We start from the raw sequence: 54,736 nt of genomic DNA, 5'->3' as shown, positions 1-54,736 counted from the left end.
GCCTCGTTGGCCGCGCTGGCACTGAAGACATGCTCGATGCGCTGTTCGGCCGGTTCTGCATCGGCAAGTGATCGGCATTATGTAGCAAACGCACCAACGCAATGCTAGATGTAATTGCCTGCGATGCGTATGTAGGCATATGGCAGACACATACGCAATCAGCGCTTTGACTGACAAGCGCGCTCGCATCGACGGGGAAATTCAAGCCCGGCGGTTTCAGATCATGCGTCTTGAGTGCGAGTTGGCGCATATTGATGCCGTCATCAAAATGTTCAGCCCAAGCTACGACATTTCAAAGATTGCGACCAAACGCAGCTTTTCGAAGAATCCCGCTGGCACACCTCGTGGCTCAGGCAGCCGTGAAGCGCTCACTATTCTGCGCGAGGTCAATGAGCCGCTCACATCAATGGAAATTGCCATTCGCGTACTGGCCAAGCAGGGAAGGGAAGACACACCAGAATCTCGTGGGATGCTCGCCAATACCATTCACAGCACCTTCAGCCGGAGAAGGGATGGCGCGGTGATTCTGGATGCCAGTCAGTACCCGGCTAAATGGTCGCTTGCGCGCCGTTGAAATAATATTTCAAGAATCGAGTCGATCGGATTCCAAACAGAATCCGGGGACTCATTCTCTCAGTTTTGTCAAGATCGCAGCGTGACACGAATCGGAAGCGTGTGATAAGAGTTTTTTCTGTAGAGCGGGGAGAGCTTTTATGCAGCATTCTATCGACACAGAGGTTGATCGGAATTTCGAGGCATTCCAGCATATGCTGCCTGACCTACTTGAGCGTGCGCCCGGTAGGTATGCACTGCTGCACGATGAGCGGTTGATTGAATTGCACGACGATTCTATCGCTGCGTTTGTCGCCGGTACGACCCAATTCGGAGAGCAACGATTTTCCGTGCAGGAAGTTACCGAGCAGGTCGATAACCTGGGGTTCTATTCCTATGCGGGCAGTGCGTTGCAGGCTTGAGAATAGGCAGGCAATCGTCCCTGTCGGATTGCAGAAGTTTGTTCCGACTCCGGTCTCAGTGCCATCGCAGAACAGCGCCAATCCATTCCCCGTAAACGCATATCGCGCACTTATTGACACAGGTGCTCAACGCACTTGCCTCTCCCACGCGACAATAGCCCGTGAGGGTCTAGCCAGCCATGCAAAACGACCAATCCAGAATGTTCATAGTGTTCAGGCGCACCTACTTTATTGGATAAATGTCGGTTTTATTTTTGAGACGGATAGGCTGGATGGCGGCGAACCAATTCGTTCCTTTTTTGGAGTTGAGTTCCCTGTCGAGGCAATCAATATTGCAGACAATCACTCGTTTGATGTGATTCTCGGCATGGACGTACTACAGAATTTTGATTTTGAATTTAGGGCTGAGGGTCAGTTTATATTGAACCTCGGCTAACTACCGCTGCCAGTACCCCTTCCACTGGCGGCTGACAGGCGCATCCAGAGCAGCAACACCAACCATCGCAGTTTGAGCGCCGTTGGCAATGCGGCGATTGTCCTCGCGCCAAGAAGCCTCAGCAGCGTAGTTGGCGAGGTACGGCCCTGCTATGTGGTGGTGTGTACCGATTTCCATACGGCGAAGGCGTGAGAAGAACGATTCGGCCTGATTGGTGCAAGCATGACCATTCGAATACTCGACCGTGTGGTTGATGCGGCGCGTATCAAACTTAGCATGCAACCCATCCCAGTGCGAAGCTTCGTCGGCGTGGACAGTCGACATATGATGGATGCGAGCGGCGACCACTTCGCCACCTTTGGCTTCCGTCGAGGCAACCACGGTGAATGATTCCCCATCGCGCTCGCGGCCAACCACGACAACCTGGCGCTTGCCATTCTGGTTGACGACCTTGCGACGGTCGCGGCGGTTTTCCTTCTCGTTGGCAGGTTTCACGTAGCCGCCAAAGTAAGCGCCATCGACTTCGATCTCGCCCTGCAGGGTCTGCGTGGCATCCTCGCGCGCCATCGCCTCGCGCAGCTTGTGCGTAAGGACAAAGGCCGTCTTATACTGGCAATCCAAATCGCGGCTTAGGTGAAGCGCGGCAACGCCCTTCGCGCCGTTCACAAAGATCACGATGGCGGCGAGCAGATCGGTGAAGCTCATTTTGCGCGAGGCAAAAATCGTGCCGCTGGTCACGCTGAACTGGTGATAGCAGGCGACGCACTTGAACTTGCGGCGCGAGGTGATGTTGTACGTCTCAGTGCAGCCGCAGCGCGGGCACACGGCTTCGCCGTCCGTCTCAGGCCAGCGCATTTCGCAGAAGGTCCGATACGCCTTGTCCTCGCCCATGCGGAACACGGCCTTGAGGCTCAGTGTGCGGGCTGCGGAAGAGAGGAGAAAGTGTTGCATGTCATCGTTTCCAGTGCTTATGCACTTTATATGATGACGTAATGCACGCTTGTCAATGGCAAATGCACTCTATATGGTGACATTGACCATCATAGGAGCGCACATGCCGGTTCAGGAAAAGGAATGGGAAGACAAGGTGAAGCGGCTGCTCAAGGCTGAGCTTGCCCGCAAGGGGATTACCTACGCCCAGCTTGTCGGTAAGCTGGCAGACGTTGGCGTGATGGACTCTGAGCCGAATATCAGGAACAAGATCAGCCGTGGCAAATTCACAGCGGTGTTCTTGGTCCAATGTCTTCAAGCTATCGGCTGCTCATCCTTGCACTTGGACTGATCCTATCCAGTCCATGCGAATGCAAAGAAACTCAAGGCGATCAGACCCCATCCCAACAGAACGCCACCAGCCAGCTTGAGCGGATTGCTGCGGCGGTCGAAGAACTCCCAAAAGCTGCGCGACCAGATGGTGGTTGCCAGCCCGGACAGGATGAACGTCAAAGCGATCTTTGCGCCCAATGGAAGGCCGCAGATGCCGCTGCTGATTCTGCATTGTGGGCTTTTCGGACGTTTTGGGCTGGCATTATTGGGTTGGCTATAGGGAGCTTCACCCTCGCGGCTGCTTGGCGCGCGGCTCACTGGGCCCGCGAGGCTGCCAGACATACTGAAACGAGCGCGAATGAGGCCAAACGGGCTGGCGACTTGGCTACCCAAGCGATTCAAATCGCCAGTGAGCAACACTCGGCGCAAAACCGAGCTTACGTATCGCTTCACAGCCTGAACAAGGGCCTTGCAACCGACAGCATAGTTGAAGGTGTTTTTGGGAACTACTTGGTGGTTTCTGCTCAATTCAGAAATGTCGGAAATACTCCGGCTGTTCAATGTTCTGTACTCTCGGCTTTCTCGGATAGCGGCAAGCCCCCAATGATAGAAAATGCGGACTTGGGGTTCGGTGCTCCTCTTTTTCCGCAAACCCAAATCGAAACTCAATATTGCTGCATCCCGATGGAATCCGTGAGAAAAGCGTTCCACAGAGAAACTAGATTGTTTGTTTATTTTTCCATCTTCTATAATGATGTTTTTTCGCAGGATAGGCGAAAAACTGTGCACTGCTTTCCTTTGGAAATTATCACGGATCCAGATGCGTGGAGAGGCATTGAGGCAGTAATGAATGGGGTCACTGGTGGGGGTGATCACACCAGCTCCTTCGATACAGCTTAGCGCTAAAAGAATTGCGGTAATCATGCGTGCCTCACGATCAAGGCATCATCACAGCAACCACCGTTGCCATCACCGGCGATGACGTTCGCCTCAGGCTTGGTGCGTTTGCTACATAATGCCGCAAGTGATGTTCCACGTGAAACACGCAGGGGTTGTCAGCGCGCTTTGACGCGACTCTGCGAATTGGGTATCGCAACGCGCATGCACCAGTTCGATATCATCGTGGTCGGCGGCGGGCACGCCGGCGTCGAGGCGGCGACGGTCGCTGCGCGCATGGGTGCGCGCACGGCACTGGTCAGCTTTGATCCGGCGACGATCGGCGCGATGTCGTGCAACCCGGCGATCGGCGGCTTGGGCAAGGGGCACCTTGTTCGCGAAGTCGATGCCTTCGATGGGCTGATCGCGCGCGCGGCGGACGCGGGGGCGATCCATTACCGCATGCTCAACCGCAGCAAGGGCAGCGCAGTGCAGGGCCCGCGCGTGCAGGCTGACCGCAAGCGGTTTCGTGCGGCTATCCAGCAGATGGTGGCGGCGCAGGATGGGCTCACCGTTGTTGCCGGCGAAGCGGCTGCGCTGCGCATGGCTGGTGACCGGGTCTGCGGGATCGATCTCGCCGATGGCACTGCACTGGAGGCGCAGGCCGTGGTGCTGTGCACTGGCACATTCCTCGGAGGCCGGTTGTTCCGCGGCGAAGAGCGCATGGAAGGCGGCCGGATCGGTGAGAGCGCCGCGCACCGATTGGCGGCGCAGCTGCACGGGGCAGGCCTGCCGATGGCGCGGCTGAAGACGGGGACGCCGCCGCGCCTTGATGGGCGAACCATCGACTGGGCGCGCCTGCCGGTGCAGGCGAGCGATGCCGAGCCGTGGACGATGTCTGCCCTCACGCAGGCGCGCGTGTTGCCGCAGGTGTTCTGCGCGATTGCCCGCACGAATGCGAAGACCCACGAGATCATTCGTGGCGGGCTTGACCGTTCGCCGCTGTTCAGTGGGGCGATCGATGCGCAAGGTCCGCGCTATTGCCCCTCGATTGAGGACAAGATCCATCGGTTCGGGGACCGCGACGGACACCAGGTGTTCCTTGAACCCGAGGGACTGGATGACCACGTCATCTATCCCAATGGTGTTTCGACGTCATTGCCGACCGATGTGCAGGTGGCGATGATGCGGTCGATGGAGGGTCTCGAGGCGGTCGAGATCATCGTGCCGGGCTATGCAGTGGAGTATGACCATGTCGATCCGCGTGCACTGCGGCGCAGTCTCGAGTTGCGCGCAATGCCCGGCCTGTATTGCGCGGGGCAGATCAACGGCACGACCGGTTACGAGGAGGCGGCGGCGCAAGGCTTGATCGCGGGCATGCACGCCGCGGCTGCCGTGCTCGGCAGGGAGCCGGCTCCGCTTGATCGGGCTTCAAGCTACATGGCGGTTATGGTCGATGACCTGACGCTGCATGGTGTATCTGAGCCCTATCGGATGCTGACGGCACGGGCCGAGTATCGGCTTCGGCTGCGGGCCAACAATGCGCCGACGCGGCTGACGCCGATGGCGCTTGAAGCGGGATGCGTCGGGCCGAAACGAGCGGCCTGGTTTGCTGCGCGGCAGGATGCACGGACGAAGGCCGAAGTGGCGCTTGCGCAAGAGGTGCTGTCTGGCGCGCTTAATGACCATGGCGTCATGGTGCGCAATGATGGCGCGCGGCGGCCGCTGGCGGAGTGGCTGCGCTTTCCCGAGGTTGATTTCGCGGCACTGGCGCCGTGGCTGGGGAGTGCCATGCCTGACGCGGAGCTTGCGGAGGAGCTGGCTGAGGATGCTGCCTATGCGCCCTATCTGGCGCGGCAGGAGGCGGAGCTGAGGCAATTGCGCGCGAGCGATGGCGTGGCCCTGGGGGATCATTTTCCCTATGCTGACGTACCCGGGCTATCGCGCGAGATGGTCGAGCGGCTGGAGCGGGCGAGGCCGGATACGCTGGCTGCGGCTGGCCGGGTCGCCGGGATTACCCCTGCGGCGCTTGCGAGCTTGCTGGTCGCGGCACGGCGGCGGGAGGCAGCGTGAATGCTGGCAAGTGAAACCGAGGCGCGGGCGTGGCTGGCGGCGCGGCATGCGGATGCGACGGCGCGGTTAGACCTCCTGGTCGCGGCCTTGGCCGAAGAGAACGGGCGGCAAAACCTGGTGTCGCGGCCTTCGCTCGAATCGGTGTGGCAGCGCCACATCGCCGATAGTGCGCAGCTGCTGCATGTTTCACGTGAAACGCTGCCAGTGGGCGCCTGGCTCGATCTGGGCAGCGGCGCGGGGTTTCCCGGTCTGGTGGTTGCCGCGCTGGAACCGGAGCGGCCGGTGACTCTGGTGGATTCGCGTCGGCTGCGAACAGAGTGGCTGACGCGTGCGGCTGGGCTGATGGGCTTGTCAAATGTGGAGGTCGTGCTGTCACGTGTCGAGGACCTGCCTGATCGGCAGTGGCAGGTTATCTCGGCGCGGGCGTTTGCACCGCTTGATCGGTTGCTTGACGTTGCTGCCCGCTTTTCCACACCGGATACGCTTTGGTTGTTGCCGAAAGGGGCCAAGGCGCAGCATGAACTGAATGCGTTATCGGCAAACTGGATTCGGGCGTTCCACGTGGAACAATCGTTGACCGATCCAGCGGCTGGCATCATCGTTGGCCATCTGCACGGGCAAACCGGGATTGCACGAACCGGCAAGGCTTCATCACTCAAGCGGGGTTCAGGACGATGATCACGATAGCCGTCGCGAACCAGAAAGGCGGCGTGGGCAAGACGACCACGGCGATCAACATTGCTACCGCGCTGGCGGCGACCGGGTGGAAGGTGCTGCTGCTCGATCTCGATCCGCAGGGCAATGCCTCGACAGGAATTGGCGTGGCGGCAGCGGATCGGCACAAGTCATCGTATGATCTGCTGATCGAGCAGGCGAGCATCGCCGATTGCATGATGCCCACGCGGATTCCGGGGCTCGACGTGATCCCCGCAACGGTCGATCTGTCTGGGGCAGAAGTGGAACTGGTGAGCCAGGCGGACCGCACGAGCAAGCTGCGCACCGCGTTGGCGGAGGAGACCGGGCATGACATTTGCCTGATCGATTGCCCGCCGTCGCTGGGGCTGCTGACGCTCAATGCCATGACCGCGGCGAATTCGCTGCTGGTGCCGCTGCAGTGCGAGTTCTTCGCGCTGGAGGGGCTGAGCCAGCTGCTGCAGACGGTGGAGCGGGTGCAGGAGCGCTTCAACGCGGATCTGGGCATCCTTGGCATCGTGCTGACGATGTATGACCGCCGCAATCGCCTGACCGATCAGGTTGCCGATGACGTGCGCTCCTGTCTGCACGGGCTGGTGTTCGAAGCCGTGATTCCGCGCAACGTCCGGCTTTCGGAAGCGCCAAGCCACGGCCTGCCGGCGCTGATCTATGACCATGCCTGCGCCGGATCGCAGGCCTATATGAAGCTGGCGCGTGAGCTGATTGGCCGCTTGCCTGAGCGCAGGAGAGCAGCATGAGCGGCGAGGTAGAGGGCGAGACGGACAGCAAGGCGCTCAAGGCAGCCAAGCGGCCTGCGCTTGGTCGGGGGCTCGGCGCGCTGCTTGGTGAAACGCGGCGCGAGGAAGCGGTGTCGCGCATTTCCGTTTCGGCACCCGGAGAGGCTGCCGCACCTCAGAACGGTCTTGCGATGCTGAGCGTCGCAGCCATCGAGCCGCATCCAGAGCAGCCCCGGCGGCATTTCGACGAGGATGCGCTGGAAGAGCTGGCACGCTCGATCGCGGCGCGCGGCGTGATCCAGCCGGTTGTGGTGCGGCCGCTGGCAGGCGGGCGTTATCAGCTGGTGGCGGGCGAACGCCGCTGGCGTGCTGCGCAAAGGGCGCGGGTGCACGAGATACCGGCGATTGTGCGCCAGCTGGACGAACGCGAGGTGACCGCGCTTGCGTTGATCGAAAACCTGCAGCGCGAGGATCTCAATCCGATCGAGGAAGCGCGGGCCTATCAGCGGCTTTCCGATCAGGATGGACTGACCCAGCAGGAAATCGCCACGTTCGTCGACAAGTCGCGCAGCCATGTGGCGAACCTCATGCGGCTTCTCAGTTTGCCGGATGAGGTGCTCGATATGGTCGAGCGGGCGCAGCTTTCGATGGGGCACGCAAGGGCGCTGGCCGTGCTGCCGGATCCGGTGCCACTGGCGCGCGAAACCGTGGCCAAGGGGCATTCGGTGCGGGATGTCGAGCGGCTGGCAAAGAGGGTGATGCGGCCCGAATCCAGCCCCCGCCGGGCGCGGGCAGAGCGCGATCCTGCCAGTTCTGCCGACATTGCTGCGGTGCAGGCTCATCTCGAAGAGTTTCTGGGCCTCAAGGTGACGATCCAGGCCGATGCCGATCCGCGCACGGGTTCCGTTTCGATCCGCTACAAGACGCTCGATCAGCTGGATCTGATCTGCCAGCGGTTGACCGGCGGCGAGATCTGATCACCTGCCCACAAGTGCCAATTGGCCGAGTGCCAGTTAATCGGTCGATTAATTTCGATTGACCGAGCCGGGCGGGTTTGCCTATCTTTCAGGGCGATAAGAGACCTGAAACCGGAGAGCATGCCATGTCGCTCGATCTGATTCCCCGCTCCGCCTACACGCCCGATCACGAGGCGTTCCGCCAGACGGTGCGCCGCTATCTTGAAACCGAGATTGCACCGCACGCCAATGAATGGGCCGAGGCGGGCATCGTGCCCAAATCGATCTGGCCCAAGGCAGGCGAACTGGGCCTGCTGTGCCCGACCGTGCCGGAAGAATACGGCGGTCTCGGCCTCGATTTCGGCTACAACGCCATCGTCGATGAAGAGAGCTCCTATTACGGCCGCGTTGCCACCGGCTTCTCGCTCCAGTCCGACATCGTGGTGAACTACCTCGTTTCGTATGGTTCGGAAGAGCAGAAGCGCAAGTGGCTGCCCAAGATGGTTTCGGGCGAGGTGGTGACCGCCATCGCGATGACCGAGCCGGGCACCGGTTCCGATCTTCAGGGCATGCGCACCAGCGCCAAGAAGGACGGCAACCACTATGTGATCAACGGGTCGAAGACCTACATCACCAACGGCCAGAATGCCGACCTGATCCTCGTCTGCTGCAAGACCGACACCGAAGTTCAGCCCGCGTGGAAGGGTGTTTCGATCGTGCTGGTCGAGGCTGACCGCGAAGGCTTCAAGCGCGGCCGCAACCTCGACAAGATCGGCATGGACGAAGCCGATACCTCGGAACTGTTCTTCGAGGATGTGCGCGTGCCGATCACCAACTGCCTTGGTGAAGAGGGCAAGGGCTTCATCTATCTGATGAGCGAGCTGCCGCAGGAACGCCTCTCGATCGCGGTGAGCGCGCAGGCTTCGGCGCAGAAGGCATTTGACGATACGGTCGAATTCACGCGTGAGCGCAAGGCGTTCGGCAAGCCGATCCTCGATTTCCAGAACACCCGTTTCACGCTGGCCGACATCAAGTCCAAGCTGCAGGTGGGCTGGGCGCACCTCGATTGGGCGCTGGCGCGGCATCTGAAGCGCGAGCTGACTGCCGAGGAAGGTGCTGCGGCCAAGCTGTGGCACACTGAACTGCAGTGGGAAGTGATGGACAAGTGCCTCCAGCTTCATGGCGGCGCCGGCTACATGAACGAATACGCGATTGCCCGCGCCTGGCGCGCCGCACGCGTGACGCGCATTTTCGGCGGCACCAACGAGATCATGAAGGAACTGATCGGCCGCAAGCTTTGAGTGCGGCCGATATGACCCGACATCAGCGCTGACACGCGTGATGAAGCGCGCGCGGACAGGAAATGGCCTGACTCCGCGCGCGCTTTCACGCGTAACTGCGGCCGTCATCGGATGTGTGGTTGGCACACTCTCGTTTCCGGTTTCGGCACAATATGATTGCCCTGCGAACGAAGTCGTCCTCGAAGAGGATGATCCGGCGCAGCTGCCTGACGGGCCTGAAACTGTTACCGCAGCCATGCCCAAGGCTGCCGATTCCAAGGGTTGGGCTGGCACCAGCGCCCACTATGCGGTGCCCCCCGATCTAGCGAACTGCGCTGCCGGCGTGCTCCGGCCCGAAGCGCAGTCTGGCTTTATTGCCGCACTCGATAGTCTGAGGGCACGCCACGGTCTTGCGCCGGTGCGACACGACGCCAGCGCAGATCGCGCGGTAGCCGAGGCGGCCTTGATGATGGCCGCCAATGACGCGCTGAGTCATGATCCTCCGCCATCCTGGAAATGCTGGACGGCGGCAGGTGCAGCGGCGGCTGGCAGTTCCAACCTGCTTGGCGGCGTTTCCTCGCCCTATCTGCCATATGAAGACGACAACGGGATTCTGGCTGAATGGCTGATCGAGGGTGATGGCGATGAGATCGGACACCGCCGGTGGTTGCTGGATCCCTATCTCGAGCAGACTGCGCTGGGGCGCGTCGTGGCCGTGTTGCCCGGGGGAGTCCGCATTGATTCCGCGGTGATGAAAGTGTTCAACGCTTCCGCCGACTCGCAACGCTCCAGTCGCTCCTACCGCCCCGTTCCCGAGTTTGTGGCATGGCCGCAGGGGGATTATCCGCGCGCTTTCTTTTCATCGCACGCGCGCCTCTCGTTTTCGATCAGTCAGGATCCCGCCGATCCGGATGTAATGAACGGCGTTGATTTCAGCGAAGCGCAAGTTTCTATCAGCGATGGTGAACAGAACTTGCCGATCCGCGATCAACTTTGGGACAACGAAGGCTACGGGGTAGCGAATTGCCTCTCGTGGCGCGTGGACGGGATTGTCGCTGGCCGCAACTATTCAGTCAAAATAAGCGGTGTTCGTGGAGCAATGCGTCAGGAATATAGCTACACCTTTCGCATAAGTAATTTGTAGTATTCAAAATCGGATTTTGTATTGCCGTAGCTTTGGCCGCTAATCAGCAGAAATAAGTATTTCGCCTTAGGTTGTTCTCCTATAAAATCTCTTTGATAAGAGGATGGGAGAGATTGCGTGCCAGGCCTGCCTCCGGGCAATTCATCAGGTAAACGTACGGTAACAATTGGTTCCTCGGGGCTGCTTACCTGCCGCGATGTCTTTACCTTTGACATCAAACGCTGACATGCCGCCGCAACGGTTCCGCTCCTTTATCGCCGCCACTTGTCTGCTTTTGTGCACGGCAAGTGTGGCTGGTGCGCAACCGGTTGCCAGCAATACCGCGCAAAAACGGGTTCAGGGCCAATGCGAGGTGAGCAAGGAATGGTCCGACGCACGATTGAACGGATCGTGGCACAAGGAAGGCGAGGCCCATAGCGTCACCGCGCTGGGGTATATGGGGCGGCAGGACGCCTCAGCGGAAGTCGATCTGGCCGAGGCGCGTGCGCAAGTCGAGCGTGTCGTCCGCGTCAGCGGGCTTGAAATGAACTTCGAGATGATCGTCGAACCGTCCACGCCGGCTGCGGCGCAGATCATCAATGGGCGGCGCGTCATCTTGTTTGATCCGCGATTCATGGCGCAAGTTGCGGACACTATCTGCCCGGATTGGGGCGCGATGAGCATCCTCGCGCATGAAGTGGGGCACCATCTGGCGGGGCACACCTTGCGCCAGACGGCAGAGCCATGGCGTGATGAGCTGGAAGCGGATGAGTTTTCAGGGTTTGTCCTGGCGCGTCTTGGCGCTTCGCTTGCAGAGACGACTTCGGCAGCGGCGCGTATTCTTCCCGAACAGGCCACCCCCACTCATCCTGGCCGCAAGGATCGTCTCGCTGCGCTGGTGCATGGATGGCAGAACGCTGAAGCCCTTGTGAATGCTGAAATGACTCAGGCGCAGCACAATCGCGGGTTGGTGCCGATGCGGCAGAGCCGGTTTGATCCAGATGGCGATGGTGCGGATGCAGCGGATCTGGCGCTGGTCGCGCGGATCATTCTCTATGATGACCCGAACGACTACTACATTACCCGTAGCGGCCGCATTGATGCCTATGATGGCACGCGACGCCCGGTCGGCCGCAAATCACTGCCGAGTTCGGCCGACTACGCCTGGACCTTCCAGACCGATGTGATCCGCTTTGACGTCGAATACGGTGGGCGCGTGTTGATGCGCCTGCCGTCCGGCGTCATGCACGAAGTTGGCGTCGTGGTAGCCATGCTTCCGCAGTCGCAGGGGGCCGGCGGCAAATAAGCCGTCGCAACCTTTGGCGCAGTTCAGCTGCCGTCGGGGATCCTGACCCGCTTGTCCCGTACAGCCGGGCGGCGTGGCGGCGCACCAATATAGCGCCGCTTCACGGGAACGTACTCATAGCTGACGGTCCGCGTTTCCGTGCAGGGACCGCCTTGGGCTTGTTGTGCCCCCGCTTGTGGGGCATTGGCGGGCACCATGACGTAGCCCATCGGCGCACCGGCCATGCCCGGCGCATAGCCGTAGGCAGGAGCGCCGTAGGCAGGATAGCCATAGCTGCCGGCAGGAGCGGCGTAGCCGTAGCTCGGGGCCTGAGGCGGTGCGTAGCTGCTGAAGAACTCTTCGCATTCCTGCTCGCGGCTCTTGTCGACCGACTTGCCGATGACGCCGCCCGCCACTGCGCCGACCGCCGCGCCTGCAACGGTTCCGATAGCGCGGCTGCCCGAAGCGACCCGGTTGCCCACCACGCCGCCGACCAGACCGCCGATCACGGCACCGGTCGTGCCGCTGTTACGGCGTGTCACGCCCTGGCATTTGTCGACCATCTCGCGGTAGCGCGGATCTGTTTCAGCTGCCGCTTGTTGGGTGGGTACATACCCCTGTGGGGCAGGCATGTACCCTTGGGGCGCAACTGGCTGACCATTGTAGACCGGCACGCTGTAAACGGGCGGACTGTAGACCGGCTGGGCATAGACAGGTGCGCCATAGACCGGCGCTCCATAGGCCATGGGATACTGGCCCTGCCACACACCGGGGTAGCCGGGCTGCCAGTTCGCCTGCGGAGCAGGGGCTGCCGCTTGCTCCCGCGCGAGGGCAGGGGCAGCGAGGCTGGTGACCATGGTAGCTGCCAGCAAGGCGCGAAGTAGTCTGGCCATCGTCGTGATCCCCTATCAGCATGTCCGATGCGTTGTGCCCGCACGTGATGCGCAGCACTGGCATTAATGCGTAGTTTAGCATCACACCCCGCAGTGCTCCAAGCGATCCGGTGCGCGTGTGCCGAAACGGGGCAGGCGCGCCCGGAAATCAGATCCGGTGGGCGAACATCGCGGCCAGCGCTTCAATCCCGGCGGCATCCTCTGCATCGAACCGCGCAGGCAGCGGGCTATCGAGATCGATCACGGCGATGACCGCACCGTCACGCTTTACCGGGACGACCAGTTCGGAGCGGCTGGCCGCATCGCAAGCGATATGGCCCGGGAAGGCGTGAACGTCGGGAACAAGTTGAGTCTCGCCCGTGGCCGCGGCCGTGCCGCAGACGCCCTGACCGAGCCCGATGCGGATGCAGGCGGGCTTGCCCGCGAATGGCCCCAGCACGAGCGCGCCGCCCACCATGCGGTAAAACCCGGCCCAATTGAGATCGGGCAGGAACTGGTCGATCAGCGCGGCGCAATTGGCCATGTTCGCCACGGCGTCGGGTTCGTCATGCGTGATCGCGCGGGCGGCTTCGAGAAGATCGGCGTAGAGCGCGGGCTTTGGCGCGCCGGGGATTGGTGTGAAATCGTACATGCTGGCGGCTTAGCAGGACGCATTGCCCCCTGCGAGAGGCATTGCGGGAACCCGGCGCGGCATCTAGATACCAACCCATGCTGACTATTCGCAAGGCCCTCATCGGGCTCCTCATCGTTCTCGTTGCACTCGGCCTTGGCTTCATGTGGCTGCTGCGGGGCGATTCCGCGCAGCTTGCGCTCGACAAGACCACCGGGCCGAAGCCCGAGCTGGCCGAAGCCGCGCCGCAGTGGTTTCCCACCATCGGCATCGCGAAGCCCATCGGCTGGGCGGATGGCGCGAAGCCGGTGGCGGCCGAGGGCCTGGTCGTCACGCGCTTTGCCGACAAGCTGGATCATCCGCGCGCGCTGACCGTGCTGCCGAATGGCGATGTGCTGGCGGCAGAGACCAACGGACCGCCGCAGCGCGGGCCGGGCGGGATCACCGGGCTGGTCATGGGCTATCTCTTTTCGGCTGCCGGGGCAGGCTCGCCTTCGCCCAACAAGATCGTGGTGCTGCGTGACAGCAACGGCGACGGCGTGGCCGACCAGCGCTTCGAGATGGCCAATCCGGCGCTGAGCTCGCCGTTCGGCATGGTGCTGCGCGAAGGGCGGCTCTATGTCGGCAACCACAACGGGATCGTTTCATGGCCGTTCACGCCGGGGCAGACCACGCTTTCCGGCACTCCGGAAAAGCTGATGGACCTGCCCGGCGGCGGCAACCACTGGGCGCGCAATCTGGCGCTCAGCCCGGATGGTTCGCGGCTCTATGTCACGGTTGGTTCGGCGTCCAACATTGCCGAGAACGGGCTCGACAAGGAAAAGGGACGCGCGGCGATCCACGAGTATGATTTCAAGACGAAGACCTCGCGCATCTATGCGCAGGGCCTGCGCAATTCCAACGGGCTCGATTGGAACCCGCGCAGCGGCGAGCTGTGGACCACGGTGAACGAACGCGACATGCTGGGTTCCGATCTCGTGCCCGATTACCTGACGAACGTGCCGCTGGGTGCCCAGTATGGCTGGCCGTGGGTCTACTGGAAGAAGAATATCGACGACCGGGTGACCGATCCGATGCCGCGCGACATGTACTCCTATGTGCGCAAGCCCGAATATGGCCTTGGCTCGCATGTCGCCCCGCTGGGCCTGGCCTTTGCGCGCGGCGGGAACCTGATGGGTGATCGCTTCGCCAGCGGTGCCTTCGTGGCGCGGCACGGTTCGTGGAACCGCAAGCCGCTCTCGGGCTATGACGTCGTGTTCGTGGCGTTTGACAACAACGGCAATGCACTGCCCAAGCCGCCGGTGCCGGTGCTGACCGGGTTCCTCACCAAGGCGGATGAGACGCAGGGGCGGCCGACCTGGGTGGCCTTTGCCAAGGACGGCGCACTGCTGGTGAGCGATGATACCGGCGGCGTGATCTGGCGTGTCGTGGCGCCCGGCGCGAAGCCGGCTGCGGAAATCACCCCGATTCCGGCAACGCCAATGCCGCCCGCACCCAAGGCGGACGCGAAATTCATCGTGCGCCCGACCATGGATTCGGACCTGACTAGACCGCAAAACTAGAGGTTGCGGTTGGCCCGGCCTGCCAGTTCATTGATGAATTGCCATGCGACGCGGCCTGAACGGCCTCCGCGCTGCTTGGACCATGCCAGCGCGTCGTCTTCGGCAAACGTCAGGCCGAAGTGCGCGCAATATCCGGCGATGATCGCCAGGTAATCGTCCTGCGAGCAGGCGTGGAAGCCGAGCGAGAGGCCGAAACGGTCGGCCAGTGCCAGACGATCATCCACTACGTCGCGCGGATTGATCGGATCATCCTGCTCGGCCATGTGCCGTTCGACGATGGCGCGGCGGTTCGACGTGACGGCGAGGCGCACGTTGGCCGGGCGCGCTTCGACGCCGCCTTCCAGCCACGAGCGCAGACGGCGGGCAGACCCTGCATCGCCTGCATCGAAGCCGAGATCGTCGAGCAGGATCAGGAAGCTGCGATCCACCGCGCGCAGCTGGGTGAGCAGGGCTGCGAGGCTTTCATCAGGTGCGGCCTGAATCAGCGCGATCCGCCCCGGATGCGCGGCTTGCGCTGAACGGACGGCGGCGCGGATCATGGCGGACTTCCCCATCCCGCGCGAACCCCACAGCAGCATGTCATGCGCCGCAGCCCCGGCGGCGAGGCGCAGCACGTTATCGGCCACGGCGGCCTTCTGTGCATCGACCCCCTTGATCAGACCGAGCGGCGGCGCTTCGAGCGGATCGACCGCCCGCGTGCCGCTGCCGGTCCAGACATAGGCCGGATGCGCCAGCCAGTCGGCAGCGGCGGGTGCGGGCGGTGCGAGCCGTTCGAGCGCGGCGGCGATGCGTTCCAGCGGATCGGAACCGGTGCTCATCCTGTCAGCGCTTCGCTGTCCAGTTCGTAGTACAGCGCGGCCCCGGCCATGGCGGCGGCACCAAGCCCGCGCGCTTCGGGCACGATGGTGCGGTTGAACACCTTGGTCACGGCGGTCTTTTCGACCGAGCCCGTGGCGCGTGCCTGCCGGGCGAGCTGCCATCCGGCGACCGCCACCGCGCACATCGTCAGGAACGGCACGCTGCCCGCCAGCTTGTCATCGAGGCTGGCATCGCCGCTGGCCATCCAGGTGGCGATGGCCGCTGCATCCTTCGCCAGCGAGGCGACTTCGGGCACGTCCTGCATTTCAGAGGAAATGTCGGCCATCAGCGCCTGCAGCACGCCGCCTGCTTCCATGCCGAGTTTGCGGGTGACGAGGTCGGCCGCCTGAATGCCGTTGGTGCCTTCATAGATCGGCGCAATGCGCGAATCGCGGTAATGCTGCGCGGCCCCGGTTTCCTCGACAAAGCCCATGCCGCCGTGGATCTGGATGCCGAGGCTGGCGACTTCGCAGCCGACATCGGTGCCCCAGGCCTTGAGCAGGGGCACGAGCAATTCGGCCCGTGCGCTCGCAGCCTTGTCGCCCAACAAGCCGCGATCGACTTGCCCGGCGGTGTAATAGAGCAGCGCGCGCGAACCTTCGGTGAGGGCCCGCATACGCAGAATCATCCGGCGCACGTCGGGGTGCTCGATGATCGACACCGGGGTCTTGTCGGGCGAACCGGCGCGGGCGGACTGGACGCGGTCCCGCGCATACATCCGCGCCTGTTGCAGCGCGCGTTCGGCGATCTGCACGCCCTGGCTGCCGACGTTGATGCGGGCGGAGTTCATCATCGTGAACATGGCCTTGAGGCCCTCGTTCTCGTGGCCGACCAGTTCGCCGATGCATTCGCCGTTGTCGCCATACGACATGACGCACGTGGGCGAGACATTGATGCCCAGCTTGTGCTCTACCGAAACGGCGCGCAGATCATTGCGCTCTCCCAGCGATCCGTCGGCATTCACGTGGTACTTCGGCACGATGAACAGCGAGATGCCGCGCGATCCGGCGGGTGCGCCGGGCGTGCGCGCCAGCACGAGGTGGATGATGTTTTCGGCCAGCTCGTGCTCGCCCCAGGTGATGTAGATCTTGGTGCCCGCGATACGGTACTTGCCCGCGTGGGGGCCTTCCTCGATCGGCACCGCGGTGCTGCGCAGTGCGCCGACATCGGACCCAGCCTGCGGCTCGGTCAGGTTCATCGTGCCAGACCATGCGCCCGAGATCAGGTTCGGCAGGTACATCGCCTTCTGCGCATCGCTGCCGTGGTGATCGAGCGCTTCGATCGCGCCGACGGTGAGCATCGGCAGCAGGGTGAAGCCCATGTTGGCCGCGCCCAGCGTTTCAAGCGCGCACGTGGCCAGCGTGAAGGGCAGGCCCTGCCCGCCGAAGTCTGCGGGACCGGCGATGGAGCCCCAGCCTTGTTCGACGAAAGCCTTGTAAGCCTCGGCATACCCGGCGGGCGAGGTAACCACGCCATCGGCGCAGCGCGATCCTTGCGTATCGCCGATTCGGTTGAGCGGGGCCCATTCGCCCGCGGCAAACGCGCCAATGCCCTCGGCAATCGCCTCGACCAGATCCGGCGTTGCCGCAGCGTAGCGTTCGTGGGCGGCCAGTTCGTCGATTCCGGCGCAGACGCGCATGGCAAGGACCTGATCTTCGGTGGGGGCGATAAAGCTCATGCGCTGTTTTCCTTGGCAGTCTTTGCGCAGGGCTATAGCGGCAAGCCATGAACACGCAAACGCCTCCGAATGTGCGACCTGCGGATGCCGACGGGATTGCCGAAGCGGCGCGCGTGCTTGCGGCGGGCGGCACCGTGGCGGTGCCGACCGAGACGGTTTACGGCCTTGCCGCGCGCGCCGACAGCGATGCGGCAGTGGCGGCGATCTACCGCGCCAAGGGGCGGCCCGATTTCAATCCGCTGATCGTGCATGTGCCCGATGTGGCAGCGGCGGAAGGCCTTGCGGTGCTGGATGTGCGGGCAAATGCGCTGGCAGCCGCGTTCTGGCCCGGCCCCTTGACCATGGTTCTGCCGCGCCGCGCGGATGCGCCGTTGGCGGCAGCCGTGAGCGCGGGGCTGCCCACCGTGGCGCTGCGCGTACCTGCGCACCCGGTGATGCGCGCGGTGCTGGCGGCGGCGGGTCTGCCGCTTGCCGCCCCTTCGGCCAACCGCAGCGGCGGGGTGAGCCCGACGAGCGCGGCCCATGTGGCGGCTTCGCTTGGCGCGCGGGCGGACCTGATCCTTGATGGCGGAACCACGCAGCAGGGCCTCGAATCGACCATCGTTGCCCTGCGCGAGGGTGGCGGCTGGCAAATCTTGCGACCCGGACCGATTACCGAGGCGGACCTGATGGCCGTGCTGGGTGAGGCGGCGAGCCATGAACAGCGCGGGATCGAAGCACCGGGCCAGCTGGCCAGCCATTATGCGCCGGGCAAGCCGGTGCGGCTGGGCGCCGATGCGGCGCAGGCCGGCGAATTTCTGATCGGTTTCGGCGCGGTGCCGGGCGCGGTTTCGCTGTCCCAGGCGGGCGATCTGGCTGAAGCGGCGGCGCGGCTTTATGCCTGCCTGCACCTCGCGGCAGCCGCACCCGAGCCGCGCATCGCTGTTGCGGCCATTCCCGAGGTGGGGATTGGAGCCGCGATCAATGACCGGCTCAGGCGCGCTGCGGTCTAGCGTTCGGCCCGCAGCGCCTCGATCTCGCCGCTGATCTTGCTGGCCTCGGCGCAGGCCGCCGTTTCGCCGCGGTTGCAGGCCTCAAGGCTGCGATTGTATTTCTTTTGCAGTTTCCGGATCTTGTCATCGCGCTTGCGCATGGCGCGGCCCCGGTTCTCGTCCGCTTCGGATTGGCTCGTCGTGGCCAGATCGACCGCTTTGGAGCCTACCCGGACTGGCGCTGTGGCGACACTGGCGGCGGTGCCGATGGCGGAACTGACAAGGCAACCCGAGAGCATCAGCGCGGCCAGCGGGGTGAGGAGCAGCAAGGGACGGTGCAAGCGCGGGGGCCTTTCGGTGATGGTATCCGGTGCTTAACCGATCCCGCCTTGCAGCGCCAAGACTTCAGAACAGGCGGGGCGACGGGCTTCAGGGCTCGCAGATCAGCGATCCCGATCCCATCGCATTGACCTTGCACTGAGCGCGGCCCTTCACGCGCACTTCGCCCGAACCAAGGATGTCGGCCTTGACCTGTCCATCTGACGCGAACCGCGCATCGCCCGATCCGGCGATTTCGACCTTGGCTTCCTCGGCCGCGAGACCATCCATCGTGGCCGAACCCGACCCGGCAATCGAGACCTTGAGCATCCGCGTCTTGCCGGCGGCCTTGAGATTGCCGGAGCCGACGACTTCAACCTTGAGTTCCTGCGTATCGACTGCGGGCACATCGATATCGCCAGACCCTGCAATGCTGATGCTGGCCATGTCACCGCGCAGACCATCCGCGTGCATCGTGCCAGAACCTGCCATGACGAGGCGGCGCGCGGCCGGGACAGTCACTTCGATCGTGGCGAGATCGTCGGTGTTGCCCAGAGTCCAGCCTTCGCGGCCGATGGCGAGTTTACCGTCCTTGAGCGCGAAGCGCAGGCGGTCCTTGATGGCCTGCTGGCCATCGACCTTGATCGCCAGCGTGTCGCCCTGAACGATCCGTACGGTGTCTGGCCCCAGCAGAGTGATTTCTTCAGGCGCCTTGGCGGTGAGATCGAGTTCGGCCAGCGGCACGCCCTTCATGCCGTCCATGCCGTTGACCGAGATCGTCGCGCCATTGCAGGCGCTGAGCGAAAGCGCGACGGCGGCGACAGCAATGCCTGCGAGCGTGCGGGCGATATCCTTGATCATGGTGTAGGGCTCCTCGATCTGGCCCCGAATGGGCCTCGGCCTGGTGTGTTGCCTCTATAACTCACTACATCAGCATCAGGCCACGTCGTTCGCCGATGTCGATGTGCGGTTGGCCGGAAAACCGGCCGAGCACGAAAAGGCCCGCCGGATCGCTCCGGCGGGCCTTTTTCAGCGCTTCCCCATTCCCCGAAATTGCGGGGCGCAGGCGGCCTCAGGCCGTTTCGTAGTACTTCGGCGCGTGCTCGTTGAGGATCGCGAGGATCTTCTGGAGCGCGGCGGGCTCGTCGGTCTTTTCCATCGCGGCGAGTTCGCGAGCGAGGCGCGAGGAGGCCGCTTCGAAGATCTGACGTTCGGAGTAGCTCTGCTCCGGCTGGTCATCGGCGCGGAACAGATCGCGGGTCACTTCCGCGATCGAAACGAGATCGCCCGAATTGATCTTCGCTTCGTATTCCTGCGCGCGGCGCGACCACATCGTGCGCTTCACCTTGGGCTTGCCCTTAAGGGTATCGAGCGCTTCGCGCAGCGTCTTGTCAGACGAAAGCTTGCGCATGCCGATGGCTTCGACCTTGTTGACGGGCACGCGCAGGGTCATGCGTTCCTTTTCGAAGCGCAGCACATAAAGCTGCAGCTTCATCCCGGCGATTTCTTCGTTCTGAAGTTCTACCACACGGCCGACGCCGTGCTTCGGGTAGACGACGTAATCCCCAACATCGAAGGCAAGTGCCTTGGTTGCCATTGCTTATCCTTTCGGCGCAGCAGGGACGAGAGCAAGGTGGGGCAGAAATGCCCCCGGACTGCAATCCGGGCCCTTTGGGGGTAGGTCCGGCAAACGACCGTCTTTTTCAAACGCGGTCTGGAAGCACTGCGATCCGTTTGCCGTTCGTCCTGCCTTAGCGTGTTGTTGGCGACAGGGAGGATCGTTCCGCCCAGCGCTCGCGGGTGGATATAGCAGCTCTGTCATAAAAATGCCAGAGGCAAGGGCGCGCATCATGCGCCAAAATGCTGCAAGTGCGGGCACGCGGCTGTGCGTGCCCGGGCTGATGGCCGATCAGTCGCCTTCGCCGGGCTCGGCCGAGAAGTACTTTTCGTACTTGCCCTCTTCGCCCTTGTGCTCGTCAGCGTCGGCCGGCGCGTCCTTCTTGGTGGTGATGTTCGGCCATTCGGCAGAGAACTTGGCGTTCAGCTCCAGCCACTGTTCAAGGCCGCTCTCGGTATCGGGGAGAATGGCTTCGGCCGGGCATTCGGGTTCGCACACACCGCAATCGATGCATTCGCTGGGGTTGATCACCAGCATGTTGTCGCCTTCGTAGAAGCAGTCCACCGGGCAGACCTCGACGCAATCCATGAACTTGCAGCGAATGCAGGCTTCGGTAACGACATAAGTCATGGCAGTGGCAGTCCCTCAGGTTCGATTTCCTGATCTGCTAGAGGGCCGCCCCCCGCCGCGTCAAGCACCTCATAGCAAGTCCTAGCTTCTTCGGGAGGACCGCGCCGCCGGGGGAGGCTGGCCAGCGCGATCACTTTCACCCCCGAGCGCAGTGGCAGGACGAGCACATCGCCGCAGCGCACCAGCGCGCTGGCCCGCTCGATCCGGCGTCCATTGAGGCGGATATGGCCTGCTGCCACCCAATCCTGCGCCAGGCTGCGCGATGCGGCAAAACGCAGAAACCACAGCAGTTTGTCGATGCGGAGCGAATCTTCGCCGGGCATCAGCGGATCAGTTCCGCCAGTGCGGCGAACGCGCTCGTGGGCGGTGCCGTGGGCGCGGCTGTGCGGTGATCCGGCGCGGTGCGCGGCGGGCGCCAGTCCCACAGCGGCGGGGCGGGCGGGCCATGCGCGGCATCGGCAAGGGCGCGCGCCATATGGACGCGGAATCCTGCGGCGCGCAGCAGCGCGGCATAGCCTGCCGTGGCAAGGCCCATCGAGCGGGCCAGCGCGGGATCGAGCGCGTAGCGCCTGCTTGCCGCGCCGATGCGCCGCCGATGCGCGGCCTGAAGCAGCTTCTCTGCCATGTCGACGCGGATCGCCTGCGCACCGGCACGGCGATACCCGGCAGGAAGCGCTCTGGTGGTGACGACCGGCGGCAGGTTCGCCGGCGGCGCGGCCGGCGCTTCGCCGCGCAGCGCGGCCAGACTGCACCACAGCGCCAGCGGGGCGGCGCGCACCATGGGTGGCAGGAACACGTCAAGCGCGCCCGTGCGCACGCCAAGGCGGCGGAGCAAGTCGCGCTGGCGCGAATCGAGGCGGTCCAGTCCGGCGTCTTCGCGGGCCAGCACGCCGCCGCCGCCGACAAGGCGCAGCAGCAGCGCGCGCAGGTCCGGACCGGATTCGGCAGCGCGGGCGGCTTCGGCGAGGCGGGCCAGCGGTCCGAGATCGGCGGCGATTCGGCGCGCGAGCCAGCCTTCAAGCGCGGCCACCAGCAGCGGGCGCTGGCGGGCAGGAAGCAGGCCGAGCGCGGGGTCAAGCCGGAGGCGTGGTTCGAGCACAGATTTGCCCGGCTCCAGCCGCGCCACGGCAAGGCCGTTCCACATAAGCGCGCCGTGCTCCAGTGCCAGGCCCTGCGGCTCGGCTGCAGCGGCGATCAGCGCATCAGCGCGAGCCGAAAGCAGCCCCGGCAAGTGGCGTTCGGCGGCGGCGAGCAGCAACTTGCGATCCGCAGCGCGCGCCAGCGGATCGACCACGAACCGGAAGCCTTCGAGGTGGCCGATGGGTTCGTCATCGACCAGCACCGCGCCTGCCTCGCTCACGCGCACCGGCAGCAGCGACGCATCGCCGCCTGCCTTGCGCATCAGCACAGTGGTACGCCGGTTGACGAAGCGTTCGGTCAGCCGCGCGTGGAGCGCATCGGATAGCCGCGTTTCGACCGCGCGGGCACGCGCCGCCATTTCCTCGCGCGCCAGCACCCAATCGGGACGCTGGGTGATATAGGCCCACGACCGCACGGCGGCGATGCGGCCCTGCAGCGTATCGATATCGCCGGAGGGATTGTCCTGCTGGGCGATGGCCTGCGCGACATAGTCTGCGCCGAGATAGCCGCGGCGCAAGTCCTGCCACAGGCGCGCGACGAAGCGCGAATGAGTCTCCGCGCCCTGCTGGCGGAAATCGGGGAGCGAGCAGACCTGCCAGAACCGCTGGACCGAGGCGCGCCCGCGCACGGTGCTGGCCACGTCTGCCTCGTCGGCAAGGCGCTTCAGCACGGCCAGATCGATTGCAGGCGGCGCGCTGGCGAGTTCGGCGCGCGGGGGCGGACTTTCGAGGTCTTCGATCAGCGTGCCCAGCGAATCGAAGCGCGGTTCGGCCTCGCGCCAGAACAGGCGGGTCAGCGGCGGGAAGCGGTGCTCCTCGATGGCGTAGACTTCTTCGTCCGCGAATTCCGGATCATGGCCACCCATTCCTGCCCCAAGACCGGCCAGCGTGCCGAACGTGCCGTCCTTCTGGTGCCGCCCGGCGCGGCCTGCGATCTGGGCCATTTCAGCAGTGGTCAGGCGGCGCTGGCGGTGGCCGTCGTATTTGGAGAGGCCCGCGAAGGCGACGTGGCTGACATCGAGATTGAGGCCCATGCCAATCGCGTCGGTGGCGACGAGATAATCGACCTCGCCCGCCTGATACATCGCAACCTGGGCATTGCGCGTTTGCGGGCTGAGCGCGCCCATGACCACTGCCGCGCCGCCGCGAAACCGGCGCAGCATTTCGGCCATGGCGTAGACCTGCTCGGCAGAGAACGCGACGATGGCACTGCGGGGCGGGATGCGGCTCAATTTCTTGGCACCGACATGGCTCAAGGTGGAGAAGCGCGGGCGGCTGACGACATCGACGCCCGGCACCAGCGCGCGAACCAACGGCTCGATCGTCGCGGAGCCGAGCAGCATCGTCTCCTCGCGCCCGCGGGCATGGAGCAGGCGGTCGGTAAACACGTGGCCGCGTTCGGGATCGGCGGCGAGCTGGGCTTCATCGAGCGCGACGAAGGCGAGATCTGGGCGACTCGGCATCGCTTCAACTGTGCACAGATGCCAGCGCGCGTTCGGCGGCTCGATCCGTTCCTCGCCGGTGATCAGCGCAACGTTACTCTCGCCCTTGATCTTGCAGACGCGGTCATAGACCTCGCGCGCGAGCAGGCGCAGCGGGAAACCGATCGCGCCCGAGGAATGGGCGCAAAGACGTTCGATGGCGAGGTGGGTTTTGCCGGTGTTGGTCGGGCCGAGCACGGCCTTGACCGACCGATCCTGTCGGTCATCGCGGGCACGTGCGGGCAGGGGGCTCGCCATGTGGATGACTGTGCCGGTGCCGCTTGCGGGGTGCAAGCGGCCTTTCGGGCTTTATCCCCCTCCTGCGGTGAGGAGGGGGGCAGATGTTCAGCTGTCAGCCGTCGTAATCGGCGCCGAGCGAGGTATTGCGCACCGGGGCAGCAGCCGTGATGCGCAGCGCTTCGGCAGACTGCGAGAGCGAGCCGATCTCGTCGACCTGATCGTCATCATCCGGCAGCACGCGCTGGAGCGACTGGATCAGGTTTTCCTGCAGCACGGCGGGGCGTACCGTCGACTCCGCGATTTCGCGCAGGGCGACGACCGGGTTCTTGTCACGGTCGCGGTCGACGGTGAGTTCCGCACCGCCGGAGATCGCGCGGGCGCGCTCTGCCGCGAGCAGCACGAGATCGAAGCGGTTGGGGATCTTGTCGACGCAATCTTCGACGGTAACGCGCGCCATGGGGCACTCCGTGAATACAGGAATGGATGGAAGAGCGGCGAGCTAGGGCCGACCTGCCCGAAAGTCAAGAAAATGCGGGTTTCGTGAATCACTCATCATCATAGCCATAAGCCATGTGATCGGGCGCGAGGTCGCTGAAGCGGGTAATTCGGGCCTCGAACTTCATGCGTACCTTGCCGGTCGAGCCGTGGCGCTGCTTCGCCACGATCAGCTCTGCCAGACCGAAAACGCGCTCCATTTCGGCCTGCCACGCGGCGTGGGCTTCCTGTGTTTTGGCGTCGTCCGTGCCTTGCGGGACTTTGGGTTCCTTGGCGGCGACGTAGTAATCCTCGCGGAACACGAACCACACCATGTCCGCGTCCTGCTCGATCGAGCCCGATTCGCGCAAGTCCGAGAGCATCGGGCGCTTGTCGTCGCGCTGTTCGACCGCGCGGCTGAGCTGCGAGAGCGCGATCACGGGGACAGCCAGTTCCTTGGCCAACGTTTTCAGGCCGCGGCTGATTTCCGAGATTTCGTTGACGCGGTTGTCGCTGGCGCGGCCCGAGCCTTGCAGCAGCTGGAGATAGTCTACCACGATCAGCCCGATATCGTGGCGGCGCTTCAGGCGGCGGGCGCGGGTGCGCAGCGCGCCGATGGTCAGCGCAGGCGTATCGTCGATAAAGAGCGGCAGTTCGGCAAGGCGCTGGCTGGCGAACGAGAGCTGCTGGAAATCCTCGCGGCTGATGCGGCCCATGCGCAGCGCTTCGGAACTGATGCCCGATTGTTCGGCGAGGATACGGGTGGCGAGCTGGTCCGCGCTCATTTCGAGGCTGAAGAACGCAACGCCCGCGCCGACTGAATCCTTGAGGCTGATCCCATCCGCCATGTCGCGGCGCAGCCGGTCCGCCGCGTTGAACGCGATATTGGTGACGAGCGAGGTCTTGCCCATGCCCGGGCGTCCGGCAAGGATGATGAGATCGCTGTCGTGAAGGCCGCCGATCTTCTCGTTGAGCGAGGTCAGGCCGGTGGTCTTGCCCGAGATATGGCCGCCCGAAAGCAGCGCCTTTTCGATCATTTCCAGCGAGGCGCGGGTGGCGACGCCGAAGCTCTGCGCCTCGTTGCCGGTCTGCGCGCCTTCCGCGACGGCATAGAGCGCTGCTTCGGCCTGTTCGATCTGCTTGAGCGGCGCGACGGCCTCGCTCGTGTCCATCGCGCCCGAGACGAGATTGCGGCCAACGGTGATGAGTTCGCGCAGCAGCGCCAGATCATAGATCTGTTCGGCCAATTCGCGCGGGGCGAGCAAGCCCTGCCCATCGGCGGTGAGCCGCGCGAGATAGGCCGTGCCGCCCAGTTCCTTGAGGCCTTCGTCCGCCTCGAAATAGGGCTTGAGCGTGACCGGCGTGACCACGGCCTTGCGGTCGATCAGCGCGAGGATGCGTTCGAACACGCGGCCATGGACAGCGGCATGGAAATGCTCTGGCCGCAGCGGCGTGGGCAGCTCTTCCAGAATGCGGTTGTCGATCAGTACCGCGCCAAGAAACGCGGCCTCTGCCTCGACGTTCGAGGGAAGCGCGGCGGCGGGCGCGGCGCCCGATTCGGGCTCCCGCAGCGGGATCGGCTGAACATTGGACATGGCGTGCTTGTGGCCGAGCGGGGGGCGGGCGGCAAGCGGCACACATGCAACGGTGCCTGTGGATAGCGGGGAGGGAACTGCGATAGCCCGCGCAAATGGCTTGCCCGCGCGGAAGCCGTCTGCAAGACACTGGCCGCCATGGCAGACCCGCGCATTTCGCATATCGAGCTCGACGAGGCGACGATCGTGTGGCGCAATGCCGATATCGAGCAGGAACGCCGCATCGCGATCTTCGATCTGATCGAGGAGAACACGTTCCGCCCGGTGCGCGCGGCAGCCGCTGGCTTTGAAGGGCCTTATCGCCTCAAGCTCTCGGTGGATGACGGGCGGCTGGCGCTGGCGATTGCAGCGGATGATGGCGCTCCGCTGGAGACCATCGTGCTGGGCCTCGGGCGGTTCCGCCGCCCGATCCGCGATTATTTCGCGATCTGCGATTCGTACTACCAGGCGATCCGCCGCGCGACCGCGCAGGAGATCGAGACGATCGACATGGCCCGGCGCGGGGTCCACAACGAAGCGGCCGAGCTGCTGCTGGAGCGGCTGGAGGGCAAGATCGAGACCGATTTCGCCACGGCGCGGCGGCTGTTTACCCTGATCTGCGTGCTGCACATCAGGGGATGATCCGCAAAGCTGGGCAAGGCATCGTGAACAGCTCCCGCAAGCCAGCGCGGCGGCGCGTGTGGATCGTTGTGGCCGTGCTGCTGCTTGCGGCGGCGGCAGCCTTTGCCTGGGCTGCGTCGCGCCAGTGGGAGCCGGATCGCGCGCGCTTCCCGGTGCAGGGTGCGTGGCTCGATGTGCATGATGGGGCGGTCGATTGGTCCATGCTCAAGGCGCATGGGGCCGATTTCGTATATCTGACGGCCAGCGAAGGGGCCGGGCGGCGCGATGCTGCCTTCAGTCCGTCGCTTGAGGCGGCGCGCAAGGCGGGTCTGCAGGTGGGCGCGGTCCATGTCTATGATCTGTGCGCCCCGGCGGACGGGCAGGCCGCCGATTTCGTCACGCTGGTGCCGCGCGATGAAGCGATGCTCCCCCCGGCCGTGGCGCTCGATCTCGATTCGCGATCCTGCCCTGAGCCGCCGGGCGAAGCGGCGATGCAGAGCGAGCTGACGACGTTCCTCAACCAGATCGAGAAGCACACCGAGCGGCCCGCGATGCTGATGCTTTCGCGCAGTTTCGAGGCGCACTACCATCTGGCCGGGCGGGTTGATCGCAACCTCTGGCTGGCGGGCGATTTTCTGGAGCCGAGCTATGCCGGGCGGCCCTGGGTGATGTGGACCGCGACATCGCGGCTGCGCTTGTCTGGCATGGCAGGCCCGGTGCGCTGGGTGGCGGTGCATCGGTGATCGCGCAAGCAGCAGAGCTGGCTGAAGCGGCGCGGGCCGCCGCGAAGCTGGCCTATGCGCCTTATTCCGGCTTTCACGTGGGCGCGGCCTTGCTGTTTGCCGATGGCGCGGTGGTGGCGGCAGCCAATGTCGAGAACGCGAGCTATGGCCTTTCGCTCTGCGCGGAGGCCAGTGCGGCGGCTAAGGCGATGGGCGAAGGGCGGCGCGGCGGGCTGGTGGCCATCGCGATTGCGGGCGGGCGGACCGATGCGGCGGGCGATGTGGTGCTTGGCGCCGAGCCGGTCATGCCGTGCGGGCGCTGCCGCCAGATGCTGCATGAATTGGCTGCGCTGGGCGGCACTGATCCCGTTGTGATCGGCGTGGCGACAAGCAGGTTCACCGAGGTGGCGCTTTCGGCCCTCTTGCCCCATGCCTTCGGACCGGCCAATCTGGCCTGAACCTTTTCCTTCCCTTTCCAACAGACCGGAGCGCCGCATTGGCCATTCTTTCCGACAAATGGATCCGCACGCAGGCCATGGAACACGGCATGATCGAGCCGTTCGTGGAGAGCCAGCGGCGCGAAAACTGCATTTCCTATGGCCTCTCGTCCTATGGCTATGACGCGCGGGTGGCGGACGAGTTCAAGATCTTCACCAACATTGATTCGTCGGTGGTCGATCCCAAGGATTTCGATTCGAACTCGTTCGTGGACCGCAAGACCAATGTCTGCGTGATCCCGCCCAATTCCTTCGCGCTGGCGCGGACGGTGGAATACTTCCGCGTGCCGCGCGATGTGCTTGTCATATGCCTTGGCAAATCGACGTATGCGCGCTGCGGGATCATCGTGAACGTGACCCCGCTGGAGCCGGGCTGGGAAGGCCACGTAACGCTGGAGTTTTCCAACACCACGCCGCTGCCCGCCAAGATCTATGCCAACGAAGGGGCGTGCCAGTTCCTGTTCCTGCAAGGGAACGAGCCGTGCGAGGTGAGCTATGCCGACCGCGCAGGCAAATACATGGGCCAGCGCGGGGTGACATTGCCGAAGCTGTGACTCCGAAGCTCTGAAAACAAAAAAACGGGAGAGAGAAATGGCAACGAGCAAGGCCGAACGGCCCTTCGACATCATCGTCTATGGCGCAACCGGGTACACCGGGCGGCTGGTGGCTGAGTATCTTGCGCACCACTACGGCCAAGATGGCCCGCGCTGGGCGATGGCCGGGCGCAGCGCGGAAAAGCTGGCGGAAGTGCGTGATCTGATCGGCGCGCCTGCCGATACGCCGCTGGTCGTGGCCGATTCGTCCGATCCCGCCAGCCTCGCCGCAATGGCCGAGCAGACCCGCGTGGTCGTGACCACCGTCGGCCCGTATCAGCTCTATGGCGAGCCGGTGCTGCGCGCCTGCGTGGCGGCGGGCACGGACTACGCCGACCTCTGCGGCGAGCCGGTGTGGATGCGCCAGATGGTCGATGCGCTGCATGAGCAGGCGAAGCAGACCGGCGCGCGGGTTGCGTTCTCGTCGGGCTTCGATTCGATTCCCTTCGATCTGGGCGTCTACATGCTGCAGCAGGAAGCCAAGGCGCGCTTCGGAGCACCGGCTCCGCGGGTGAAGTGCCGCGTGCGGGCGATGGTCGGCGGCTTCTCGGGCGGCACGGCGGCCAGCCTTGGCGCGACGCTCAAGGCGCTGGGCGCGAATCCTTCACTGATTCCGATCATGCAGAGCCCGTTCGGCCTTACGCCCGGGTTTGAAGGTCCGGCGCAGCCTGCGGGCGACAAGCCGTTCCTTGATGACGCCACCGGCAGCTGGGCCGCGCCGTTCATCATGGCGGTGATCAACACCAAGAACGTCCACCGCACCAATTTCCTGCGCGGGCACCCTTATGGCGCGGACTTCGTCTATGACGAGATGGTGCTGACCGGGCCGGGCGAGCAGGGGCAGGCGATTGCCGAGCATATCGCCAAGACGCCGATGATCGGCGGGCCGAACGATCCCAAGCCCGGCGAAGGACCGACCACTGATGAGCGGCTTAACGGGCACTATGATGTGCTGTTCGTGGGCGAAATGGCTGACGGGCGCGAGATTCGCTACGGCGTGAAGGGCCGCTACGATCCGGGTTATGGCTCGACCAGCCGCATGTTGGCCGAGACCGGGATCGCATTGCTTTCGTGCGAGGCCGAGGGCGCGATTGCCACGCCGGGGGCCTTGCTGGGCGAAGCGCTGGTCGAGCGCCTGCGCGCCCATGCCGAGATCACCTTCGCTCCAGAATAAGGATTATCGGACTGCCTGCCGCGCCAGAAGGGGGCGCGCGGCAGGCAGTCCGGTCCGCTCAGGCCGCGGCTTCGTAAGCCTCGGCCTCGGCGGCGATCAGGATATCGGCGAGCATCCAGTAAGCCTCGCCCCAGGCGGCGAGCACTTCGTCGGTGGCGACGTCCGCGCCCAGCACATCGCGAATCGCAGGCAGCAGCGCTTCGGCGACATAGGGATAATGTTCAGCGTGCACGCCGGTTTCGACATGGCGCTTGACCATGCGCGTGACGGCGCTGCCAAGGTTCTCAAGATGATCGATGTTCTTCGCATAGGCGAGGATCGCATTGGCGAGGCGGCGCGGCTGTTCGCCGCTTTCCTGCGCGGCTGAATCGAACATCGCCTTCACGTCATCGTTCTGGAACAGGCGCTTGTACATCGCGGTGGTGATGTCCACCCCGTGCTTCTCGATCACCGGTGCGGTGGCTTTGACGATGGTGCGGGCATGTTCGGAAGCGGTGCGCATGGGGTCTCTCCAATCCAGTATTGAAAATACCGGTATTTAATTTGCTTGATTTGGGCAAGCGAAAAATGGAGTCTGCCGGGCATCATGCAACTCACCCAGCACACCGATTTTGGCCTGCGCCTGCTGATCGTTCTCGCCAGACAGGGCGGCTCGATCAGCCTGCCCGCGTTTTCCGCGCAGCAAGGGCTGAGTTATCACCATGTCGCCAAAGTAGCGCAGGCGCTGGTTTCGGCTGGCCTCGCCGTTTCACAGCGCGGGCGCAGCGGCGGCATTGCGCTGGCCCGCGAGGCGAGCGCGATCACCGTGGGTGAAGCGGTGCGCCAGCTGGAAAAGGGCCTGCGCCTTGCCGATTGCGCCACGTGCGCGCTGCGGGCCGATTGCGCGCTGAGCAGCGTTCTGGCGGAGGCTTTGGAGGCGTTTCTCGCCGTGCTGGACCGCTACACGCTGGCTGATGTTTCGCTGCAAGGTGTGGCGGCTTTTGCGCCCTGGACCGTGCTGCCGGACGCGCCGTCCTGCGCGGTCAGCGCGTCTTCCTGAGCGCCGCGACGCAGGCTGCACGATCGACATCGCGGCCATCCCCGCGCCGTGCATCGACAAACGTGGCGATCGGTCGGCCACTGCCTTCCGGGGGATAGAGATAGGCGTCGAGCACGCAGGGGCCGCCGCTCCACTGCAGTTTGCGCGCATCGCCTTCGCGCACATCGAGCCGGGGCACCCCGAACTGGCGGGTGAGCGCATCGGCATCGGCGCCGATCACCCCTTCAAGCCCGGGCAGCGTTTGCAGGTGGGCCTTGGGGCGCTGCGTCTGGATCGCGGGCGGCGGCGCGGGGCGAACCATCCTTGGCGCGGGCGGTGCTGGCAGCGGGCGCACCGCTTCGGTGCTGCCACCGCAGGCGGCGAGCGCAAGCAGCGCGGGAAGGGCAAGCAGGTGACGCGGGCTCATGGCAGCGGTGAATCGCCGCTGCGCCGCGCGCTGTCAACGCAGTGTGCTGCGGCGCAGCGCGGCGTTGCACCATGCTGCCGCGCCCGCTACGGCCCCAGACTAATTCTGCTTGGAGTTTCCGGATGAGCCCCGCCCCTGCCCGTTTCGATGTGATCGCCATTGGCAATGCCATCGTCGATGTCATGGCTCCGGCTGCCGAGGATGCTATTGCCCGGCTGGGCCTCGCCAAGGGCGGGATGACGCTGATCGACACCGCGCGCGCGCACGAACTCTATGAAGCGATGGGTCCGGCGCGTGAGATTTCCGGTGGTTCGGCGGCGAACACGCTCGCCGGGCTGGCGGCGCTGGGGGCGAAGTGCGCGTTCATCGGGCAGGTTGCGGACGACCAGCTGGGCGAGGTTTTCGCGCACGATATCCGCGCGGGCGGGATCGATTTCGCCACCCCGGCGCGGGGCGAAGACCCCGCAACCGCGCGCTGCCTGATCTTCGTGACGCCCGATGGCCAGCGCACCATGAACACCTATCTCGGTGCCTCGCAGTTCCTCCCCGCCACTGCGCTGGACGAGAGCGTGATCGCCGAATCTTCGGTGCTCTATCTCGAAGGCTATCTGTGGGATCCGGAAGAGCCCCGGCGGGCGATGCGCCGCGCCATCGAGGCCGCGCGCGCAGCCGGACGGCAAGTGGCCTTCACGCTGTCCGATGGTTTCGTGATTGCACGCCACGGCGATGATTTCCGCGCGCTGATCGATGCTGGCGAAATCGATATCCTGTTTGCCAACGAGCATGAACTGGCCGCGCTGACCGGCGAGGACGATTTCGAGGCCGGGATCGCGCAGCTTGCGCCCAAGGTGCCGGTGCTGGTGGTGACGCGCAGCGAAAACGGCGCCCATGCGGTGGCGCACGGCGAACATGTCCACGTACCCGCCGAACCGGTGGAGCGCGTGATCGACACGACCGGTGCGGGCGATCTGTTCGCCGCCGGGTTCCTGTTCGGCCATGTGCGCGGCAACAGCCTTGCCGAATGCCTCAAGCTCGGCGCGATCTGCGCGGCGGAAGTCATCTCGCACTATGGCGCGCGGCCCGAGGCGGACCTTGCCGCGCTGGTGGCGCAGCGCCTCAGCTAAGGTCGGATTGGCGCGCCAGCTCGCGCCAGCCGATATCACCGCGCCAGAAGCCATCCGCATAGCTGATTTCCGACAGCGCGGCATAAGCGCGGTCGCGCGCTGCCTGCAGGCTCGCGCCCGTGGCCGTCACGTTGAGCACCCGGCCGCCCTTGGCAACCAGCGTGCCATCCGCGGCATTTGCTGTGCCCGCGTGGAAAACTTTCGCGCCAGCCGCTTCGGCAACTGCGACATTGGCGATCGCGCCGCCACTCACGGGCGTTGCAGGATAACCCTTCGCCGCGACTACCACCGTCATCGCGCTTTCGGTCGATAGCGTGGGTGCCGCAGCCCCGGCGAGTTCACCGCGCGCGCATGCGTCGAGCAAGTCGACCAGATCGCTTTCCAGCCGCATCATCAGCACCTGGCATTCGGGATCGCCGAAGCGGCAGTTGTATTCGATCAGCTTGGGGCCATCCGCCGTCAGCATCAGGCCTGCAAACAGCACGCCGGAATAGGGCATTCCGGCCTCGGCCATAGCCGTCACGGTCGGCGCGATGATCTCGGCCATCGCGCGGGCTTCCAGCTCGGCGGTCAGCACCGGTGCGGGGCTGTAGGCGCCCATGCCGCCGGTGTTGGGGCCAGTATCGCCCTCGCCCACGCGCTTGTGATCCTGAGCAGAGCCGAACGCCACGATTGCGCTGCCATCCGTGATGGCGAAGAGGCTCACTTCCTCGCCTTCAAGGAACTCCTCGATCACCACTTCTGCCCCGGCCCCGCCGAACGCGCCGCCGAACATGTCGTCCACCGTCGCGGCGGCTTCCTCGGCGGTCTGGGGGATCACCACGCCCTTGCCAGCGGCAAGGCCATCGGCCTTGATGACAACGGGGAGCGAGAACTGCGCCAGCGCGGCGTGCGCCTCGGCAGCGCTTTTCGCGCGGACATAGCCTGCGGTGGGGATACCGGCGCGGGTGCACAGGTCCTTGGTGAAGCCCTTGGAGCCTTCAAGCTGCGCGGCGGCCTTGCCCGGCCCGAACACCGCGATGCCCGCAGCACGCAGCGAATCGGCAAGGCCGTCCACCAGCGGCGCTTCGGGGCCGACGACGACGAGCCCGATGTCGTGCTCAGCGCAGAAGGCGGCGATAGCACCGTGATCGGTAAGCGCCAGCGCCACGCAGCCACCCTGCCCTCCCCTTGCGGCAATCACGTCGGCAATTCCCGGGTTCCCCGGCGAAGCCCACAGCGTGGTGCAACGCGGCGATTGCGCCAGCTTCCACGCCAGCGCATGTTCGCGGCCGCCCGAACCGATGAGCAGGATATTCATGCCAGAGACGCCGCCTTACCGTGATGATCAGAATGGCGGGCTGTTAGCCGCACAGACGGCGGGCGACAACGCCCCGGCGCTTTCGATCAGCGAGATTTCCCAGTTGCTCAAGCGCACGGTGGAAGATCGCTTCGGTTTCGTGCGCGTGCGCGGCGAGCTTTCGGGCGTGAAGCGGGCGGCTTCGGGGCACCTCTACCTGAGCCTCAAGGATGAGAACGCGCGGCTCGACGGGATCATGTGGCGCGGCGGGGCGCAGCGGCTGGGTTTTCAGCCCGAAGACGGCCTCGAAGTCATCGCGACCGGCAAGCTCACGACTTATCCCGGCCGGTCGAATTACCAGATCGTGATCGAGCGGATGGAGATCGCCGGTGAAGGCGCGCTGCTTGCGCTTCTGGCGAAGACCAAGGCGCGGCTGGAGGCGGAAGGGTTGTTTGCCCCCTCGCGCAAGCGGCCCCTGCCCTATCTGCCGCGCGTGATCGGTGTCGTCACTTCGCCCACCGGCGCGGTGATTCGCGATATCCTGCACCGGCTGCGCGACCGGTTTCCCACCCATGTCGTGGTCTGGCCGGTGCTGGTGCAGGGGCCGGGCGCGGCGGCACAGATTGCGGCGGCGGTGCGGGGCTTTTCCGCCATTGCGCCGGGCGGCGCAGTTCCCCGGCCCGACCTCGTGATCGTGGCACGCGGGGGCGGCTCGATCGAAGACTTGTGGTGCTTCAACGACGAGGACGTGGTGCGCGCAATCGCCGCCTCCACGATCCCGACCATCAGCGCGGTGGGACACGAGACCGATACCACGCTGGCCGATTTCGCAGCGGATGTGCGCGCCCCAACGCCGACGGCGGCGGCGGAGATTGCCGTGCCGGTGCGCGGCGAACTGATCGCGGGCCTCGCAGATTTCCACGCCCGCCAACAGCGCGCAGTGGTGCGGCTGCTCAGTCTTTCGCGCGAACGGCTGGAGCAGCGCGCCCGGCGTTTGCCCGAACCGCAGGCCTTGCTTCAGGGGCAAGCCCAGCGGCTTGATGATCTGGGCGAGCGGCTGCGGCGCGCGCTGGTGCACCGCACCGGGCTGGCGGGGGCGCAACTGGCCCAGCGCGCTGCAGGGCTCCGCCCCGCCGTGCTCGATGCGCGGCTGCGGCAGGGGCGCGAACGGCTGGCGGCGCAGCGGCTGCGGCCCGCGCTGGTCCTGAACCGGCTCGATTCGGCGCGTGGAGAGCTTGCGGCGCTTGACCGGGTGCGCCGCTCGCTCGATCCCAAGGCGCCGCTGCGGCGCGGCTATGTGCTGGTCACCGATGCAGGCGGGCACCTCGTGCGCTCCCGTGTGGCGGCGGAAAAGGCCGGGCTGCTTCATCTCGAATTCGGCGATGGCGTGCTCGATGTCGCGCCGCCGGGCGCGGCTGCGCCCCGCCCTGTGCCAAAATCGCGCGCGCCTGCGCCGGGCCCCGCACCGGGCGATGTGCAGCCAAAATTGCTTTGAGCGGCATGACGCACTAGATTGCCCCCATGCTGATGAACTCTGCCAATCGCCTTGCGCGCCTTCACTACCTGCCCAGCCACTTCCGCCAGACCGGCGCGGGCGATCATGTGCTCTGCGCGGTCAGCGGCGCGCGTATCGGTCTCGAAATGCTGCGCTACTGGAGCGTGGAGCGGCAGGAGGCCTACGCCAGCGCTGAAATCGCGACGCGCCGCCTGCTTGGCGGGGAATGAAGCGCGGCGGCATGTCACCGGCTGGCGCGGCGCTGCGCGGCGCGCTGGCGGCGATTGCGGTGCTGGGGGCTTGCGGCGCGAGCCAGGGACCGGCGGCGACGCCTGCTCCGCCCCCTCCCCCGCCGCCGCGTGAAGCGCCCAAGCCAGAACCCGCACTTGCGCCAGCCAGTGCAACAGTCGGCGGCGTTCAATATCGCGGCAAGTTGACCCAAGGCGGCTGGCTGCGCGGTGTCGCGCCTGTTGGCACGCGCTCGGTAACGCTCGGCGGGACCGCGCTGGCGCTCGCACCGGACGGCGGGTTCTTTGCCGCGTTCGACCGTGATGCCCCCGCCAATCTTGCGCTCGCGGTGACGGCAGCGGACGGGTTTTCGCTTTCAACCGAGCTGGCCATCGCACCGCGCGCCTGGCGCATCGAATCGATCAACGTGGCCAAGCGCCCCGGTAAACTGCCCGATGCCGAATTCAAGCTGCGGCGCGCCGCGGAGCTGGCGCGGATCGGCGCGGCGCGGCGGCTGGGCAGCAACGCGGGCGGCTGGCGGCAGGCGATGATCTGGCCATCAGCCGGGCGCATTTCGGGTGAGTTCGGATCGCAGCGCATCTATCGGGGCGAGCCGGGCGCGTATCATTCGGGCATTGATCTCGCCGCACCGGCGGGCGCGGAGATTCGCGCGCCCGCTGATGGTGTCGTCACCCTTGCCGCCAGCGACGCCCCGTTCACGCTCGAAGGGCACCTACTGATCCTCGATCATGGCATGGGGCTGACATCGGCCTTTCTCCATTGCTCACAGCTACTGGTGCAAGAGGGTGACACCGTCGTGCAAGGCCAGCTTGTCGGCCGCGTCGGCATGACGGGCCGCGCGACGGGGCCGCACTTGCACTGGGCGCTGACATGGCAGGGCCGCAGGCTCGACCCAAGGTTGTTTGCCGCCTCGGAACGTTGATTTTCCGGCCTTGCGCACATTTCTTTCCCCGCAATGGGGGTAATGCGCAAAAAATTGTCGCTAGGCCGTTCCGGATGTAATTTATGACTTCCGATAGGGGCCCTGCCACGTTTCCTGCGCGTTGCCGCCAATTCACAGAGTGTTGCAATCACGCCACATGGCAGCGACGTTTTGTGCCTTGCCCGAAGAACATCCTTCCAAGAACTAGGCAAAATCTACCAGTAGGCCCCATCGTTCCTCGGATATCGCGTGCCATCTGTCATGCCCGGCACAGACCGGGCGAGAAGCATTGCGGTGAGAGGGACATCTTCCGGCAGCCTGCAGGCCCCATCGGGGCTCCGGGCTGCCCATTGAAGGGACTGGACACGTGAAGACCATCAACAACGCCGCGCTGAAGGCCGGTGCCGCGCCTTTCGCTGTCGCGCTTGCACTCGTTTCCGCTCCTGCGTTCGCGCAGGCTGCCGCTCCGCAGGCTGATGCCGCCACTGAAACGAACGAGCCCACCGCGATCGTCGTCACCGGCAGCCTCATCCGCAACCCCAACCTGGTGCAGGCCACGCCGGTCAACGTGACCACGGCTGACCAGATTGCCCTCAAGCAGTCGAACACCGCCGAAGAAGTTCTGCGCACCGTTCCCGGCATCGTGCCGAACATCGGTTCGGCGGTGAACAACGGCGCGACCGGTTCGACCTACGTCGATCTTCGCGGCCTCGGTTCCAACCGCAATATCGTGCTGCTCGATGGCCAGCGCCTCGTCCCGGCCGACCTTCAGGGCCGCGTCGACCTCAACAACATCCCGCTCGCCCTGATCAGCCGCGTTGACGCGCTGACCGGTGCGGCCGTGACCACCTACGGTGCGGACGCCATCACCGGCGTTGTCAACTTCATCACCAAGAAGGACTTCGCGGGCGTCGATATCGCCGTGTCGAACCAGCTCACCGAGCAGGGCGACGGCAACTACTTCCGTGCCGACGTCACCACCGGCGTCAACTTCGACGATGGCCGCGGCAACGCGGTGCTGAGCATCGGCTACCAGAAGTCGAACCCCGTCTATCAGGGTGACCGCGATTTCTCGAACGTCCAGCTCGACAGCTTCTCGGGCACTGCTGGTGGTTCGGGTACGACGGCTCCGTCGCGCTTCTCGCTCAACGGTGAAAACCGTCAGATCGATCCGAACACCGGCCTGCTGAAGCCGGCAGCTGCGGGCTTCAATGCTTTCAACTTCAACCCGTACAATATCTTCCAGACGCCGTTCAAGCGCTTCAACATCTTCGCTCAGGCGAACTACCAGCTCTCGGACGCTGTTGAAGTTTACACGCGCGGCCTGTTCTCGAAGAACACCGTCGACACCATCATCGCGCCGTCGGGTCTTTTCGCCGAGAGCATGACGATCCCCTACAGCAACCCGTTCCTTCCGGCCGGCGCTGCTGGCCAGTTCTGCGATGCCAACGGCCTGTCGTCGGCGGACTGCGTTGCGGCCCGCGCTGCCACGGACCCGACCGATCCGAACTACAAGACCTTCAACACCGTGGTGCGCCGCCGTTTCGTCGAAACCGGCACCCGCAACTCGACCTACACCACCAACGTGTTCGACTACTCGCTCGGCTTCCGCGGCGCGCTGACGAAGACGGTGAACTGGGACGTTCGCGGCAGCTACGGCGAAAGCGATCGTAACGAAACGGTGACCGGCTACGTGCTCAAGTCGCGCGTGCAGGATGCCCTGCTGGCGACCAGCAAGGACGCCTGCCTCAGCGGGAACGACGGCTGCGTGCCGATCAACATCTTCGGCCCTGCCGGTTCGATCACCCCGGCGATGGCTGCCGGCACGCTCTCGCCTGCCAGCACGGTCAACAAGACCTCGCTGCTGCAGGTTCGCGGCCTGCTTTCGGGTGACTTCGGCCTGACCGTCCCCACCGCCAGCGAGCCCATCGGCTTCGCGGTCGGTGCGGAATACCGCAAGTATCAGGCCAGCCAGATCTCCGACACGCTGCGCAAGACCCCGGGCGAACTCGGCGGCGCTGGCGGCGCTTCGCCGGATATCAACGGTGCCTACAGCGTGTGGGAAGGCTACGGCGAACTCGTTGCGCCGCTGGTCACCGACAAGCCGATGTTCAAGAGCCTGACGGTCGAAGGCGGCGTTCGCTATTCGCGCTACAAGGTTCGTGGCGGCGGCGATGCGTTCGACACCTGGACCTACAAGTTCGGTGGCAGCTGGGAGCCGGTTGATCAGCTCAAGATCCGCGGTAACTATTCGCGCGCCGTTCGTGCCCCGAACATCGCCGAACTGTTCACGCCCAACAGCGTGGGCCTGACCAACCTGGCGCAGGATCCTTGCGCTGGCGCGGCGCCGCTGACCAACGCAACCCTGAAGGCAATCTGCCTTGCGCAGGGTGCTCCCGCCAACTCGATCGGCAAGATCCTCAACCCGACGGCGGCTCAGGCCAACATCACTTCGGGCGGCAACATCAACCTGAAGCCGGAAAAGGCCACGACTTACACCATCGGTGCGGTGGTTCAGGGCCTGCCCTTCCTGCCTGGCTTCTCGGCCTCGGTGGACTACTACAACATCACCGTGACCGATCAGATCGGTACGCCGCTGCCGGCCGACCTTATCAGCGCTTGCTTCGGCAACCAGACCGCAGCCAGCGCCACGGATCCTGCTTGCACCAACATCCGCCGCGATCCGGCGACCGGTGGTCTCGACGGCAGCCCGGCGACGACCAAGGGTCTGTTCGGCGGTCTCTCGAACCAGGGCCGTCTGTTCACTGATGGTCTTGACGTGATCGTGAACTACAGCCGCCCGATCGGCTCGGTGAAGTGGTCGATGAACGCCGTGTGGAACCAGACGTTCCACTCCAAGTTCAAGGCCACCCCGACCGCGTTCGATCGCGAATGCGTTGGCTTCTACTCGGTGAACTGCTCGTTCACCGGCTCGATCCAGCCGAAGCGCAACTGGTCGGTGCAGAACACGTTCACCTTCAAGGGCGGTACGGACCTGTCGTTCATGTGGCGTCACCAGTCGGGTGCGCAGTATGAGCCTTGCAATGCTGTCGAAACCTGCACGCCGCGCGCGTTCAAGGGCACGATCCCCGCAGGTAGCGGCGTGTTCAGCGGTCAGCAGGTCAACTTCGGCAAGATCTACGCCTACGACTACCTCGACGTGACGACGCGCTTCAACGTCGAGCAGGTCACCTTCACCGTCACGGTGCAGAACCTGTTCAACACGAAGCCGCCGATCGTCGGCAACACGATCGGTTCGACCAGCTTCAACAGCGGCAACACCTACCCGTCGTCGTATGACGCGCTGGGTCGCCGTTTCGCGGTCGGCGCTCGCGTCAAGTTCTGATCCTTTCGGATCGAACGCCAAAAAGGGGGGCGGGCAGCAATGCCCGCCCCTTTTTTGTGCGCGCGGGGTTCATCGAGAGGTGTTGACCTTGCTGCCGGTGCGGGGGATGGCATGGGCATGGCCATCGATCTGGAAACCGCCGCGCGTGCAGCTGCGGCAGCGCTGCAAGCCGGGCGCGGCACGGCGGCGGACTGCACCACGCTGGGCTGGCACCGCGCCGTGGCGGGCGATCATGCCGAAGCTGCCAAGCTGTTCGAACGCGCGCTGCAACTGAACCCGCGCGAGGTGGAAGCGATGGTCGGCCTTGCCGGGCTGCACCGCGCCGCCGGACGCCTGCGCGATGCCGCGCTGCGCTGTGATGCCGCGATTGCCGCCGCGCCCGGCTATGCCGAAGCCTGGCTGGAGCGCGCCTATGTCATGGCCGCAGGCGGCGTAATGGACGAGGCGAAGCGCTGCTATGCCGAAGTGCTGGCGCGGGCACCGGGGCATCCTGCCGCACACGCGGGCCTCGGCGCTATCGCCGCGCGCGATGGCGAAGCCGAAGCCGGGCGTGTTCACGCCCGCGCTGCGCTGGCCGCCGATCCCGCGAACATCCCCGCGCTATCCGCGCTGGCAACTATCGAGCTTGAAGCAGGTGCGGCGCAAACCGCACGCGATCTGGCCGAACCTGCGCTGGCCCGGCTTGGCGCTCCCTCACCCGAGCGGATGGAATTGCTCCACGTGCTCGGCGATGCCTGCCACCGCCTGCGCGATGCCGCCGCTGCGCATAAGGCATACGTCCGGGCCAAGGCTGATTTCGCCGCGCTTCACGCCGCGACTTTTGCCGGAAGGCCGCCGCACCGCGACTTCATCGATGGCATAACCACGCAACTCACTGCGCTGGATTGTTCGCCATGGCCTGCCCCGGCCCCGCCCGGATCGCCCCAGCCCATTTTCGTGCTGGGCTATCCCCGCAGCGGCAACACCTTGCTGGAAAACGTGCTGGCCTCGCTTCCCGGCACCGCCGCAATCGAGGAAATCCCGACGTTGCGTGAGGCCGATCTCGCGTTTCTGGCCGAGCCGGATGGCCTTGCGCAGCTGTCACGGCTCGATGATGCGGGCCTTGCGCCGTATCGCCATGCCTATTGGCAGCGCGCCGGGCAGGCGATGGGTCGCGATCCGGCGGGGGTCATGCTGATCGACATGGACCCGCTCAAGTCGATCCGCCTGCCGCTGATTGCCCGGCTGTTCCCCGATGCCAAAGTCCTGCTCGTGCGGCGCGATCCGCGCGATGTGGTGTGGAGCTGCTTTCGCACCAGCTTTGCGCTGACCAATGCGGCGATGGATTTCACCACGCTGGAAGGCGCGGCGCGGCACTATGACGCGCTGATGCGCCTCACCGAAGCGGCGCTGGCGAAGTTGCCACTGGCTGTCCATGAAGTGCCCTATCACCGCATGGTGCAGGATTTCGATGCGACCACGCAGGGGATTTGCCGGTTTATCGGGCTGGATTGGACGGAGGAACTGAAGCGCTTCGACCGCACGGCGCGTGCACGCGGCGTTTCCACAGCCAGCGCGCGGCAGGTGCGGCGCGGGCTCTATGATGGCACGCGGCAGTGGGAGCCTTACGCGGCGTACCTCGAACCGGTTATGCCGATCCTCGCGCCGTGGATCGAAAAGCTCGGCTACGCGGGCTGAAGCAGTGCAACCGGCGCGTCCATTGCGATGCCCGCCTGCGCTGCTACTTGGCGTGCCCATGCACAGACCATGTCGATTTCCTCCGCATGCGCGCCGCGCGCTTCGGCGTATTCGGTGCGGCGCTGCTCGGGCGTGAAGGCCGCGCCGGATTTGGAATGGCGCGTGAAAGCGGGTCCGGCGGCAATCCGCGCGATGGTTTCCGGAGACAGCATGAGGCCGTAGTGCGCAGCCGCTGCGGCAATCGTGCGGGCGGGATCGCCAGTGAGCTGTTCCGACGTCAGCGTGCGCAGCCGCGCCGGGCCAAGCCGCTGCGCCAAGGCTGCAAACAGGCGGTGCTGCGCCAGCCAGCCGGTGGCCGCGACTTGCAGGTCGCTCTGGCGGAACACATCCTCCGGGGTGATCCGGAGCGGCGCGATGATCCCGGCGCGCAGATAGCCCTCCATCAATTCGCGCACCCACAGGCGGCAAGGCAGGCCCTTGCGCACCACCGAGACGAGGAACGTTTCGAGCGGGGCATAGAGGAACAGCGCGCGCGCATCGGGGGCGAGCGCCATGAGCAGTTCGGCGAAAGGGTTGAGCAAGTTGGACGGCTTGATCACCACGCCTTCACCGGGCGCGAAGGGCCGCGCGAGCAGGCGCAGCGCGAGATCGGCGGCGCGGGCCACGGCGGCAGGCGGCGCGCCCCGGCTGCGCATCCCCACCACATCGTTGAGGATCACCGGCTCTGACAGGCCCATCGCCGTCCCCGGCTCGGCCAGCGCGCGGGTCAGCAGGGTGGAGCCGCAGAAGGCGGAGTGAAACAGCAGGCCAAGCGGGCGTTTGCCGATGCCAGCAAGCAGCTGCGCGGCGGGCATATCCACTTGCGGCGGCATCGCGCCGAAATGCGCGGTGAAGCCATCGTCCGTCAGAAACGCCATGGCTTCGTGCGCGGCGCGCGGCACATGGGCAAAGCGTACCGCATCGCTGCCTTCGACAAGGCGGTGGGGCAGCCATGCCGCATCGGCAGGATCGAACGGAGGTGACGCCATGCCCCAGCTTTAGGGCGCAGCCTTCTCCGCTGCAACGCCGCTTGCCGATTGCGTGCGGCGCTGTAGACACTTCGCGCGATGACACCGCCGCCCTCCCAGCCCGTTGACCGCGCCCGCGCGCAGGCCGCCAACGCGCGCGCCATGGCCGCGCTGCGCGAAGGCGATGCCCCCGCCGCCATCCTCGCCGCGCATGAGGCGGCGCACGCCGATCCGGGCGCGCTTTCGTTGTGGATCAACCTTGCGCTGGCTTGCCGCCTTGGCGGGGATGCGCCGGGTGAACGCGCCGCGCTGGAGCGGGCGCTCGATCTCGATCGGCTCGATTTCACCGCGCAGCTGCGCATGGCGCAATGGCTCCAGCGCGAAGGGGATGAGACCAAGGCTCTGGTCGCATGGGACGGCGTCCGCCAGCTGGCGCAGCATTTCCCCGGCCTGCCCGAACCGGTCCGCGCGGAGCTCGCGGCCGGCGAAGCCTATTGCGCGGCCTTGCGCTCCCAGATCGCGGAGGCGACCGAAGCTGCGCTTGCCGCCGATGCCGATGCGCGAGATGAGACCGAGCAGCGCCGGATCACGGCCTTTGCCGGGGCAGCACTGGGGCAGCGACGCATCTACGCCAATGAATGCGCGGGCCTGCATTACCCGTTCCTGCCCGCCGACGAATTCTTCGATTCGCGCCATTTCCCATGGTTTGCGGCGCTGGAAGCCGAGGCTGGGGCCATCCGCGCTGAGCTGGAGGCGCTGCTGGCGCAGCCCGGCGAGGCTTTGCGGCCTTACGTGAAGATGGAGCCGGGCAGCCCGGAGAACAAATGGACCGCGCTCGATGGTTCGCTCGATTGGTCAGCCTGCTTCCTGTGGGAATATGGCGTGCCCAATGCAGCCGTGATCGAGCGCTGCCCGCACACCGCTCGCGTGCTGGAAAGCCTGCCGCTGGCGCGCATTCCGGGCCGCGCGCCCAATGCGTTCTTCTCGATGCTGCGCCCGCATAGCCGCATCCCGGCGCATACCGGGGTGACCAATACCCGCGCCATTGTCCATCTGGCGCTCGATGTGCCGCCCGGCTGCGGCTTTCGCGTGGGCGGGGAAACGCGCGAATGGGTGGAGGGCAAGGCCTTCGCCTTCGATGACACGATCGAGCACGAAGCGTGGAACAACAGCGATGCGCGGCGGGCGGTGCTGATCATCGATGCCTGGAACCCGCACCTCAGCCCGCGCGAGTGCGCTGCCATTTCAGCCTATTTCGCGGCGAGCGACGCGGCACTGGGTTGAGCGCCGCCGCCTTGCGGGCGAAGGCCCGGCAAGGTATTATGGCGCTACTTCTGAACCCGTAAGGACTCCGCGCATGCCTGCGTCATTCCTGTTTGCCCTTGCTGCCGCGACCGCCGCTGTTCCCGCTGCCGATCTGCCAGCGCTGGAAAAGGACCCGACGGCAATGTCGCCATCGGAAATCCGCGCGTTCAATGCCGGGCGCTCGGCAAAGGATCCTGATTTCATCCGCTGCCGCCGCAACGAAGAAACCGGCTCGCTCGTCCGCAAGACGTTCATCTGCCATACGGTGTCCCAGTGGGCCGAGCAGGAACAGCAAGGCAACCAGACGGGCCGCGATGTCTACGATGAATTCGTCAGCAAGGCCGGCCGGACTTCGAGCTGAGGCGGCGCGCGCTTACTGCGCCAGCCGCACCACGCGGATAAAGGCGCCCTTGTCGATCGAGGCAAGATAACTGCCCAGCGTGCCGCGCTTGATGCGGATCGACACGCCGGGTCTGGCGAAAGCATTGCCGCCATCGGTCTGCTTCCAGCGCGCGCCATCGGCGAGCGTGAACACCGCCATGCCATCGGCGGTTTCGCGCACGGCTGAAATCGTGCCCTCGATTTCCTTCACATCGTCACTGTCGCGCTCGGCCCCGCCGAAGAGCCTGAGCTTGGGCAGCGTGAACCCGAACAGGCCCTTCTTGGTTTCGCGGATCGTCGCGCGGTCAGCGACGACGATGTCCTGCTTGTCGCGCGCGGCGGCGAGGGCGGCCACGCTCTGATCATAGCAGGCGAGCCGCTCGGCGTCGGCGGTGAGCGCGCGGCAGTTGACCACCGCTTCGAATACCGGGGGCAGTTCCTTCGGCAGGTCGGACTTGTCCTTGCTTGCAGCCGGAACCGCGGCAAGCGCCAGGGCGATGGTAAGGGCCGCGGGGATCCCGAGGGTGATGAAGCTCGGCGTCGGACGCAGCATGGGTCTTTCCTTTTCCTCGGTAGTGGCCGCCTTCTTCGCGCGCGGCGCGGACAAGGTCAATCGAGCGCGCGCAAGGTCCTTGCCCGAAAGGCTGCGCACCTTGTTTTTCGGAGTCGCGTAACCATCTCCCTGCAACGAGCGAAAGGCCCTGCGGGTTCCCCTGTGCCGTGGTTCACACCCGGTACGGGATCAATGCGATAAGGCTTGTGCCGGAAGGCGGTGCGGCGTTCCGTGCGGCTATGACTGGATGATGCAGAATGACGCTTTTCGGCAAGGATCTCGTTCGCTCGCTAGTGCTGGGCTTTGCGCTTGGTACGGCGGTCATGGCCTTCACGTTCAGCGCGCAGTCCGTGCAGGCAGCTGTTCCGGTCGCGGCGCTGCGATGAACCGCGCACGTTTCCTTGTCGCCGTATTGGCCGCGTCGCTGGCTTCGGCTTGTCTCCAACCGGCCCAGGCCGAAGCGGTGGTGTCCGCGCCCGCAGCTGCCGTGCCGGCGAAGGAGGGCAAAGGCCTCAAGACCGCCGTGTTTGCGGGCGGGTGCTACTGGGGCATGGAAGCGGTGTTCAGCCACGTGAAGGGCGTTTCCAGCGTTGTTTCCGGTTTCGAGGGCGGCAAGCGCAGCGATGCGCAGTATGAGACGGTGAGCACCGGCACGACCGGCCATGCCGAGGCCGTGCGGATCACTTACGATCCGGCTGTGGTGCGGTACGATCAGTTGCTGCAGGTGTTCTTCGGCGTGGCGAGCGATCCGACCGAACTCAATCGCCAAGGCCCCGATACCGGCACGCAGTACCGCAATGCCATCGTCCCGCAGAGCCCCGAACAGGCGCGCGTGACGGGTGAATATCTGGCGCAGCTGCGCAAGCTGAACTTGTGGAAGCGCCCCATCGTGACCGCGATCGAGCCTGATCGCGGGTTCTTTGCGGCCGAGGCCTATCATCAGGATTTCATGCTGAAAAACCCCGATCATGCCTATATCCGTTATTGGGATGTGCCCAAGGTGGCGGCACTGAAGCGGGTGTTCCCGGGGCTGTGGAAGGCAGACTTCACGCGGGGGTGAAGGGGGCAGGCTGAAGCGGGGCCGAAGCGGGTTTGCGCTTGAACCAAAGGCAGCGTATTTCACGAATCATGGCGGGGCATCACAAACATCACGATTTCGAAGGCGAGCTGCTCGTCGATGCAGCGCGCGGCGCGCTTGAAGACGCGGGCGAGCAGTGGACCGACATGCGCAGCGACGTGTTCGAGGCGCTGGTCGCCTGCGAGAAACCCGCGTCCGCTTATGACATCGCCGAAAACGTGGGATCGCGCCGGGGCAAGCGCGTTGCGGCCAACAGCGTTTACCGCATCCTGGACCTGTTCGTGCGCACCAATCTTGCGCGGAGGGTGGAAAGCGCCAACGCCTATGTCGCCAACAGCCATCCCGGTTGCCATCACGATTGCATCTTCCTGATCTGCGATGCCTGCGGGGAGGCGACTCATCTTGATGATGACACGCTGACCGGTGCGCTGCGCGATGCGGCCCACCGCGCGGGCTTCGCGGCCGTGCGTCCGGTGGTCGAGATCCGGGGGCGCTGCGGTGCCTGCGGCACCGAAGCAGGGCAGGCCTGATCCGGTTCGGCATTTTCCGTGCAAGTCGGGTTCGACAGGGCCGATCCTAAGGTGTAAGACGGCTTAATGTCTAATCCGGTTACGCCGCTGCTCGATACGGTCGATACGCCTTACGACCTTCGCAAGCTCCAGCCTTCGCAATTGCGCCAACTCGCCGATGAATTGCGCGAGGAAATGATTGCCACTGTCGGCCAGACCGGCGGGCATCTTGGCTCTGGGCTCGGGGTGGTCGAACTGACCACGGCGATCCACTATGTGTTTGAAACGCCGCGCGATCGGCTGATCTGGGACGTTGGCCATCAGGCCTATCCGCACAAGATCCTCACCGGTCGGCGCAGCCGGATGCGCACGTTGCGGCAGGGCGGCGGGCTCTCGGGCTTCACCAAGCGTAGCGAGAGCGAATACGATCCGTTCGGCACGGCCCATTCCTCCACCTCGATCTCGGCGGCGCTGGGCTTTGCCGTGGCCAACCAGCTGGCGGGCCAGCCGGGCAAGGCCATCGCGGTGATCGGCGATGGTGCGATGAGCGCGGGCATGGCCTACGAGGCGATGAACAACGCCGCAGCCGCGGGCAACCGCCTCATCGTGATCCTCAACGATAACGACATGTCGATCGCGCCGCCGGTGGGTGGGCTTTCGGCCTATCTCGCCCGCCTCGTGTCCTCGCGCCCGTTCCTTGAACTGCGCGAGATGTTCAAGGCCATTTCGCGCCGTCTGCCCGAACCGCTGCACAAGGCCGCGCGCAAGACCGACGAGTTCGCACGCGGCATGGCGATGGGCGGCACCTTGTTCGAAGAGCTGGGCTTCTACTATGTCGGCCCGATTGACGGGCACAATCTCGATCAGCTGATCCCCGTGCTCGAAAACGTGCGCGATGCGCCGGAAGGCCCTTGCCTCGTCCATGTCGTGACGCAGAAGGGCAAGGGCTATGCTCCCGCCGAGAACGCGGCGGACAAGTATCACGGCGTGCAGAAGTTCGACGTGATCACCGGCGAACAGGCCAAGAGCGTGGCTGGCCCACCGAGCTATACCAACGTGTTTGCGCAGGCGCTGATGGCCGAAGCTGCGCGCGACAGCACGGTTTGTGCGATCAACGCGGCGATGCCTTCGGGCACCGGGCTGGACAAGTTTGCCAAGGCCTATCCCGATCGCCACTTCGATGTCGGTATTGCCGAGCAGCACGCGGTGACGTTTGCGGCAGGCCTTGCCGCACAGGGGATGCGCCCGTTCTGCGCGATCTATTCCACCTTCCTCCAGCGCGCCTACGATCAGGTCGTGCATGATGTGGCGATCCAGAACCTGCCCGTGCGCTTCGCGATTGACCGTGCGGGCCTCGTCGGGGCCGATGGCGCGACGCATGCCGGTTCGTTTGACGTGACCTACCTCGCCACGCTGCCCAATCTGGTGGTGATGGCAGCGGCAGACGAGGCGGAGCTGGTCCATATGGTCCACACCGCTGCCCTCCATGACAGCGGGCCCATCGCGTTCCGCTATCCGCGCGGCAATGGCGTGGGCGTGCCACTGCCCGAAGTTCCCCAGCGGCTCGAGATCGGCAAGGGCCGCGTGGTGCGCGAAGGCACCAAGGTGGCGATCCTGTCACTCGGCACGCGGCTGGCCGAGGCGCTCAAGGCGGCGGACATCCTCGATGCCAAGGGCCTTTCGACCACGGTGGCAGACTTGCGCTTTGCCAAGCCGCTGGATGAGGCGCTGATTCGCCGCCTGATGGCTTCGCACGATGTGGTGGTTACGGTGGAGGAAGGCTCGATTGGCGGGCTGGGTGCCCACGTGCTCACCATGGCGAGCGACGAGGGCCTGACCGATGCGGGCTTGCGGATCCGCACGATGCGCCTGCCCGATGTGTTCCAGGATCACGATTCGCCGGACAAGCAGTATGATACGGCTGGTCTGAACGCGCCGCAGATCGTTGATACGGTGCTGAAGGCGCTGCGTCACAACAGCGCAGGGGTTCAGGAAGCGCGCGCCTGATCGGTGTGCGCTGCCGTCTCTTGCGTCAGAGCTGTTCGAGCCAGAGCCAGAGACCGGCGGGCACCAGCGCGAACTTGAGGTGCAGCCAGGTTACCAGCATCCACACCGGTAGCGCGGCAACCCAATAGAACCCGAGGCTGGCGAACGCCGCGGGATTGGGCAGGAACGTGGTGCGCTTCATCCAGGCGCGCCAATCCCGGCCATAGAGCGCCGCCTTCTTGGCATCCTGACCGCGCGATCCAATCACCGCGAGAGCGATGACGCCGCCTGCCAGAATGATACTACGCGGGCTTGGTGCGACGAGGATATGCGACACGCCCCACAGCGTGAAGGCAGACATCATCGGGTGCCGCGTGACCTTGAGGGCGCCATGCGGCAGGCGGGTGGAAAGACCCGAAACATCCGTTCCGGCCAGTGCGGGATTACCGGCAAATGAGGCGAGGAACAGCGCGAGCGCGACCAGCGTGAGCAGCGAGGCGATCACCCACGGCACCAATGCCTGTCCGTCCCACAGTTGCGGACCAGACGGAGCCTTGCCGAACGCGACCACCGCGCCGCTGAACGTGATCAGGGAAACCAGCGAATAGACGCCGAGGAAACCGGAAGGCCCGAATTGGCGCACAAGCGCGGGACGCAAGGGATGCGACATCAACAAATGCGAACCGACAAAGGCAATCATGCCCAAGCCCAGCAGCAATGTAGCAGAGTCCATGATGCCGTTCCCTCCCAGCCATTATAGAACCCGTAGCAAGTTGCGTCAGCAATAATGCCTATTCATATGCCTTGGGCAGCGCTCCTTCATTCGGATGACGGTACCGTTCGCGCAGGCGCGATTGATGGCTTACCAATGATTGCGGCTTACCGTCGATGAAGATTGTAACCGGAGTGGACGTCACCTCCAGTGGATCGCCATCCCAAACTACCACATCGGCAGCAAACCCCGGTTTCAGACTCCCGAAAACTGCACCTTCGCCAAGAATCTCTGCCGGGATGGAAGTAATCGCAGCAAGCGCCTGGCCCCAGCTCAGCCCGGTGGCCCCGGGCACGCGCGAAAGACCGACGAGATTGCCGGCAAACTGCGGTGCATAGCGCGGCTGATCGCCATCGAAGAACCCGCCGAGCGCGACCTTGACCCCGGCGGCGGTCATGCGGCCGACGTTGGATTGGGTGGCGGCCAGCGTTTCGAAACTGCCGGGCAAGTCGGCCAGCGCATTGGCAAACACCGGCACCCGCGCGGCAGCAAGCTCACTCGCCACGCGCCAGCCCTCCGCCGCCCCGACGATCACCAGCCGGAGCGCTGGAAATTCGCGGCCCAACGTGAGTACGGCGCGGATATCGGCGGCTCGCTCGACATGGACGAACAGCGGTTGGCGGCCGGTGACGACCGGGATCAGCGCTGCGGCATCGGTACGGGTGAGCAAGGCATCGCTGGGTTGCCCTCCGCTGCGCCGGGAAAGCTCGCTCGCCTCGCGCAGGGCATTGCGCAGCAGTGCCTGCGCCGCGACGCGGCTGCCGCCAGCAAGGCTGGCCCCGCGTTCACCCAGTTCGACGAACTGGAACGCGCGCGCGTGCACGGTGGCGGGGCCAGTCTGCCCGAGATCCATCACCGCGCCCTGCCCGGCAAAGATCGCGTTGGCCGCGACCGGCGCCAGCCCGGCGCGGGTGACGCCGCCCGCTCGGCTGACGGCCACAGGCGGCGCATCGGGATCGATGGCGACCGAGACGTCGAGGCCAGCGGAAAAGCGTGCGTTCTCTGCCGAGCTGTCGTTGCTTTCATCGACCGCGCCGACGCCGAGCAGGCCAAGGTCGGTCACCGCGCTGACAAGACCGGGGGTGACCCATTTGCCCGTGCCATCGATGATCGGAATGCCTGAAGGGACGGCCACGTCCTTGCCCGCCGCGACGATCCTGCCGCCGCGCACCACCACCGCGCCGCCGGTGATCGGGGCGCTGCCATCGCCGATCGCGATCGTGGCGTTGGTGACCGCGAAATCGCCCGAAGGCAGCGGGGCGGGCGCATCGGCGGCGTGGGCCGAAAGCGTCGTTCCGGCAAGGAACAGGGCTGCGAGAAGGGAAAGGGGGCGGTTCATTTCACGTCTCCCTCACCGGGCAGGCCCAGTTCGAAATCGCTGACGGGACGCCGCTTCGGATCGGCGGAATCGAACAGCAGCGCGCCATCCACCCACACCTTCTCAGGGCGCGAATAGACTGAGAGCGGATTGCCGTTCCACAGCACCGCATCGCCCATCTTGCCCGGCGCAAGGCTGCCGGTCTGCTTGTCGATGCCCAGCGCCGTCGCCGGATTGAGCGTAATCCAGCGGATCACTTGCCCGTCCGATATGTCGATCCCCATGCGCCGCCCCGCCGCGCGCGCCTTGGCCGCTTCCTGGTTCAGGCGCTGGATGCCGTTTGCATCGTCGGAATGGATGATCACGCAGGCCCCCGCATCGGCGAGCAGCGCGGCGTTTTCGGGAATGCCGTCGAACGCTTCCATCTTGAAGCCCCACCAATCGGCCCAGATCGCGGCGCAGATGCCGTTTGCCTTGAGCAGGTCGCCGATCTTGTAAGCCTCCACCGCATGGTGGAAGGCGGTTACCTTGTAGCCGAATTCCTTCGCCATATCGATGACTTGTGCCATCTCGTCGGCGCGGTAGCAGTGGTTCTGGACGAGGATCTTGCCGTCGAGCACATCGGCCATCGTCTCCATCGCGAGATCGCGCTCGTCGAGTTTGCCGTCAGCGCGTTTCTTGCGGTATTCTGCGGCCTTGATCCACTCCTGCCTGTCTACCGCGAGGTTGCCCATGCGGGTGGACGGCATCTGGTTGCGATCCCCGTAGACGCGCTTGGGGTTCTCGCCGCAGGCCATTTTCATGCCATAAGGCGCGCCCGGAAACTTCATGGCCTGCGCGGTGCGGGCATAGACGTTCTTGAGCACGACCGAGCGCCCGCCGATGAGATTGGCCGATCCCGGCAGGATCTGCATCGACGTGACGCCGCCATTGGTGAGCGCGCGCGAAAAGCCCGGATCCTGCGGCCAGACGCTGTGTTCGGCCCAGACTTGCGGGGTGGTGGGCGAAGTCGCCTCGTTGCCGTCCGAATGCGCGGACACGCCGGGGCTGGCGTAGACGCCAAGGTGGCTGTGGATGTCGATCACGCCGGGGGTGACGAACTTGCCCGTCCCGTCGATCCGCTTGTAGCCATCGGGCACAGCCAGCCGCGCATCGCCCACCGCGATGATCTTGCCATCTCGCAGCAGCACGGTGCCGTTCGCGATCTCGCCGCCCGTGCCGTCGAACACCGTTGCGCCGATGATGGCGGTCGGCTCGCCCGGATAGGGCTTGTAGGTCGAGGGGTAGGGGTTTTCCTGCCAGGTTGGAGTGCTGGTGGCCGGCGTCGTCGCGGCGAGCCCGGCGGCAGAGGATGCCAGCAGGGCGATGCCTGCCAGCATGTGCCCCAGACCCTGTGCGGCAGCGCGGCCAAGGATGCGGATCGGATGCATGGCCATCACTTCACACCATGCATCAGGCGCTTGAGCGGCACCGACAGCGCCAGCAGCACGAGGCCGATGCCCATCGACCACAGGCTGATCGTCGTGAACGTGCTGGTGTAGGTTTCGAGGCTGACCTTGAGGTTGGTGACCTCGCCGCCGACCGTTTCCACGCTGGCATTGCCCGCGATGATCCCCGCCACATACTGGGCAAAGGCGATCGAGAGGAACCACGTGCCCATCATCAGGCCGACGATGCGCGCGATCGAAAGCTTGGTGACCATCGAAAGGCCCACCGGCGAAATGCAAAGTTCGGCCATCGAATGGATCAGGTAAAGCCCGGCGAGCCACCACAGGCCGACCTTGTAGTCCGCTCCGGCGAACTGCGTGCCCCAGACGAGGAACAGGAAGCCTGCGCCGACGCCGACCAGCGCGATGCCGAACTTCACCGGGATCCCCGGCTCGATCCCGCGCTTCGCCAGCGTGCCCCACAGCATCGAGAACAGCGGCGCGAGCGCGACGATGAAGAAGGCATTGAAGAACTGCGTCTGCCCGGCGGTGATCGAAAACAGGCCGAACACGCTCATGTCGGTGTTGCGATCGGCAAACAGCGTGAGCGAAGACCCGGCCTGCTCGAACAGCGACCAGAACACGGTGTTGAAGGTGATCAGCACCATCGCGGCCACCATCATCTGGAATTCGCGCCGATCACCGTTGAAGAACGACCAGATCAGGATGCCCGGGACGGCCGCCACGAACGTGGCGAACATGATCTTGCCCATGATCGGCAGGCTCATGATGTAGCCCAGAATGCCGCTGCCTGCGGGCGGCTTCACATAGGCCATGAGGTTGGCAAACAGCAGGTAGGCGAGCGGGATGGCCGCAATCGCGCCGAGATAGACCAGCATGTCACGCGAGGCGCTCGCCCCGGCGGGCCGTTCGCCATAGCCATCGAGCTTGCCGCCATCGAACTGGAACAGCAGCCACGAAACCGCCATGCCCGCCGCCGCGAGCGCAAATCCTGCCCACCAGCCGAGCCCGCCCCATGAACCCATGCCGACCGCCAGCAGCGGGCACAGGATCTGTGAAAACAGCGAGCCGAGGTTGATGCCCATGTAGAAGATGGTGAAACCCGCATCGCGCCGCCGGTCGCCTTGCTCATAGAGCTCGCCGACGATGGTCGAGATATTGGGCTTGAAGAAGCCGTTGCCGACCGTGACGAATGCCAGGCCGGTGATGAGCAGGAACGTGTAGAGCGGATTGCGTTCCCCGCCGGGTTCGAAGCCGCCTGCCGGGATGTGGCGTGCCTCGCTGCCATCGGCGCGCAGCAGCGAGACGGTCTTGTCCTCGTTGCCCTTGATGCGCAGCGTGGCACCCGCATCGGTGACATACTGGCGGCGTTCCTCGCCGCTGCCTTCCACCGTCACTTCATAACGGGTGCCCTCGATCGTGGCGAAGGGCTTTGCCGCGCCGCCCGTGCTGGAGAAGCACAGCACGACATAGCCCAGGCTCATCAGGATCGCGCCGAACTTGACCGAACGCTTGGAGCCGAGGAACCGGTCCGCCATGAGGCCGCCGATCAGCGGCGTGAGATAGACCAGCGCGGTGAACCCGCCGTAGAGACCGGTGGTGGTGGTATCGCTGAACAGGAAATGCTGCGCGAGATAGAGCGTGAGCAGCGCCCGCATGCCGTAGTAGCCGAACCGCTCCATCGCCTCGGTGGTGAACAGCCGTGCCAGCTGCGCCGGATGGCCGAACCACACGGCATTGCGCTTTTGTCCCTCGTGCGGCTCGGCAGGTGCGGCGGCCCCAAGCGGATCTGTCATGGCGTGAACGTGCTCCCCAAACGCTTTTTGTGCAGGATTTGCAGCCATGATTAGCGTCTAACCGCGCCTTGGGAAGGCTGTTCCCGCAGTTTCATTGGCGTTTCAGTGGGCAAGGCGGTTTCGTGCGCAAGGCGGGGTGGTTGGTGCTGCGGGTTGTCCCGTGCCAGACGGTTCGCGAAACTTTGTTGCGCCGGATTGCGTGCCTCGCTGTATTATGGCACTGCATCACTTATGGTGTCTCCTAACCCATCTTCCAGCCGCCCCGTCTATCTCAAGCTGCGGGACCAGATTGCAGCTGCGATTCTGGACGGAACGTTCGCCGAAGGGGCCATGTTGCCATCGGTGCGGGCCTATGCCGCGGCGGAAGGCGCCAATCCGCTCACGGTGGCCAAGGCTTACCAGCAGTTTCAGGACGAAGGCCTTGTGCAAGTGCAGCGCGGGGTCGGCATGTTCGTCGCGCCCGGCGCAGCCGAAGCACTGCGCGCGCGGGAACGCGAGGCCTTCCTACGGCACGAATGGCCCGAGATCACCGAGCGTATGCGGCGGCTGCACCTTGATCCGGCGCGCCTGCTGGGGGTGCCCGGGCGGGCCTGAGCCGCTGCCTTGCGCAAGGCCTTTCCGTCTAACGATTGATAAGTTGCCGCGCAGCCAATGCTCTGGCACTATTGCATTACTCCAGCGGACCGGGACTCGCCCGGACGGAGTGCTGCCGGCAGCGCGGTCCAAACCCAAAGGGTGCCCGTGCTCGTCAGTGGTCAAGTAGGGGGGATGCGGATGATCCGATCCGAATTGTTGCAGGAGCTCTCGAAGCAGAGCCCTGGTATGCGCGGCGAAGAGATCGAGCGCGTGGTCGATGTGTTCTTTGACGAGATCGCCAAGCGCCTCGCTGAAGGTGGCCGGGTGGAACTGCGCGGCTTCGGTGCGTTTTCCACGCGTGAGCGTGATGCGCGCAAGGGCCGCAACCCGCGGACCGGTGATGCGGTCGAGGTCCCCGGCAAGCGCGTGCCCTATTTCAAGCCCGGCAAGGATATGCGCCTCCGGCTCAATACCGACTAGGCGGGCCAAGGAAACGCGGCGGGCAAGGCGGCTGATCGCCCGCCCTCACCTATTCATCCGATCCGTTCTGCGATCAGGCTCGGCGTCCGCCGGGCGTTGCCGTGCGTGCGGCTCTGTGCCATCGGCGTGAGATTGCACCGCGCTCTCGCTGACCTTCTTGGGGCCAGTTGGGGCCTCGGTTCACCATGTGCGGACGTGGCGGAATGGTAGACGCAGGGGACTTAAAATCCCTTGAGCTCAGCTCGTGCGGGTTCGAGTCCCGCCGTCCGTACCAGATGGCCGGCCAGTATCGGCCCTTTGCAGGGAAAGGCCCAGACCATCGCGGGTTCGCTCGGCTCGCCGCGAAGCATGCTCTGCCGGACGCAACCGGATCCGGTTAGCAAAAGGTAAGGATACCTGTTCCGCAGCGGTTAATGTACGCGGAGCAAGGCAGCGCAAGGCTGGAGGGAGTTGGACCATGGCGGTCATCAAGGGCACGATCAATGCCGATACGCTGAACGGGACGGCTGAGCCCGACCAGATTACCGGACTTGCCGGGGCCGACACCCTCAAGGGACTGGGTGGCAACGACACGCTCGACGGCGGGACTGGCGACGACCAGATGTATGGCGGCGCCGGCGATGACACCTTTCTGGTCGATT

At 65.0% G+C, this 54,736-nt stretch carries 58 protein-coding genes and 1 tRNA gene (2 of these 59 only partly in view); 36 read left to right on the top strand and 23 right to left on the bottom strand.

Annotated elements, in window-relative coordinates; genetic code table 11:
- The 4 genes from mnmE to CFE35_RS04680 form a co-directional block, all read left to right on the top strand.
- Positions 1 to 71 carry the 3' end of a tRNA uridine-5-carboxymethylaminomethyl(34) synthesis GTPase MnmE gene (gene mnmE / locus CFE35_RS04695; protein ID WP_292928433.1) on the top strand. 1,225 nt of this gene lie to the left of the window's left edge, so only the last 71 of its 1,296 coding nucleotides appear in the window; its start codon lies beyond the left edge, outside the window; the stop codon is at positions 69 to 71.
- Between the two features lie 68 nt (positions 72 to 139).
- Positions 140 to 574, top strand: a complete 435-nt coding sequence (locus CFE35_RS04690; protein WP_292928431.1) for a hypothetical protein — start codon at positions 140 to 142, stop codon at positions 572 to 574.
- Positions 575 to 713: 139 nt separating this feature from the next.
- Positions 714 to 974 carry a hypothetical protein gene (locus tag CFE35_RS04685; protein WP_292928429.1) on the top strand — a complete coding sequence of 87 codons (261 nt, stop codon included), beginning with the start codon at positions 714 to 716 and terminating at the stop codon, positions 972 to 974.
- Positions 975 to 1,002: 28 nt separating this feature from the next.
- Positions 1,003 to 1,410, top strand: coding sequence for a hypothetical protein (locus CFE35_RS04680; RefSeq protein WP_292928427.1), 408 nt, complete (start codon positions 1,003 to 1,005; stop codon positions 1,408 to 1,410).
- Here the strand turns inward: CFE35_RS04680 and CFE35_RS04675 are convergent, their stop codons facing one another.
- The gene (locus CFE35_RS04675) at positions 1,411 to 2,361 is read right to left on the bottom strand and encodes an IS1595 family transposase (RefSeq protein ID WP_292928426.1); all 951 of its coding nucleotides are present in this window, start codon (positions 2,359 to 2,361) and stop codon (positions 1,411 to 1,413) included.
- Positions 2,362 to 2,416: 55 nt separating this feature from the next.
- Here CFE35_RS04675 and CFE35_RS04670 point away from each other — a divergent pair, with 55 nt between their 5' ends.
- Positions 2,417 to 2,692, top strand: coding sequence for a DUF6471 domain-containing protein (locus CFE35_RS04670; protein ID WP_292928425.1), 276 nt, complete (start codon positions 2,417 to 2,419; stop codon positions 2,690 to 2,692).
- A 2-nt stretch (positions 2,693 to 2,694) separates the two neighbouring features.
- On the opposite strand, the gene CFE35_RS04665 is transcribed toward CFE35_RS04670, so the two are convergent.
- Positions 2,695 to 3,549 (bottom strand): hypothetical protein, encoded by an 855-nt coding sequence (locus CFE35_RS04665; RefSeq protein WP_292928424.1) that lies wholly within the window; start codon positions 3,547 to 3,549, stop codon positions 2,695 to 2,697.
- A gap of 225 nt (positions 3,550 to 3,774) precedes the next feature.
- Between CFE35_RS04665 and mnmG the strand changes: the two genes are divergently transcribed.
- The 7 genes from mnmG (at position 3,775) to CFE35_RS04630 (ending at position 11,717) form a co-directional block, all read left to right on the top strand.
- Positions 3,775 to 5,622, top strand: coding sequence for a tRNA uridine-5-carboxymethylaminomethyl(34) synthesis enzyme MnmG (gene mnmG, locus CFE35_RS04660; protein WP_292928422.1), 1,848 nt, complete (start codon positions 3,775 to 3,777; stop codon positions 5,620 to 5,622).
- Positions 5,623 to 6,300 (top strand): 16S rRNA (guanine(527)-N(7))-methyltransferase RsmG, encoded by a 678-nt coding sequence (gene rsmG, locus CFE35_RS04655; RefSeq protein WP_292928420.1) that lies wholly within the window; start codon positions 5,623 to 5,625, stop codon positions 6,298 to 6,300. It begins immediately after the preceding gene.
- On the top strand, positions 6,297 to 7,073 hold the full coding sequence (locus CFE35_RS04650) for a ParA family protein (protein WP_292928418.1): 777 nt from the start codon (positions 6,297 to 6,299) through the stop codon (positions 7,071 to 7,073). The genes rsmG and CFE35_RS04650 overlap by 4 nt, the downstream gene beginning before the upstream one ends.
- Entirely contained in the window at positions 7,070 to 8,029 is a 960-nt protein-coding gene (locus CFE35_RS04645; RefSeq protein WP_292928416.1) for a ParB/RepB/Spo0J family partition protein, read from the top strand. Before CFE35_RS04650 ends, CFE35_RS04645 begins: the two co-directional genes overlap by 4 nt.
- A 125-nt stretch (positions 8,030 to 8,154) precedes the next feature.
- The gene (locus CFE35_RS04640) at positions 8,155 to 9,309 is read left to right on the top strand and encodes an acyl-CoA dehydrogenase family protein (RefSeq protein ID WP_292928414.1); all 1,155 of its coding nucleotides are present in this window, start codon (positions 8,155 to 8,157) and stop codon (positions 9,307 to 9,309) included.
- Between the two features lie 40 nt (positions 9,310 to 9,349).
- Entirely contained in the window at positions 9,350 to 10,432 is a 1,083-nt protein-coding gene (locus CFE35_RS04635) for a CAP domain-containing protein (RefSeq protein ID WP_292928412.1), read from the top strand.
- Positions 10,433 to 10,628: 196 nt separating this feature from the next.
- Positions 10,629 to 11,717, top strand: coding sequence for a hypothetical protein (locus CFE35_RS04630; RefSeq protein ID WP_292928410.1), 1,089 nt, complete (start codon positions 10,629 to 10,631; stop codon positions 11,715 to 11,717).
- 23 nt (positions 11,718 to 11,740) lie between these two features.
- On the opposite strand, the gene CFE35_RS04625 is transcribed toward CFE35_RS04630, so the two are convergent.
- Together CFE35_RS04625 and CFE35_RS04620 are read right to left on the bottom strand one after the other, a co-directional pair.
- The gene (locus tag CFE35_RS04625; RefSeq protein WP_292928408.1) at positions 11,741 to 12,589 is read right to left on the bottom strand and encodes a glycine zipper 2TM domain-containing protein; all 849 of its coding nucleotides are present in this window, start codon (positions 12,587 to 12,589) and stop codon (positions 11,741 to 11,743) included.
- 148 nt (positions 12,590 to 12,737) lie between these two features.
- Positions 12,738 to 13,220 (bottom strand): GAF domain-containing protein, encoded by a 483-nt coding sequence (locus CFE35_RS04620; protein WP_292928406.1) that lies wholly within the window; start codon positions 13,218 to 13,220, stop codon positions 12,738 to 12,740.
- A gap of 77 nt (positions 13,221 to 13,297) precedes the next feature.
- Between CFE35_RS04620 and CFE35_RS04615 the strand changes: the two genes are divergently transcribed.
- A complete protein-coding gene (locus CFE35_RS04615; RefSeq protein ID WP_292928404.1) occupies positions 13,298 to 14,761 on the top strand; it encodes a sorbosone dehydrogenase family protein in 1,464 nt (487 codons plus the stop codon).
- Here the strand turns inward: CFE35_RS04615 and CFE35_RS04610 are convergent.
- Positions 14,758 to 15,579 (bottom strand): ATP-binding protein, encoded by an 822-nt coding sequence (locus CFE35_RS04610; protein WP_292928402.1) that lies wholly within the window; start codon positions 15,577 to 15,579, stop codon positions 14,758 to 14,760. The two genes, CFE35_RS04615 and CFE35_RS04610, sit on opposite strands and share 4 nt — an antisense overlap.
- Entirely contained in the window at positions 15,576 to 17,297 is a 1,722-nt protein-coding gene (locus tag CFE35_RS04605) for an acyl-CoA dehydrogenase family protein (RefSeq protein ID WP_292928400.1), read from the bottom strand. The genes CFE35_RS04610 and CFE35_RS04605 overlap by 4 nt, the downstream gene beginning before the upstream one ends.
- 47 nt (positions 17,298 to 17,344) lie before the next feature.
- On the opposite strand from CFE35_RS04605, the gene CFE35_RS04600 reads away from it, so the two are divergent.
- Positions 17,345 to 18,289, top strand: coding sequence for an L-threonylcarbamoyladenylate synthase (locus CFE35_RS04600; protein WP_292928398.1), 945 nt, complete (start codon positions 17,345 to 17,347; stop codon positions 18,287 to 18,289).
- On the opposite strand, the gene CFE35_RS04595 is transcribed toward CFE35_RS04600, so the two are convergent.
- From CFE35_RS04595 to CFE35_RS04560, 8 genes are all read right to left on the bottom strand, one after another.
- The gene (locus CFE35_RS04595; RefSeq protein ID WP_292928396.1) at positions 18,286 to 18,609 is read right to left on the bottom strand and encodes a hypothetical protein; all 324 of its coding nucleotides are present in this window, start codon (positions 18,607 to 18,609) and stop codon (positions 18,286 to 18,288) included. The genes CFE35_RS04600 and CFE35_RS04595 overlap by 4 nt on opposite strands.
- A gap of 88 nt (positions 18,610 to 18,697) precedes the next feature.
- A complete protein-coding gene (locus CFE35_RS04590; RefSeq protein WP_292928394.1) occupies positions 18,698 to 19,447 on the bottom strand; it encodes a head GIN domain-containing protein in 750 nt (249 codons plus the stop codon).
- Between the two features lie 211 nt (positions 19,448 to 19,658).
- Positions 19,659 to 20,183 carry a CarD family transcriptional regulator gene (locus tag CFE35_RS04585; RefSeq protein WP_292928392.1) on the bottom strand — a complete coding sequence of 175 codons (525 nt, stop codon included), beginning with the start codon at positions 20,181 to 20,183 and terminating at the stop codon, positions 19,659 to 19,661.
- Between the two features lie 312 nt (positions 20,184 to 20,495).
- On the bottom strand, positions 20,496 to 20,834 hold the full coding sequence (fdxA, locus tag CFE35_RS04580) for a ferredoxin FdxA (protein ID WP_292928390.1): 339 nt from the start codon (positions 20,832 to 20,834) through the stop codon (positions 20,496 to 20,498).
- Complete coding sequence (locus CFE35_RS04575; protein WP_292928388.1) at positions 20,831 to 21,157, bottom strand: S4 domain-containing protein; 327 nt, start codon at positions 21,155 to 21,157, stop codon at positions 20,831 to 20,833. Before CFE35_RS04575 ends, fdxA begins: the two co-directional genes overlap by 4 nt.
- Complete coding sequence (locus CFE35_RS04570) at positions 21,157 to 23,712, bottom strand: helicase-related protein (protein WP_292928386.1); 2,556 nt, start codon at positions 23,710 to 23,712, stop codon at positions 21,157 to 21,159. Before CFE35_RS04570 ends, CFE35_RS04575 begins: the two co-directional genes overlap by 1 nt.
- Positions 23,713 to 23,806: 94 nt before the next feature.
- Complete coding sequence (gene rpoZ, locus CFE35_RS04565) at positions 23,807 to 24,151, bottom strand: DNA-directed RNA polymerase subunit omega (protein ID WP_292928384.1); 345 nt, start codon at positions 24,149 to 24,151, stop codon at positions 23,807 to 23,809.
- A gap of 88 nt (positions 24,152 to 24,239) precedes the next feature.
- Positions 24,240 to 25,763, bottom strand: coding sequence for a replicative DNA helicase (locus CFE35_RS04560; protein ID WP_292928382.1), 1,524 nt, complete (start codon positions 25,761 to 25,763; stop codon positions 24,240 to 24,242).
- A gap of 138 nt (positions 25,764 to 25,901) precedes the next feature.
- Between CFE35_RS04560 and CFE35_RS04555 the strand changes: the two genes are divergently transcribed.
- Genes CFE35_RS04555 through CFE35_RS04535 form a run of 5 tightly spaced genes read left to right on the top strand, consistent with a single transcriptional unit; the run spans position 25,902 to position 29,349 of the window.
- Complete coding sequence (locus tag CFE35_RS04555) at positions 25,902 to 26,384, top strand: UPF0262 family protein (RefSeq protein ID WP_292928380.1); 483 nt, start codon at positions 25,902 to 25,904, stop codon at positions 26,382 to 26,384.
- 23 nt (positions 26,385 to 26,407) lie between these two features.
- On the top strand, positions 26,408 to 27,106 hold the full coding sequence (locus CFE35_RS04550; RefSeq protein ID WP_292928378.1) for a glycoside hydrolase family 25 protein: 699 nt from the start codon (positions 26,408 to 26,410) through the stop codon (positions 27,104 to 27,106).
- Positions 27,103 to 27,543: a cytidine deaminase gene (locus CFE35_RS04545; RefSeq protein WP_292928376.1), complete on the top strand. Its 441-nt coding sequence runs from the start codon at positions 27,103 to 27,105 to the stop codon at positions 27,541 to 27,543. The genes CFE35_RS04550 and CFE35_RS04545 overlap by 4 nt, the downstream gene beginning before the upstream one ends.
- A gap of 38 nt (positions 27,544 to 27,581) precedes the next feature.
- Entirely contained in the window at positions 27,582 to 28,136 is a 555-nt protein-coding gene (gene dcd, locus CFE35_RS04540; protein ID WP_292928374.1) for a dCTP deaminase, read from the top strand.
- Between the two features lie 37 nt (positions 28,137 to 28,173).
- Positions 28,174 to 29,349, top strand: a complete 1,176-nt coding sequence (locus tag CFE35_RS04535) for a saccharopine dehydrogenase NADP-binding domain-containing protein (RefSeq protein ID WP_292928372.1) — start codon at positions 28,174 to 28,176, stop codon at positions 29,347 to 29,349.
- Between the two features lie 58 nt (positions 29,350 to 29,407).
- Here the strand turns inward: CFE35_RS04535 and CFE35_RS04530 are convergent, their stop codons facing one another.
- Positions 29,408 to 29,851: a globin domain-containing protein gene (locus CFE35_RS04530; protein WP_292928370.1), complete on the bottom strand. Its 444-nt coding sequence runs from the start codon at positions 29,849 to 29,851 to the stop codon at positions 29,408 to 29,410.
- An 84-nt stretch (positions 29,852 to 29,935) separates the two neighbouring features.
- Between CFE35_RS04530 and CFE35_RS04525 the strand changes: the two genes are divergently transcribed.
- Complete coding sequence (locus CFE35_RS04525; RefSeq protein WP_292928368.1) at positions 29,936 to 30,388, top strand: Rrf2 family transcriptional regulator; 453 nt, start codon at positions 29,936 to 29,938, stop codon at positions 30,386 to 30,388.
- Here the strand turns inward: CFE35_RS04525 and CFE35_RS04520 are convergent.
- Positions 30,372 to 30,794 carry a hypothetical protein gene (locus tag CFE35_RS04520; RefSeq protein WP_292928366.1) on the bottom strand — a complete coding sequence of 141 codons (423 nt, stop codon included), beginning with the start codon at positions 30,792 to 30,794 and terminating at the stop codon, positions 30,372 to 30,374. The two genes, CFE35_RS04525 and CFE35_RS04520, sit on opposite strands and share 17 nt — an antisense overlap.
- Before the next feature lie 122 nt (positions 30,795 to 30,916).
- Between CFE35_RS04520 and CFE35_RS04515 the strand changes: the two genes are divergently transcribed.
- On the top strand, positions 30,917 to 31,918 hold the full coding sequence (locus tag CFE35_RS04515) for an adenosine kinase (RefSeq protein ID WP_292928364.1): 1,002 nt from the start codon (positions 30,917 to 30,919) through the stop codon (positions 31,916 to 31,918).
- On the opposite strand, the gene purD is transcribed toward CFE35_RS04515, so the two are convergent.
- On the bottom strand, positions 31,911 to 33,218 hold the full coding sequence (gene purD / locus CFE35_RS04510; RefSeq protein WP_292928362.1) for a phosphoribosylamine--glycine ligase: 1,308 nt from the start codon (positions 33,216 to 33,218) through the stop codon (positions 31,911 to 31,913). The two genes, CFE35_RS04515 and purD, sit on opposite strands and share 8 nt — an antisense overlap.
- Here purD and xseA point away from each other — a divergent pair.
- The 5 genes from xseA (at position 33,202) to CFE35_RS04485 (ending at position 40,886) form a co-directional block, all read left to right on the top strand.
- Positions 33,202 to 34,692 (top strand): exodeoxyribonuclease VII large subunit, encoded by a 1,491-nt coding sequence (gene xseA / locus CFE35_RS04505; protein WP_292928360.1) that lies wholly within the window; start codon positions 33,202 to 33,204, stop codon positions 34,690 to 34,692. The two genes, purD and xseA, sit on opposite strands and share 17 nt — an antisense overlap.
- Before the next feature lie 26 nt (positions 34,693 to 34,718).
- Positions 34,719 to 34,922 carry a DUF2093 domain-containing protein gene (locus CFE35_RS04500; protein ID WP_292928358.1) on the top strand — a complete coding sequence of 68 codons (204 nt, stop codon included), beginning with the start codon at positions 34,719 to 34,721 and terminating at the stop codon, positions 34,920 to 34,922.
- 11 nt (positions 34,923 to 34,933) lie between these two features.
- Complete coding sequence (locus CFE35_RS04495) at positions 34,934 to 35,863, top strand: M23 family metallopeptidase (protein ID WP_292928356.1); 930 nt, start codon at positions 34,934 to 34,936, stop codon at positions 35,861 to 35,863.
- 367 nt (positions 35,864 to 36,230) lie between these two features.
- A complete protein-coding gene (locus CFE35_RS04490; protein ID WP_292928354.1) occupies positions 36,231 to 39,209 on the top strand; it encodes a TonB-dependent receptor in 2,979 nt (992 codons plus the stop codon).
- 117 nt (positions 39,210 to 39,326) lie between these two features.
- Positions 39,327 to 40,886 carry a tetratricopeptide repeat-containing sulfotransferase family protein gene (locus CFE35_RS04485; RefSeq protein ID WP_292928352.1) on the top strand — a complete coding sequence of 520 codons (1,560 nt, stop codon included), beginning with the start codon at positions 39,327 to 39,329 and terminating at the stop codon, positions 40,884 to 40,886.
- Here CFE35_RS04485 and CFE35_RS04480 read toward each other — a convergent pair.
- Positions 40,874 to 41,914, bottom strand: coding sequence for a hypothetical protein (locus tag CFE35_RS04480; protein WP_292928350.1), 1,041 nt, complete (start codon positions 41,912 to 41,914; stop codon positions 40,874 to 40,876). The genes CFE35_RS04485 and CFE35_RS04480 overlap by 13 nt on opposite strands.
- A gap of 78 nt (positions 41,915 to 41,992) precedes the next feature.
- Between CFE35_RS04480 and CFE35_RS04475 the strand changes: the two genes are divergently transcribed.
- Entirely contained in the window at positions 41,993 to 43,177 is a 1,185-nt protein-coding gene (locus tag CFE35_RS04475) for an aspartyl/asparaginyl beta-hydroxylase domain-containing protein (RefSeq protein ID WP_292928348.1), read from the top strand.
- 73 nt (positions 43,178 to 43,250) lie between these two features.
- The gene (locus CFE35_RS04470) at positions 43,251 to 43,559 is read left to right on the top strand and encodes a hypothetical protein (protein WP_292928346.1); all 309 of its coding nucleotides are present in this window, start codon (positions 43,251 to 43,253) and stop codon (positions 43,557 to 43,559) included.
- A 12-nt stretch (positions 43,560 to 43,571) separates the two neighbouring features.
- Here the strand turns inward: CFE35_RS04470 and CFE35_RS04465 are convergent, their stop codons facing one another.
- Positions 43,572 to 44,231 (bottom strand): hypothetical protein, encoded by a 660-nt coding sequence (locus tag CFE35_RS04465; protein ID WP_292928344.1) that lies wholly within the window; start codon positions 44,229 to 44,231, stop codon positions 43,572 to 43,574.
- Between the two features lie 158 nt (positions 44,232 to 44,389).
- On the opposite strand from CFE35_RS04465, the gene CFE35_RS04460 reads away from it, so the two are divergent.
- The 4 genes from CFE35_RS04460 (at position 44,390) to dxs (ending at position 47,726) form a co-directional block, all read left to right on the top strand.
- On the top strand, positions 44,390 to 44,518 hold the full coding sequence (locus CFE35_RS04460) for a hypothetical protein (RefSeq protein ID WP_292928342.1): 129 nt from the start codon (positions 44,390 to 44,392) through the stop codon (positions 44,516 to 44,518).
- On the top strand, positions 44,515 to 45,192 hold the full coding sequence (gene msrA, locus CFE35_RS04455) for a peptide-methionine (S)-S-oxide reductase MsrA (RefSeq protein WP_292928340.1): 678 nt from the start codon (positions 44,515 to 44,517) through the stop codon (positions 45,190 to 45,192). The genes CFE35_RS04460 and msrA overlap by 4 nt, the downstream gene beginning before the upstream one ends.
- 68 nt (positions 45,193 to 45,260) lie before the next feature.
- A complete protein-coding gene (locus CFE35_RS04450) occupies positions 45,261 to 45,740 on the top strand; it encodes a transcriptional repressor (RefSeq protein ID WP_292928338.1) in 480 nt (159 codons plus the stop codon).
- A gap of 66 nt (positions 45,741 to 45,806) precedes the next feature.
- Positions 45,807 to 47,726, top strand: a complete 1,920-nt coding sequence (gene dxs, locus CFE35_RS04445; RefSeq protein ID WP_292928336.1) for a 1-deoxy-D-xylulose-5-phosphate synthase — start codon at positions 45,807 to 45,809, stop codon at positions 47,724 to 47,726.
- 25 nt (positions 47,727 to 47,751) lie between these two features.
- Here the strand turns inward: dxs and CFE35_RS04440 are convergent, their stop codons facing one another.
- Genes CFE35_RS04440 through CFE35_RS04425 form a run of 4 tightly spaced genes read right to left on the bottom strand, consistent with a single transcriptional unit; the run spans position 47,752 to position 53,039 of the window.
- The gene (locus tag CFE35_RS04440; protein ID WP_292928334.1) at positions 47,752 to 48,438 is read right to left on the bottom strand and encodes an NnrU family protein; all 687 of its coding nucleotides are present in this window, start codon (positions 48,436 to 48,438) and stop codon (positions 47,752 to 47,754) included.
- A 58-nt stretch (positions 48,439 to 48,496) separates the two neighbouring features.
- Positions 48,497 to 49,816: an amidohydrolase family protein gene (locus CFE35_RS04435; protein ID WP_292928332.1), complete on the bottom strand. Its 1,320-nt coding sequence runs from the start codon at positions 49,814 to 49,816 to the stop codon at positions 48,497 to 48,499.
- Positions 49,813 to 51,231, bottom strand: coding sequence for an amidohydrolase (locus CFE35_RS04430; protein WP_292928330.1), 1,419 nt, complete (start codon positions 51,229 to 51,231; stop codon positions 49,813 to 49,815). The genes CFE35_RS04435 and CFE35_RS04430 overlap by 4 nt, the downstream gene beginning before the upstream one ends.
- Positions 51,231 to 53,039, bottom strand: coding sequence for a peptide MFS transporter (locus CFE35_RS04425; RefSeq protein ID WP_292928328.1), 1,809 nt, complete (start codon positions 53,037 to 53,039; stop codon positions 51,231 to 51,233). The genes CFE35_RS04430 and CFE35_RS04425 overlap by 1 nt, the downstream gene beginning before the upstream one ends.
- A 231-nt stretch (positions 53,040 to 53,270) precedes the next feature.
- Between CFE35_RS04425 and CFE35_RS04420 the strand changes: the two genes are divergently transcribed.
- The 4 genes from CFE35_RS04420 to CFE35_RS04405 all read left to right on the top strand — a co-directional run.
- Complete coding sequence (locus CFE35_RS04420) at positions 53,271 to 53,633, top strand: GntR family transcriptional regulator (protein WP_292928326.1); 363 nt, start codon at positions 53,271 to 53,273, stop codon at positions 53,631 to 53,633.
- A 180-nt stretch (positions 53,634 to 53,813) separates the two neighbouring features.
- A complete protein-coding gene (locus tag CFE35_RS04415) occupies positions 53,814 to 54,095 on the top strand; it encodes an integration host factor subunit beta (RefSeq protein WP_292928324.1) in 282 nt (93 codons plus the stop codon).
- Between the two features lie 189 nt (positions 54,096 to 54,284).
- Positions 54,285 to 54,369, top strand: a tRNA-Leu gene (locus tag CFE35_RS04410).
- A 183-nt stretch (positions 54,370 to 54,552) separates the two neighbouring features.
- Positions 54,553 to 54,736: the beginning of a calcium-binding protein gene (locus tag CFE35_RS04405; RefSeq protein ID WP_292928322.1), read on the top strand. Its footprint extends 875 nt past the window's final position; the window shows 184 of its 1,059 coding nt (coding positions 1-184); its start codon is at positions 54,553 to 54,555; its stop codon lies beyond the right edge, outside the window.

The organism is Novosphingobium sp. PASSN1 (assembly GCF_002278815.1).
Note: the sequence above shows the minus strand (reverse complement) of the source record. Positions and strands in the feature narration are given on the sequence as shown.

Excerpts from the sequence above, each read along its gene's own strand:
- CFE35_RS04590 (WP_292928394.1), bottom strand. The coding sequence starts at position 19,447 with ATGATCAAGGATATCGCCCGCACGCTCGCAGGCATTGCTGTCGCCGCC.
- CFE35_RS04560 (WP_292928382.1), bottom strand. The coding sequence starts at position 25,763 with ATGTCCAATGTTCAGCCGATCCCGCTGCGGGAGCCCGAATCGGGCGCC.
- msrA (WP_292928340.1), top strand. The coding sequence starts at position 44,515 with ATGAACCGCGCACGTTTCCTTGTCGCCGTATTGGCCGCGTCGCTGGCT.
- CFE35_RS04515 (WP_292928364.1), top strand. The coding sequence starts at position 30,917 with ATGAGCCCCGCCCCTGCCCGTTTCGATGTGATCGCCATTGGCAATGCC.
- CFE35_RS04585 (WP_292928392.1), bottom strand. The coding sequence starts at position 20,183 with ATGGCAACCAAGGCACTTGCCTTCGATGTTGGGGATTACGTCGTCTAC.
- CFE35_RS04670 (WP_292928425.1), top strand. The coding sequence starts at position 2,417 with ATGGCAAATGCACTCTATATGGTGACATTGACCATCATAGGAGCGCAC.
- CFE35_RS04415 (WP_292928324.1), top strand. The coding sequence starts at position 53,814 with ATGATCCGATCCGAATTGTTGCAGGAGCTCTCGAAGCAGAGCCCTGGT.
- CFE35_RS04570 (WP_292928386.1), bottom strand. The coding sequence starts at position 23,712 with ATGGCGAGCCCCCTGCCCGCACGTGCCCGCGATGACCGACAGGATCGG.
- CFE35_RS04685 (WP_292928429.1), top strand. The coding sequence starts at position 714 with ATGCAGCATTCTATCGACACAGAGGTTGATCGGAATTTCGAGGCATTC.
- rsmG (WP_292928420.1), top strand. The coding sequence starts at position 5,623 with ATGCTGGCAAGTGAAACCGAGGCGCGGGCGTGGCTGGCGGCGCGGCAT.
- mnmG (WP_292928422.1), top strand. The coding sequence starts at position 3,775 with ATGCACCAGTTCGATATCATCGTGGTCGGCGGCGGGCACGCCGGCGTC.
- CFE35_RS04420 (WP_292928326.1), top strand. The coding sequence starts at position 53,271 with ATGGTGTCTCCTAACCCATCTTCCAGCCGCCCCGTCTATCTCAAGCTG.
- CFE35_RS04630 (WP_292928410.1), top strand. The coding sequence starts at position 10,629 with ATGTCTTTACCTTTGACATCAAACGCTGACATGCCGCCGCAACGGTTC.
- CFE35_RS04430 (WP_292928330.1), bottom strand. The coding sequence starts at position 51,231 with ATGGCCATGCATCCGATCCGCATCCTTGGCCGCGCTGCCGCACAGGGT.
- CFE35_RS04620 (WP_292928406.1), bottom strand. The coding sequence starts at position 13,220 with ATGTACGATTTCACACCAATCCCCGGCGCGCCAAAGCCCGCGCTCTAC.
- CFE35_RS04440 (WP_292928334.1), bottom strand. The coding sequence starts at position 48,438 with ATGGACTCTGCTACATTGCTGCTGGGCTTGGGCATGATTGCCTTTGTC.
- CFE35_RS04480 (WP_292928350.1), bottom strand. The coding sequence starts at position 41,914 with ATGGCGTCACCTCCGTTCGATCCTGCCGATGCGGCATGGCTGCCCCAC.
- xseA (WP_292928360.1), top strand. The coding sequence starts at position 33,202 with ATGAGCAGGATATTCATGCCAGAGACGCCGCCTTACCGTGATGATCAG.
- CFE35_RS04675 (WP_292928426.1), bottom strand. The coding sequence starts at position 2,361 with ATGCAACACTTTCTCCTCTCTTCCGCAGCCCGCACACTGAGCCTCAAG.
- CFE35_RS04530 (WP_292928370.1), bottom strand. The coding sequence starts at position 29,851 with ATGCGCACCGCTTCCGAACATGCCCGCACCATCGTCAAAGCCACCGCA.
- CFE35_RS04645 (WP_292928416.1), top strand. The coding sequence starts at position 7,070 with ATGAGCGGCGAGGTAGAGGGCGAGACGGACAGCAAGGCGCTCAAGGCA.
- CFE35_RS04555 (WP_292928380.1), top strand. The coding sequence starts at position 25,902 with ATGGCAGACCCGCGCATTTCGCATATCGAGCTCGACGAGGCGACGATC.
- purD (WP_292928362.1), bottom strand. The coding sequence starts at position 33,218 with ATGAATATCCTGCTCATCGGTTCGGGCGGCCGCGAACATGCGCTGGCG.
- CFE35_RS04460 (WP_292928342.1), top strand. The coding sequence starts at position 44,390 with ATGACGCTTTTCGGCAAGGATCTCGTTCGCTCGCTAGTGCTGGGCTTT.
- CFE35_RS04640 (WP_292928414.1), top strand. The coding sequence starts at position 8,155 with ATGTCGCTCGATCTGATTCCCCGCTCCGCCTACACGCCCGATCACGAG.
- CFE35_RS04610 (WP_292928402.1), bottom strand. The coding sequence starts at position 15,579 with ATGAGCACCGGTTCCGATCCGCTGGAACGCATCGCCGCCGCGCTCGAA.
- CFE35_RS04450 (WP_292928338.1), top strand. The coding sequence starts at position 45,261 with ATGGCGGGGCATCACAAACATCACGATTTCGAAGGCGAGCTGCTCGTC.
- dxs (WP_292928336.1), top strand. The coding sequence starts at position 45,807 with ATGTCTAATCCGGTTACGCCGCTGCTCGATACGGTCGATACGCCTTAC.
- CFE35_RS04575 (WP_292928388.1), bottom strand. The coding sequence starts at position 21,157 with ATGCCCGGCGAAGATTCGCTCCGCATCGACAAACTGCTGTGGTTTCTG.
- CFE35_RS04690 (WP_292928431.1), top strand. The coding sequence starts at position 140 with ATGGCAGACACATACGCAATCAGCGCTTTGACTGACAAGCGCGCTCGC.
- CFE35_RS04650 (WP_292928418.1), top strand. The coding sequence starts at position 6,297 with ATGATCACGATAGCCGTCGCGAACCAGAAAGGCGGCGTGGGCAAGACG.
- CFE35_RS04500 (WP_292928358.1), top strand. The coding sequence starts at position 34,719 with ATGCTGATGAACTCTGCCAATCGCCTTGCGCGCCTTCACTACCTGCCC.
- CFE35_RS04425 (WP_292928328.1), bottom strand. The coding sequence starts at position 53,039 with ATGACAGATCCGCTTGGGGCCGCCGCACCTGCCGAGCCGCACGAGGGA.
- CFE35_RS04485 (WP_292928352.1), top strand. The coding sequence starts at position 39,327 with ATGGCCATCGATCTGGAAACCGCCGCGCGTGCAGCTGCGGCAGCGCTG.
- CFE35_RS04435 (WP_292928332.1), bottom strand. The coding sequence starts at position 49,816 with ATGAACCGCCCCCTTTCCCTTCTCGCAGCCCTGTTCCTTGCCGGAACG.
- CFE35_RS04495 (WP_292928356.1), top strand. The coding sequence starts at position 34,934 with ATGTCACCGGCTGGCGCGGCGCTGCGCGGCGCGCTGGCGGCGATTGCG.
- CFE35_RS04625 (WP_292928408.1), bottom strand. The coding sequence starts at position 12,589 with ATGGCCAGACTACTTCGCGCCTTGCTGGCAGCTACCATGGTCACCAGC.
- CFE35_RS04605 (WP_292928400.1), bottom strand. The coding sequence starts at position 17,297 with ATGAGCTTTATCGCCCCCACCGAAGATCAGGTCCTTGCCATGCGCGTC.
- CFE35_RS04615 (WP_292928404.1), top strand. The coding sequence starts at position 13,298 with ATGCTGACTATTCGCAAGGCCCTCATCGGGCTCCTCATCGTTCTCGTT.
- CFE35_RS04525 (WP_292928368.1), top strand. The coding sequence starts at position 29,936 with ATGCAACTCACCCAGCACACCGATTTTGGCCTGCGCCTGCTGATCGTT.
- CFE35_RS04635 (WP_292928412.1), top strand. The coding sequence starts at position 9,350 with ATGAAGCGCGCGCGGACAGGAAATGGCCTGACTCCGCGCGCGCTTTCA.
- CFE35_RS04535 (WP_292928372.1), top strand. The coding sequence starts at position 28,174 with ATGGCAACGAGCAAGGCCGAACGGCCCTTCGACATCATCGTCTATGGC.
- CFE35_RS04470 (WP_292928346.1), top strand. The coding sequence starts at position 43,251 with ATGCCTGCGTCATTCCTGTTTGCCCTTGCTGCCGCGACCGCCGCTGTT.
- rpoZ (WP_292928384.1), bottom strand. The coding sequence starts at position 24,151 with ATGGCGCGCGTTACCGTCGAAGATTGCGTCGACAAGATCCCCAACCGC.
- CFE35_RS04475 (WP_292928348.1), top strand. The coding sequence starts at position 41,993 with ATGACACCGCCGCCCTCCCAGCCCGTTGACCGCGCCCGCGCGCAGGCC.
- CFE35_RS04520 (WP_292928366.1), bottom strand. The coding sequence starts at position 30,794 with ATGAGCCCGCGTCACCTGCTTGCCCTTCCCGCGCTGCTTGCGCTCGCC.
- fdxA (WP_292928390.1), bottom strand. The coding sequence starts at position 20,834 with ATGACTTATGTCGTTACCGAAGCCTGCATTCGCTGCAAGTTCATGGAT.
- CFE35_RS04600 (WP_292928398.1), top strand. The coding sequence starts at position 17,345 with ATGAACACGCAAACGCCTCCGAATGTGCGACCTGCGGATGCCGACGGG.